Genomic DNA, 56174 nt, shown 5'->3' on the forward strand with positions numbered 1-56174 from the left:
GTTGCCGAAGGTCACGGTCGGCACGTAGTTCGCGGCCGGGGCGGAAGCCTGCGGAAGCGTGACGCCGGCCTTCTCAAGACGGGACTGGATCGTTTCGGACATGAAATCTCCTGCATTCTTCGTCACGGGTGGGATCGGGGACGGCGTCGTGCCGTAAGAATTGGGGACAATGATTCGATGCTGTCGCGTAGCCTGTGCCTTCTCGCCGGCCTCTTGCCGGCGGGCTCCGCCCTTGCGGTCGAACTCGCCCCACACCGAGGCGTTTACGACCTTTCGCTGGCCGAGCATACCCTCGGCCTGACGGGCGTCGAAGGGCGCATCGCCATCGATCTGTCGGCGCCCAGCTGCGAGGCCTACGACCTCGACTACCGCTTCGTCGCCCGCTTCGGGGAGGAGGACGAGGTGACGCTGACCGACCAGCGCATCCTCGCCAGCGAGGGCCGGGACGGCACGAGCTACGACTTCACCGCGACCAGCCTCGTCGACGGCATCGAGCAGAGCCGGGTCGAGGGAAGCGCGCGAACGCGCGAGGACCAGACACGGGTCGAGATGCGCCAGCCGGTGGAGCGCACCTTCGAGATTCCGGCGGCGCTCTTCCCCCTCGGACACACGCGCCGCATCATTGAGCGCGCCCGCGCCGGCGAGCGCATCGTCCAGGGCCCGCTCTACGACGGCGACGTGGAGGGCGACGACGTGCTGACGACGACCGCCATCATCACGCCCCTGCAGGGCAACGCCGAGCGGCCGGACGGCATCGAGGGCCTGAACGGCTGGCGGGTGGACGAGTCCTACTACAACTCCTCCAGCGACGCGGACGGCCTGCCCACCTTCCACACGCGCTACACGCTGTTCGAGAACGGCGTCACCGACGACCTCTACATCGACTTCGGCGACTACGCCCTCGAAGGCTCGCTGAGCGAGCTGACGCTCGGCGAGGGGCCTTCGGACTGCGGCTGACCGGGCTTGCCGGACCGGCCCTTTTGGTGTAGGGGCCGCGCTATTCCACACACGGAATTCGGGATCGACGAGCGTCTTCGCGCGCCGGCCCCACCGGTGGCAGGCCATCCGGCCTGTCTCTTTTCCGTGGAGGCTCAACCGGTCAAGGACATCTATCCAATGGCTCTTCCTGATTATTCCATGCGCCAGCTGCTCGAGGCCGGCGTTCACTTCGGCCACCAGACGCACCGCTGGAACCCGAAGATGGCGCCGTACATCTTCGGCGCGCGCAACAACATCCACATCCTCGACCTCGCGCAGACGGTGCCGATGCTGCATCGCGCGCTGCAGGCCGTGTCCGACTCGGTCGCCCGCGGCGGTCGCGTGCTCTTCGTGGGCACCAAGCGCCAGGCCTCCGAGATCGTCGCCGACGCGGCGAACCGCTCGGCCCAGTACTACGTCAACGCCCGCTGGCTCGGCGGCATGCTGACGAACTGGAAGACGATCTCGAACTCGATCCAGCGTCTGCGCAAGCTCGACGATCTCCTGGCCGGCGAAGCCCAGGGCTTCACCAAGAAGGAGCGCCTGACCCTGCAGCGCGAGCGCGACAAGCTCGACCGCGCGCTCGGCGGCATCAAGGACATGGGCGGCGTGCCGGACATGATCTTCATCATCGACACCAACAAGGAGTCGATCGCGATCGAGGAAGCCAAGCGCCTCGGCATCCCGGTCGTCGCCGTCGTCGATTCGAACTGCGATCCGGCCCCGATCGACTACCCGATCCCGGGCAATGACGACGCGGCCCGCGCGATCTCGCTCTACTGCGACCTGATCGCCCGCGCGGCGGTCGACGGCATCGGCCGCCAGCACGGCGCCTCGGGCGTCGACATCGGCGCGATGGAGGAGGCTCCGGTCGAGGAGTCGCTCGACGCGGCGCCCGAGGGCGAGGCCCCGGCCGAGTCCGAGGCGACCGCCTCGGCCGCCTGATCCGGCGTCTTCATCGCGACGACACAAGCGCGGCGCCTTATGGCGCCGCCGATTTCAGGCGCACCTCCCAAGAGGGACCGGTGCGCCCTTTCATGATCAAGAGGGCTGACCCATGACGATCTCCGCCTCCATGGTGAAGGAACTGCGCGAGAAGACCGGCGCAGGCATGATGGACTGCAAGACGGCGCTCGCCGAGACCAACGGCGACATGGAAGCCGCGATCGACTGGCTGCGCGCCAAGGGCATCGCCAAGGCCGACAAGAAGTCGGGCCGCACCGCCGCCGAGGGTCTGATCGGCGTCGCCGCCGCCGACAACAAGGCGGTCGTCGTCGAGGTGAACTCCGAGACCGACTTCGTCGCCCGCAACGAGGCCTTCCAGGCGCTCGTGCGCGAGGTCGCCAACGCCGCTCTCTCGACCGACGGTTCGGTCGAGGCGGTCGGCGCCGCGACGCATGCCGGCAGCGGCAAGACCGTCACCGACACGATCAAGGACGCGGTCGCGACCATCGGCGAGAACATGAGCCTGCGCCGTTCGGCCCAGCTCCAGGTCTCCGAGGGCGTCGTGGCGACCTACATCCACAACGCGGTCGTCGACGGCCTCGGCAAGATGGGCGTCCTCGTCGCCATCGAATCGGCCGGCGACAAGGCCGCGCTCAACGCCTTCGGCCGTCAGGTCGCGATGCATGTCGCGGCGACGAACCCGCTGGCGCTGACCGATGCCGAGATCGACCCGACCGTCGTCGAGCGCGAGAAGGCCGTCTTCTCCGAGCAGGCCCGCCAGTCGGGCAAGCCGGAGAACATCATCGAGAAGATGGTCGAGGGCCGTCTGCGCAAGTTCTACGAGGAGGTCGTCCTCCTGAAGCAGAACTTCGTCATCAACCCCGACCTGACGGTCGAGGGCGCCCTCAAGGCCGCCGAGAAGGACTTCGACGCCCCGGCCAAGATCGTCGGCTTCGTGCGCTTCGCCCTCGGCGAGGGCATCGAGCGCGAGGAGAGCGACTTCGCCGCCGAGGTCGCCGCGGCCGCCGGCAAGAAGTAAGCCAGAGCATTTCCAGCCGAAGCGGAATCGCTTCGGCGTCGGAGACTGCGGCAAGGGGCGAGCCCGGCTCGCGCCGGTTCGACAATCCGAAGGGCGCCGCTTCGCTTGAGAAGCCGGCGCCCTTCCTGTATCGCGGGTCCGGCATTTTGACGGGAAAATCCATGACGAGCGACATGCGCTTCAAACGCGTGCTCCTGAAGGTGTCCGGCGAGGCGCTGATGGGCGCCCAGGGTTTCGGGATCGACGTGGCGGTCGCGGACCGGATCGCGGCCGACATCAAGGAAGCGCGCGAGCTCGGCACGGAGATCTCGATCGTCGTCGGCGGCGGGAACATCTTCCGCGGCGTGGCCGTCGCCTCCAAGGGCGGCGACCGCGTGACGGGCGACCAGATGGGCATGCTCGCCACCGTCATCAACGCGCTCGCGCTGCGGACCTCGCTGTCCAAGCTCGGCGTCGATTCGGTCGTCCTGTCGGCGATCCCGATGCCGGAGATCTGCGAGAGCTTCTCGCAGCTCGTCGCCCTGTCCCATGCCGACAAGGGCAAGGTCGTGATCTTCGCGGGCGGCACGGGCAACCCGTTCTTCACGACCGACTCGGCCGCCGCCCTGCGCGCCGCCGAAATGGGCGTGGACGCGCTTCTGAAGGGCACGCAGGTGGACGGCATCTATTCGGCCGACCCCAAGCTCGACCCGACCGCCACCCGCTACGACCGCCTGACGCACGACGAGGTGCTCGGCCGCGGGCTCGCGGTGATGGACGTCGCCGCCGTCGCCCTGGCGCGCGAGAACAAGATTCCGATCGTCGTCTTCTCCATTCACGATGCCGGCGGCTTTGCCCGCATCCTGAAGGGCGAGGGACGCTCGACGATCGTCTCCGATTGAGAGTTTGAGAGGAAACGACATGACATCGGCCACCGATCTCAACGAGCTGAAGCGCCGCATGGAAGGCGCCGTCACGTCCTTCAAGGGCGATCTCGCCGGCCTTCGCACGGGGCGCGCCTCCGCGAACCTGCTCGACCCCATCACGGTCGACGCCTACGGCTCGTCGATGCCGCTGAACCAGGTCGCCAACGTCACCGTTCCCGAGCCGCGCATGGTCGCCGTCTCGGTCTGGGACAAGTCGATGGTCGGCGCGGTCGAGCGCGCGATCCGCGAGTCGAGCCTCGGCCTGAACCCGATCACGGACGGCACCACGCTGCGCATTCCGCTGCCGGAGCTGAACGAGCAGCGCCGCCGCGAGCTCGTGAAGGTCGCGCACCAGTACGGCGAGAGCGCCCGCGTCGCGGTCCGCCACGTGCGCCGCGACGGCATGGACGCCTTGAAGAAGGCGGAAAAGGACGGCGACATGGGCCAGGACGAGAGCCGCCAGGCCTCCGAGAAAGTCCAGAAGATGACCGACGACACGATCGCCGAGATCGACCGTCTTCTGACTGTCAAGGAAGCCGAAATCATGCAGGTATAGGCTTTACGGCCGATACGCTGCTTTCTGGCAGTCGTGAAAGAGCGTTGGAAAGGCGATCGGCCGTGAGGCACCCTCGACACGTCGCGATCATCATGGACGGCAACGGTCGCTGGGCGAAGGCCCGTGGCCTGCCGCGCACGGCCGGTCACCGCAAGGGGGTGGAAGCCGTGCGCGAGGCCGTGCGGACCGCCGCCGACTTGCGCATCCCCTATCTGACGCTCTTCGCCTTCTCCTCCGAGAACTGGAGCCGCCCGGCGGACGAGGTCAGCGACCTCATGGGCCTGCTCAAGCATTTCATCCGCCGCGATCTCGCCGAGCTCCACAAGGAGAGCGTGCGCGTTCGCGTCATCGGCGCGCGCGACAACCTGCCCGCCGACATCCGCTCGCTTCTCGAAGAGGCCGAGACGCTGACGCGCGACAACGACGCCATGACGGTCGTGATCGCCTTCAATTACGGCGCGCGCGACGAGGTGGCCCGCGCCATGCGCCGCATCGCCGAGAAGCTGAAGTCGGGCGCGGTCTCCATCGACGATCTTTCGGTCGAGACGCTCGACCAGCATCTCGACACCGCCGGCATCCCCGATCCGGACCTCATCATCCGCACGTCGGGCGAGCTGCGCCTGTCGAACTTCCTGCTCTGGCAGGCCGCCTATTCGGAATTCGCCTTCCTGTCGTGCCTGTGGCCCGATTTCGACCGCAAGGCCTTCGAAGACACGGTCGCCGACTATGCCTCGCGCGACCGCCGCTTCGGCGGCCTGTCGCGCGACATCGCGTCCTGAGCGGCCGATGGGGCTCGGACTCGGACGGCTGACCGCGGGGCAATCCTGGATCGACCTGAAGTCCCGGCTCGTCTCCGCCGTCGTTCTGGGTCTGGCGGTCCTGGCCGTCGCCATCGTCGGCGGCCTGCCGTTCCGCATCCTCTGCTTCGCCACGGCCGTCATCGTCTTCAACGAGTGGTCGCGGATGACGCGCGCCAAGCGCGCCGGGCCGATCTACCTCTTCGCGCGCCGGGCGCTGTTCCTCGGCTTCTTCCTGTTCGTCTTCGGCTTCGAGTTCCTGGCGCTCGCCGTCCTCTTCGGCGCGGCGGGCTTCGTCGCCTTCGTCGATCGCAACGAGAGGAAGGCCGTCTGGGTCGGCGGCGGGCTTCTCTACGCCTCGCTCGCCGGCATCGCCCCCGGCATGCTGCGCGGGAACGACCCGGAAGGCCTCGCCTCCCTCGGCCTCGTCATCTGCGTCGTCTGGGCGACCGACATCTTCGCCTATTTCGCGGGCCGCTCCATCGGCGGGCCGAAGCTGATGCCGCTCGTCTCCCCGAAGAAGACCATCTCGGGCGCCCTGGGCGGACTCGTCGCCGGAATGGTCTTCGGGGGCCTCTACAGCTTCGTCGTCTCCGGCAACGTCACCGCCTACGTGCTCTTCGTCTCCGCGATCCTCTCCACGCTCGGGCAGGCGGGCGATCTCTACGAATCCTGGATCAAGCGCCGTTTCGGCGTGAAGGATTCGGGACGGCTCATTCCCGGCCACGGCGGTCTGATGGACCGGATCGACGCCCTGATCGTCGCCACCGCCGCACTGTGGCTGATCGCGCTTCTGGAGCGCGGGTTCGACGAGCCGGCACGGGCGATCTTCCGGCTCTAGCGGCGAACCGGAATTCGACCAAGATCGACGATTAGGGGCCGTGATCCGGCCACGAAGAAGGACCTGACCGACATGGAATTCCTGGGCTGGCTCGGCGGCGGCTTCGTCGGGACGATCATTCCCTTCCTCTTCGTCCTCACCGTCATCGTCTTCTTCCACGAGCTCGGCCACTATCTCGTCGGCCGCTGGTGCGGCATCCGCGTCCTCGCCTTCGCCGTCGGCTTCGGCCCCGAGATCGTCGGCTTCAACGACCGGCACGGCACGCGCTGGAAGCTCTGCGCGATCCCGCTCGGCGGCTACGTGAAGTTCCTCGGCGACGAGAACGCCGCCAGCGTTCCGGACAACGAGGCCGTCGGCCGGATGAGCGCCGAGGAGCGGGCAGGGGCGTTCCCGGCCAAGCCCGTCTGGAAGCGCGCGGCGACGGTCGCCGCCGGGCCGATCGCGAACTTCATCCTCGCCATCGCGATCTTCGCCTCGGTCGCCTATTTCAACGGCCGCTTCGTCGGCGATCCGGTGATCGCGGAGGTGACGGAAGGCTCGCCCGCCGAGGCGGCCGGGCTGCAGCCCGGCGACCGGATCCTGACCGCGGACGGCACGGACATCGCCTACTTCTCCGACCTCCAGCAGCACATCGCCAGCCGCGCGGGGGTTCCGATCAACCTTCGGATCGAGCGCGCCGGCGAGCCGATCGAGCTGACCGTCGTGCCCGAGACGCGCATCCAGACGGACAATTTCGGCAACGAGTTCCCGATGCCGGTCATCGGCGTCGTCGCCAACGACCAGTCCTCCTCCTTCCGCACCGAGGAGGTCTCGATCCCGCAGGCGCTCGGCTACGGCGCCAACCAGACGTGGTTCGTCACCGAGCGCACGGTCTCCTTCATCGGCGGCATGTTCACCGGCAGCCAGCCCACGGACCAGATCGGCGGGCCCATCCGCATCGCCCAGGTCTCCGGGCAGGCCGCGACCTACGGCTTCGCCTCGCTGCTCCAGCTGGCGGCGCTCCTGTCGGTCTCGATCGGCCTTCTGAACCTTCTGCCGATCCCGATGCTCGACGGGGGGCACCTCACTTTCTACGCCTACGAGGCGGTGCGCGGTAAGCCGCTCGGCGAGCGCGCGCAGGAGATCGGCTTCCGGATCGGCCTCGCCTTCGTGATCGGTCTTATGCTATTCGCCTTCTGGAACGATCTCGCGAATCTCTATCGGGGTTAGCGGGACTGGGGGCTTCGCGCGAGGACAGAAACGACCGGTTAACCATGCCGCCCGACGCACGTGGCTCGGCGGCAACTGTTTTCCGAATCCTAAACGGATCGGGTTCAGTTTGGTTGAATGCGGGCCCGAAGCCGGTACAACCGGTCCAAGGGATCGCATGGGTCAGGGGATTGTCCCGCTGCGACTATGGAATACGGGGTGACTATGCCTATGAAGGCTGGATCGAAGCTTCTCAACGCCCTCTCGGCAGCGGCGTTGTCGTCGACCGTCTTCGCGGTCTCCATCGTCGCCGTGCAGTCCGCCGGTGTCTCGGCGGCGGCCGCGCAGACGGTGTCCAGCGTCCAGGTGCGCGGCAACCAGCGCGTCGAGGCGGACACGATCCGCGGCCTCGCGCAGATCTCGCCCGGCCGGAACGTCAGCGCCGCCGAGATCGACGCGGCGGTCACCCGCCTCTTCGCCACCGGCCTCTTCTCCGACGTGCGCATCAGCCGCTCGGGCGGGACGCTCATCGTCGACGTCGACGAGAACCTGATCGTGGCGGGCGTCGTCTTCCAGGGCAACAGCCGCATCCGCACCGAGCAGCTGCAGGCGACGGTCCAGACCGCGCCGCGCGCCGCCTACAACGCCTCCACGGCCCAGGCCGACGTCGAGGCGATCCGCGCCGCCTACACGCGCGTCGGCCGCAGCGACGCGACGGTCAGCGTCTCGACCGTCCCGGTCGACGGCAACCGCGTCAACGTCGTCTACACGATCAACGAGGGCGACCGCACGCGCATCGCGCGCATCGACTTCGTCGGCAACAGCGCCTTCCGCGACGGCCGCCTGAAGGAGGTCATCGCGCTCCGCGAGACCGGCATTCTCGGCTTCCTGCAGCGCTCCGACATCTATGACGAGGACCGCCTGCGCGCCGACGAGGAGACGCTGCGGCGCTTCTACTACAATCGCGGCTATGCGGACTTCCGGATCGTCTCCTCGGTCGCCGAGCTGGACGCGACGTCGAACCAGTATTTCATCACCATCACGGTGGACGAGGGCGAGCGCTACACGTTCGGCCAGATCAACATCGACTCGACCGTGTCGGGCATCGACGCGACCGCGCTGCAGCGCGAGCTCGACACCCGCCCGGGGCAGGTCTACAGCGCCGAGGCCGTCGAGGACACGCTCGTCAATCTGACGAACGCCGTGGCCGCGCAGGGCTACGCCTTCGCGCAGGTGACGCCGCGCGGCGACCGCGACTTCAACTCCAACACGATCGGCATCGACTACGTCATCGACGAGGGCCCGCGCGCCTATGTCGAGCGGATCGAGATCCGCGGCAACTCCAAGACCCGCGACTACGTCATCCGCCGCGAGTTCGACGTGTCGGAAGGCGACGCCTTCAACCAGGTGCTGATCCAGCGCGCCCGCCAACGCCTCGAGGCGCTGCGCTTCTTCGAGCGCGTCAACGTCTCCACCGCGCCGGGCTCGCAGCCGGACCGTGTCATCGTGGTCGTGCAGGTCGCCGAGCAGTCGACGGGCGAGTTCTCGATCGGCGGCGGCTACACGACGGGCGGCGAGAATTCCGGCCCGGTCGCCGAGGTCAGCGTCACCGAGCGCAACTTCCTCGGCCGCGGCCAGTTCGTGCGCGTCTCGGCGGGCTTCGGCGAGAACACGCGCAACTACCAGCTCTCCTTCACCGAGCCCTACTTCCTCGGCCGTCGTCTGGCGGCGGGCTTCGACATCTACCGCAACGAGAGCACCGGCGGCGGCTACGACATCGAGCGCATCGGCGGTTCGCTCCGCATCGCGGCTCCGCTCACCGAGAACCTGACCGCGCAGCTCGCCTACAACTACAAGGAAGAGACGTTCGGCGACAGCTTCGGCCTGACCGTCAACCCGCTGACGGGCCAGCTCTTCGGCATCGACGGCGCCGGCAACCCGATCTCCAGCACCTGCGGCGATCCGGGCGCGCGGAATGCTGCGGGGGTACCCACCTTCGCGGGTCTGCCCGGCGAAGGTGGCACGGCCGGTGCGCCGCCCTTCACGCTTTCGCCGATCATCAACCAGGCGATCTGCGACAGCCCGTACTCGACCTCCTCGATCGCCTACGCGTTCAGCTACAACACGCTGGACAACCAGAACGACCCGCGCGAGGGCATCTTCGCGCAGGTCGGCCAGGAGTTCGCGGGTCTGGGCGGCGACGCGGAGTTCATCCGCACGACCGGCCGCGGTTCGCTCTTCACGCTCCTGTCGGAAGAGTACGATCTCGTCAGCCAGCTTTCGGCGGGCGGCGGCAACGTCTCCGCGCTCGGCGGCGACCTGCGCGTCTTCGACAACTTCTTCCGCGGCCAGGACATCGTGCGCGGCTTCCGCCACCAGGGCATCGGCCCGCGCCAGAACGGCGTGGCGCTCGGCGGCGAGAACTTCGTCAACGCCAGCGCGGAAGTCACCTTCCCGCTGCCGCTGGTCAGCCGCGACTTCGGCTTCCGTGGTGCGGCCTTCGCGGATGCAGGCTCGCTCTGGGGCGTGCAGGATTCGGATGCTCCGGGCGTCGTCGGCGACGAGTTCGCGCTGCGCGCCTCGGCCGGTGTCGGCCTCATCTGGGCCTCGCCCTTCGGTCCGCTGCGCGTGAACTACGCGGTGCCGCTGGCCGAGGAGGAGTTCGACCGCACGCAGGAATTCTCCTTCGGCTTCTCCTCCCGCTTCTGACGCGAAGGCTCGGGGATCGCTCGATCCTCGGGCCGTTCCGGCCCGGAGCGCCGAGCGTTCACGCGAACGCGCAAGGGTCGCTGCACTCCTTGAATCGTGGCACAGGCCCGAGAGTCGGGTTCGGTTTTCGGGCCTATGCCGTAGGGTCGATGGTCCGGAGCGGCCTGTCCTCGTCCCGATGGGCAGGCGGTGGCCCGGGCAGGCGGCAGCCCTCGGCCGCATCTCTGCAAACCGCAGGCGGCACGCGCAATGTCCAGCTCATCCTTCTTCGCCCCGGGCTGCGGCCTGACCCCGAACGAGCTCGCCGAGCTCTGCTCCGGCGAACTGCGGGGAGAGGGCGATCCCGATCGCCGCATGACCGGCATCGCGACGCTCGCCGATGCAGGTGCGAGCGACGTCAGCTTCTTCGACAATTCCCGCTACCGCGATCAGCTCGATGCCACGCGGGCGGGGCTCGTCATCCTGCCGGAGAAGCACGCGCGCTTTCTGCCGAGCGGCGTTCAGGGCCTCGTGGTCAAGGACGCGCAGAGCGCCTTCGCGCTGGCGGGCCGTGCACTCTTCCCCGAAGCCCTCGCGCCTCGTCCGTTCGGGGCGGGCGAGGGCATCTCGCCCAAGGCGGACGTCCACCCGTCCGCGCGTCTGGAAGAGGGCGTGATCGTCGAGGCCTTCGCCTCCGTCGGGCCCGAGGCCGAGATCGGTCGCGGCACGATCCTGTCGCCCGGCAGCGTCGTCGGCGCCGGCTGCAAGGTCGGCCGGGACTGCCGGATCGGCCCGAGCGTCACCATCCAGCATGCGCTGATCGGCGACCGGGTCATCCTCCATCCCGGCGTCCAGATCGGGCAGGACGGATTCGGCTACGCCAGCGGGCCGACCGGTATCCTGAAGATGGTCCAGGTCGGGCGCGTCGTCATCCAGGACAATGTGGAGATCGGCGCCAACACCACGGTCGATCGCGGCGCGCTGCGCGACACGGTGATCGGCGAGAACACCAAGATCGACAATCAGGTCCAGATCGCGCACAACGTGTCGATCGGCCGCAACTGCATCATCGTCAGCCAGGTCGGCATCTCCGGCTCGGTGACGATCGGGAACGGCGTCCAGGTCGGCGGGCAGTCGGGCTTCAACGGCCATGTGACGGTGGGCGACGGCGCGCAGATCGCCGCCGTCTCATCGGTCGCGGGAGACGTGCCGGCGGGCGCGCGGTGGGGGGGCGTTCCGGCGCACGACGTGCGCGACTGGTTCCGCGAAGTGACATGGGTGCGCGACAGCGCGAAGGCAGCACGCAAGAGAACGGGTAAGAGCGATGAGTGAGGCGAGCAGGGCGCTGGAGAGCGTCGACATCCTGAAGATCATGGAGCTGCTTCCGCACCGCTATCCGTTCCTCCTCGTCGACAGGATCGTGGAGATCGACGGCGACCGGCGCGCGATCGGCATCAAGAACGTGACCATGAACGAGCCGCATTTTCAGGGTCACTTCCCCAAGGCCCCGGTCATGCCGGGCGTTCTGATCATCGAGGGAATGGCGCAGACGGCAGGGGCCATCTGCACTCTGGCGCAGAAGAGCGGTACCCCGGCGCTCGTCTACTTCATGACGATCGACGGGGCGAAGTTCCGCAAGCCGGTCGTTCCGGGCGACCGCATCGAGTATCACGTCGAGCAGACCAAGAAGCGCGGCAACATCTGGAAGTTCGACTGCGTCGCCAAGGTGGACGGGTCGAAGGTCGCCGAGGCCAGCGTCAGCGCCATGCTCGTTCCAAAGGACGAAACATCCACCGCATGAGCGAAACCATCATCCACCCGACCTCGATCGTCGAGGACGGGGCCGTGATCGGCGAGGGCTGCGAGATCGGCCCCTTCTGCCGGATCGGACCGCAGGTCGTGCTCGGCGCCGGGGCGAAGCTGCGCTCGCATGTCGTCCTGTTCGGCAACACGACGATCGGGGAGGGCGCGAACATCTTCCCCTTCGCCTCGATCGGGCACGCCCCGCAGCATCTGAAGTATCGCGGCGAGGACACGCGTCTGGTGATCGGCAGGAACTGCCTGATCCGCGAAGGCGTGACGATGAACCCCGGCACGATCCAGGGCCGCAACGAGACGACGGTCGGCGACAACTGCTCCTTTTTCACGAGCGCGCACGTCGCCCATGACTGCGTGATCGGCGACAACGTGACGCTCATCAACAACGTCATGCTCGCCGGCCATTGCGTGATCGGCGACCATGCGACGATCGCGGGCGGTTCGGGCATCCACCAGTTCACGCGGATCGGCCACCACGCCTATATCGGCGGGCTGGCGGCGGTCGAAGGCGACGTCATTCCCTTCGGCATGGTGCTCGGCAACCGGGCCTATCTCTCCGGGCTGAACGTCATCGGCATGAAGCGCGCCGGCTTCGGCCGCGAGGCCGTGCGCAACGTGCGCAAGGCCTATCGCGTCCTCTTCTCCGACGATCTGACGTTCAAGGAGAACATGGACGAGGTGGAGGCCGAGTTCCCGGACGATCCGCTCGTCCAGGACCTTCTCGGCTTCATCCGCTCGGGCGGAGACCGCGCGCTGTGCTTCCCGCGCAGCCCGAAGGGCTGAGCCCGGCGCCGCCCGCCCCGGACCGTCCCGGCGAGGGCTTCGGCATCGTCGCGGGCGGCGGGCGCCTGCCGCAGCTCCTCGCCGAAGCCGCCGAGCGCGCCGGCTGGACGCCGGTGATCGTGACCGTCGCGGACGGACAGCGCGAGGACTGGGCGCGGCCGGTGGCGCGCCCTCTTTCCTGGGGCAGGACGGGCGACGTCTTTCCGCACTTCACGTCGCGCGGCGTCCGGCATGTCGCCTTCTGCGGCACCATCTCGATCCGGCCCGACTACCGCTCGCTGATCCCGAGCCTTCGAACGCTGGCGCTTCTGCCCGAAATCCTGCGCATCACCCGTGGCGGCGACGACAGTCTGCTGCGGGCCGTAGGCGGTGCTTTCGAGCGGCGCGGCTTCGTGCTGCACGCGGTGCACGAGTTCCTGCCCGAACTTCTGGCTCCGGCGGGCTGCCTGACGGGTCACCGCCCGACGGAGGGCGACCGCCGTGCCATCGCGCGGGCCGCGCGGGCCGCCGACTGGCTGGGCGCCGAGGATATCGGCCAGGCGGCCGTCGCCTCGCCGGAGCGCGTCATCGCGCTGGAGGGCATCGAGGGAACGCGGGAGATGCTGGCGCGCGTGGCGGACCTGCGCAAGCGCGGGCGCATCGGCAAGTCCGAGCGCTGCGTTCTGGTGAAACGCGCCAAGCCTCAGCAGGACCACCGCTTCGACCTGCCGAGCATCGGCGTCGAGACGGTCGCGCAAGCGGCCGAGGCGGGCCTGACCGGCATCGCGCTCAGCGCCGGCAGCGCGCTCCTCATCGACGCGCAGGCCGTCGTGGAGCGCGCGGATCGGGGCGGACTGTTTCTCTACGGGATGAGCGAAGGAGAGGCCCCATGAAGATCGCCTTCGTCCTCGGCGAGGAATCGGCCGACCGGATCGGCGCCGATCTGGCGCGCGCGCTTCGGGCGCGGGTCGGCGACGACCTTCAGCTCGTCGGCCTCGGCGGCGCGGCCATGGAGCGCGAGGGGCTGCGCAGCCTCTTCGACATCGAGGAGCTCTCGATCATCGGCATCGGCGGCATCCTGGCGCGTCTTCCGCAGCTGATGCGGCGCCTGTCGCAGACGAGCGACGCGATCCTCGCGGCCGAGCCCGACGCGGTCGTGACGATCGACAGCTTCACCTTCACCAATCGCGTCGCCACCCGCATCCGCAAGGCGCGGCCAAGCCTGCCCATCGTCAACATCGTGCCGCCCGCCGTGTGGGCCTACCGGCCGGGCCGGACGGAGGCGCTGACGCTCGCCGTGGACCACGCCGTCTGCCTGTTTCCGTTCGAGCCGGACTTTCTGAGGGCGCAGGGCGGACCGCCCGCGACCTATGTCGGCCATCCCCTGATGAGCGAGCCGAATCTGGCCGCGATCATGTCGGGGCTCGGCGGAAGGCCGGGAGCGCCTTCGTCGCCGCCCCGGCTCCTGATCCTGCCCGGATCGCGGCGCGGCGAAGTCTCACGCCTCATGGACGATTTCGGCCGAACCTACGCCTTCCTCAAGCGGCGCATTCCGGAGCTCACCGCCGTCCTGCCCGTCATCCCGCGCGTGAGGGCGGCGATCGAGGAAAAGCTGAAAGGCTGGGAGCACCGGCCCGAGCTGGTCTTCGGCGACGAGGCGAAATGGCAGGCCTTCGCCTCCGCCGACGCGGCGCTCGCGGCCTCGGGAACCGTCGCGCTGGAGCTGGCGTTGGCCAACGTTCCGACCGTCATCGCCTACCGGCTCGACCCCGTCGCCTATCAGCTGCGCCACATCATCACCGGCTGGACGGCGGTGCTGCCGAACCTGATCGTCGATCATCCTCTGGTCCCCGAGCATTTCCACGAATTCGTGCGGGCCGACCTTCTGGGCCGGCGGCTGGAGCGCCTGCTCACCGACACGCCGGAGCGTTCCGCGCAGCTCAAAGGCTTCGACGAACTGCGTCGCCGCATGACGGTGGACCGTCCGCCGGGCGAGGCCGCGGCGGAAATCGTGCTGCGCGAGATCGAGCGGCGGCGGTAGGGGGAGCTAGTCAGGGGGCGGTCATCGCAACGCTCCGTGCGCCCCGCTCCTCGGCGCCCCCCTCTGGCCTGCCGGCCATCTCCCCCTCAAAGGGGGGAGATCGAACTCGTTCGACGGCTTCGCATCCTGGACAGCTCGAAGAAATACACGGGGCGCACAACTGCGATCTCCCCCCTGGAGGGGGAGATGCCGGCAGGCAGAGGGGGGCATGACGGCCGCAGCCTGTCAGTGAAGGAACGCGGAGCGCCTGTAAAAGTAAGAGAAAGTGTGGGGTCGAAATCCGGCGCTCCGCCTTCCTGCAAGACCGGGTGAACCCCGGCGGGGACGGGACCTCGGCCCGATGTCGCCCTATCGGGGCGTTGGGCTGTCTGCGATCCCGGACCGAAGCCGGCACGACGACAGCGCTTCTTCCGTCGCGCGCCGGAAGCGATGCCGCCCTCGTCGGGCTCCCCGAAGGCGGTCTCGAAACGGAATCGCCGATCGCTCGCGCCCGCCCGAAGACCCCTCCGGTCGGCAACAGAATGCCTCAGCTTCGCAAGAAGGGGATAAGTTCGCCGGCGCAGGCAGGCGACTGCCAAAGAAAAAGGCGCCCGCGGGCGCCTCTTTCACTCGTTCGGGAGACCCGGATCAGCGCTGGTCGAGCGCCACGTAGTCGCGCTTGGGCGCGCCGGTGTAGAGCTGACGCGGACGGCCGATGCGCTGCTCGGGGTCCTCGATCATCTCCTTCCACTGCGCGATCCAGCCGACCGTGCGCGCCACCGCGAAGAGCACGGTGAACATGGTCGTCGGGAAGCCGAGCGCGCGCAGCGTGATGCCGGAGTAGAAGTCGACGTTCGGGTAGAGCTTCTTCTCGACGAAGTATTCGTCGTGCAGCGCAATGCGCTCCAGCTCCATCGCCACTTCCAGCGTCGGATCGTCCTTGATGCCGAGCTCGTTCAGAACCTCGTGGCAGGTCTGCTGCATGATCTTCGCGCGCGGGTCGTAGTTCTTGTAGACCCGGTGGCCGAAGCCCATCAGGCGGAAGGGATCGTTCTTGTCCTTCGCCTTCTGGATGTATTCGGGGATGCGATCGGCGGTGCCGATCTCCGTCAGCATGTTCAGCGCCGCTTCGTTCGCGCCGCCGTGGGCGGGGCCCCAGAGGCAGGCGACGCCCGCCGCGATGCAGGCGAAGGGATTGGCGCCCGACGAGCCGGCCAGACGCACCGTGGAGGTGGAGGCGTTCTGCTCGTGGTCGGCGTGGAGGATGAAGATCCGCTCCATCGCCTTGGCCAGGACCGGGTTCGCCTCATAGGGCTCGCACGGAACGGCGAAGCACATGTGAAGGAAGTTCTCGGCGTAGGAGAGGTCGTTGCGCGGATAAACGAAAGGCTGGCCGATGTGGTACTTGTAGGCCATCGCCGCGAGCGTCGGGATCTTCGCGATCATCCGGATCGAGGCCACCATCCGCTGGTGCGGATCGGAGATGTCGGTCGAATCGTGGTAGAAGGCCGAGAGCGCGCCGACCGAGCCGACCATCACCGCCATCGGGTGCGCGTCGCGGCGGAAGCCCGTGTAGAACCGGCTCATCTGCTCGTGCACCATCGTGTGGCGCGTCACGCGGTAGACGAAGTCCTCCTTCTCCCGCGCGGTCGGCAGCTCCCCGTAGAGGAGGAGATAGCAGGTCTCGAGGAAGTCGCCCTTTTCGGCCAGCTGTTCGATCGGATAGCCGCGATGAAGGAGGACGCCCTCGTCGCCGTCGATATAGGTGATCTTCGACTCGCAGGCCGCGGTCGAGGTGAAACCGGGGTCGTAGGTGAACATCCCGGTCTCTTTGTAGAGCGCGCCGATGTCGACAACGTCCGGCCCGATCGTGCCGTGCCGCACGCGGAAATCGGCGTCCTTGCTGTCGAACGAAAGCTTGGCCGTATCACTCATGGCTTTCCCTTCATCACGGCCGCCCGGAGAAACTCCGCTGCAGCGCACTCGTCGGAATTAGGTCCTGAATGCCTAGACGAAAGGCATCCGTCGAACAAGTTTTCGCCGCGATCCTGTTGCGGCGCAACCATGCGGCCCGTCAGGCTGCCTGATCTTTCAGCCGGGCAAGCGCCTCGTCGCGCCCCAGAACCGCCAGGACGTCGAAGACGCCGGGCGAGGTGGTGCGACCCGTCAGCGCGGCGCGCAGCGGCTGGGCCGCCTTGCCGAGCTTCAGTTCGTTCTCTTCCGCATAGGTCCGCACGATCGATTCGAGCGAGGCCGCGCTCCACTCCTGCGCGGCTGACAGGCGCGGCAGAAGGCCGGCGACGATCTCGCGCCCGCCGCCCGACAGGATCGCCTCCGCCTTCTCCTCGACGGCCAGAGGACGCTCCGCGAAGAGATAGGCCGCGCTCTCGGCGAGCTCGACCAGCGTCTTGGCGCGCTCCTTCAGGCCGGACATCGCCTCGGTCAGAAGACGGCGGACCGTCTCGTCGTCCTTCGCCTTCAGGATGGCGCCGTTCGGCAGATGATCGCGCTCGACCATCAGCCGATCGACCAGCTCCGCGTCGTCGGCCGCCCGCATCCAGTGGCCGTTGACCGCTTCGAGCTTGGCGAAGTCGAACCGCGCGGCGCCCTTGTTGACGTCGGCGATGTCGAACCAGGCGATCATGTCCTCCAGCGACATGATCTCGTCGTCGCCATGGCTCCAGCCGAGCCGGGAGAGATAGTTGCGCAGGCCCTGCGGGAGATAGCCCATCTCCCGATAGGCCTCGACGCCGAGCGCGCCGTGGCGCTTGGAGAGCTTGGCCCCGTCCGGCCCGTGGATGAGCGGGATGTGCGCCATGATCGGCACGTCCCACCCCATCGCCCGATAGATCAGCGTCTGGCGCGCCGCGTTGGTCAGATGGTCGTCGCCCCGGATGATGTGCGTGACGCCCATGTCGTGATCGTCCACGACTACGGCGAGCATGTAGGTGGGCGTTCCGTCCGAGCGCAGGAGCACGAGGTCGTCGAGATCCTTGTTCGGGAAGCGCACGTCGCCCTGAACCCGGTCCGCGACGAGGGTCTCGCCGTCGAGCGGCGCCTTCAGCCGGATCACGGGCTTCACGCCCTCCGGCGCCTCGGACGGGTCGCGGTCGCGCCAGCGGCCGTCGTAGCGGGGCGGGCGCTTCTCGGCCTTGGCGCGCTCGCGCATCTCCTCCAGCTCCGCCTGGCTGGCATAGCAGTAGTAGGCGCCGCCCTTGGCGACCATCTCCTCGGCCACCGCGCGATGGCGGCTCGCGCGCTCGAACTGCGAGACGGGCGGCTCGTCCGGCGAGAGGCCCAGCCATTCCAGGCCGTCGATGATCGCCTGCGCGGCCTGCGGCGTGTAGCGCTCGCGGTCGGTGTCCTCGATCCGCAGGAGCATCGTGCCGCCGGTATGGCGGGCATAGAGCCAGTTGAAGAGCGCGGTCCGCGCGCCGCCGATGTGCAGGTAACCGGTCGGGGAGGGCGCAAAGCGGGTGACGACGCGGTCGGACATGCGGGGAGGCTCCATGAGGTCGGGATCGGCCGGGCGAAGGGGGCGCGGAACGATCGAGAGTCCCGCCTTACGGGCCCGTCTTTCCGCTCGGCTTTTCGCGTGCGCTGTGTAGCATAGGGGGGAGCGCAGACAAGACGACGGTCGGCATGAGCGTCCTCAAGGCAGGGAAGGAGGCGCATGACGACCCGCAGGGCGGGCGGCCCTCCGCACGGCCCGGCAGGGGGCTCGCAGCGCCGTTCCGCCGGCCTTCCCTCGAGGGGCTTCGCGCCGCCCTCGCGCGCGAGACAGCGGCCGAACAGGCCGCCCGCGGCGGCTTCTTCCTTCTGCCCCTCGGCCTCGTCGCCGGGATCGCGACCTTTTACGGTCTCGACCTCCGGCTTCCTCCCGCAGCCGCCGCGGCGGGCTTTCTCGTCCTCGCCGGCCTGATCGCCGTCCTGCGCGAGCGGATTCCGTCCCTCGCCGTCCTGACGGTCCTCGCCTGCGCCCTCGCCGGGCAGATGCTGGCGCAGGCGGAGCTGGCGCGGACGCACACGACGATCTTCTCCGGCGAGGCGACCGTGCGGATCGCCGGGCGGGTCGCGTGGCGGGACTTCGACGACCGGGGGCGCATCCGCTACCTGATCGACATCGAGGAAACCGCGCGGCCCGTCCTTTCGCGTCCGCCCGAACGCGCGCGCATCCTCGTCTCCAGCGTCCACGATCCGATCCCGGTCGGGGGAACCTACAAAGGGCTCGTCCGCCTGCGCCCACCCTCCGGCCCCGCCTTGCCGGGCGCCCACGACTTCGCCTTCGTGCCCTACTTCCAGGGCCTCGGCGCCTACGGCTTCTCGCTGGGCGCCCCGCAGCCGCACGCGGAGCCCGCCTCGCGGGAACTCGGTTGGGCGGAGCGGGTCGCGAGCCTGCGCGTCTCGATGGCCGAACGGATCCGCGCCGTCGTTCCCGGCCCGCAGGGGGCCGTCGCCGCCGCCCTGATCACCGGGGAGCGCGCCGGCATTCCCGCCGAGATCGAGGAATGGCTGCGGATCACCGGGCTCGCCCACATCCTGGCGATCTCGGGCCTTCACATGGCGCTGGTCGCGGGCTTCACCATGCTTTCGGTGCGGCTTCTCGCCTCGCTCGTGCCCGGCCTGCCGCTTCGCCTTCCGACCAAGAAGATCGCCGCCGTGGCGGCCCTCATCGTGGCGACCGCCTATCTCCTGATCGCGGGGGAGAGCGTTTCGACGCAGCGCTCCTGGATCATGCTCGTCGTCATGCTCGGCGCCGTCCTTCTCGACCGCCCGGCGCTGACGCTGCGCAACGTCGCGATCGCCGCCGTCATCGTCGTGACCGTCAAGCCGCATGCGGTGGTGACGGCGAGCTTCCAGATGTCCTTCGCCGCCACCGCAGCGCTCGTCGGGGCCTACGGCGCGCTGATGCGATGGTGGACCGCGCGGGACCGCGGCACGCGCCGCCGCGAGCGCGGGCTCTTCCTCGGCGTTCTGGCGGCCCTTGCCGGTCTCGCGCTCTCATCCCTGATCGCGGGCGGCGCGACAGCGCCCTTCGGCGCCTATCACTTCCAGCGCGCGGCGCCGCTCGGCGGGGTGATCGCCAACGTCCTCGTGATGCCGCTGTTCTCGTTCGTCGTCATGCCGGCGGGGCTGCTCGGCGTCCTCGCCATGCCGTTCGGCCTCGACGGGCCCTGGCTGACGACGATGGGGCACGGGCTGGCGATCATCTTCGCGCTCGCCGAGGCGATCGGCTCCCGGTTTCCCGACCATGCGACGGGACTCATGCCGCGAACCGCGCTCGTCCTCTTCAGCGGCGCCATCCTCGCCCTCTGCTTCTTCGCCGGACGCCTGCGCTGGCTCGCCTTGCCCTTCGCCGCAGCGGGCATCGCCCTGTCGGTCCCCGAACCGACCCGGCCCGAACTCCTGATCTTCGAGGACGGGAAGGAGGTGGCGTTGATCGACGAGACCGGTGCGCTCCGCCCTCTGAAAGCGCGCCCGAACGCCTTCGTCGCAACGCAATGGGAGCGCGCCTTTCCACGGCGCGCGAAGGCGCACGACGCACCCGGTCGCGAGATCGCGCCGCCGACGCCGACCTTCGTCTGCAAGGACGACATCTGCCGCGCGGAAACCCGCTCGGGGCTGCGCGTCGCCTGGACCGAGGACTACGAGAAGACGGGCGCGCTCTGCGACACGTCCGACATCGGGATCGTCTCGCGCGCCATCCGGCCGACGGAGTGCCGCTCCGGCGCGCGGCTGGTGACCCTGCGCACGCTGCGCCGGACGGGCTCGCTCGCCGTTTCGCGCGATCCGAAGAGCGGCGAAATCGTGATCCGCCGCTCGATCGCGCCGGAGCCGCGCGAATGGAACATGCATCGCCACGCCGCGTGGCCGGAGTTCTGGCGCGATCCGGCGGGGAGCGCCACGACGCCCGATGACGGTCTCGAGGCCTCCGGCCCAGACTCGTCCGGCGGAGAACCGACCCCGGCGGCGTCCCGGCGGGCGCCGGAAACGCCCGCCGCGCCGGGCGATCAGTAGCGGCGGATCAGTCCGACGAGCTTGCCCTGCACCTTGACCTGGTCGGCGCCGAAGATGCGCGTCTCGTAGGCCGGGTTCGCGGCCTCCAGCGCGATACGGTCGCCCTTGCGGCGGAAGCGCTTGAGCGTCGCCTCCTCCTCGTCGACGAGGGCGACGACGATCTCACCCGGATTGGCCGTGTCGGCGCGGCGGATGACGACGGTGTCGCCGTCGAGAATGCCCGCCTCGATCATCGAATCGCCTGCCACGTCGAGCGCGTAATGTTCGCCCGGCCCGATCATGTCCGGCGGCAGGACGAGATCGCGCGTGTTGTTCTGGATGGCGGAGATCGGCACACCCGCCGCGATCCGCCCCATGACCGGCACGCTGATCGAATCGTTGGCCGCCGAGACGGGCAGGGGCCGAACCTCGGACTTGCCCATAGCGGGCGTCGAGGCGACGAGGCTCGGCCGGAACCCTTGCGGGACGGGCCGGGGCGCGCTCTTGGCGATCACGTCCGGCAGCTTGAGGATCTCCAGCGCCCGCGCGCGGTTGGGAAGGCGGCGGATGAAGCCGCGCTCCTCCAGCGCGGTGATCAGGCGATGGATGCCGCTCTTCGACTTCAGCTCCAGCGCATCCTTCATCTCGTCGAAGGAGGGCGGCACGCCGGCCGACTGCAGCCGCTCGTGGATGAAGAGGAGGAGATCGTGCTGCTTGCGCGTGAGCATCGCCGAACCCTTGGGACAGAATCAAAACAAAACCTGAACAAAGCTACTTGTTCCGTTTGTGTTCCGCAAGTCAGTCCAGCGGCAGATAGAGGCAGTCGTCACCCGTTCGGGCGGCGGCCGCGTTCGCGGGGCGCAGGAGCAGGGCTTCGGCCCGCGCGTAGATCGAGAGCAGCGAGGAATCCTGCCGCGAAAGCGGGACGATGACGACTTCGCCTTCGGCGCCCTCGATGCGCGATCGCACGAACTCGGCACGGTCGTCGTTCGCCGGCACGTTCCGCCCGAGGCGGCCCTTGCGGAAGCCCGCGTCCGGCAGGCCCGCGAGCCGCCTCACCAGCGGCCGAAGGAAGACCGTCGCCGCGACCATGGAGGAGGCGGGGTTCCCGGGGAGCCCAACGATCATGGCGGGTCCGAGCCGGCCCGCCATGATCGGCTTGCCCGGCCGCATCGCGACCTTCCAGAAGTCGAGCGAAACGCCGCGAGAGGCGAAGGCCTTGGCCGCGAGATCGTGGTCGCCGACCGAGGCCCCGCCGATCGAGACGAAGATGTCGGCGCCGGCCGCCACCGCCTCGTCGAGCCGGGCGCCGATCGCGTCGAGATCGTCCGGCGCGATCCCGAGGTCGAGGACGTCGCCGCCATTCGCCTCGACGAGCGCCGCGACGCCGTAGCCGTTCGAGGCGACGATCTGCGACGGGCCGACCGGCTGGCCGGGCTCCACTAGCTCGTCGCCGGTGGCGAGGATCGCGACGCGCGGGCGACGAAGGACATCGAGGGCCGGATGGCCGCCGCTGGCCGCGAGCGCCACCATTCCGGCCGTCAGGCGCGAACCTGCCGAAACCAGGGTTTCGCCTGCGGAGAAATCGTTGCCGAGCGGCCGGATGTTGGCGCCCTTCGACGGGACGACCGTCGCGCGGACATCGCCCTCCACTCGCTCGGCGTTCTCCTGGATCAGCACCGTATCAGCCCCGGCCGGAACGGGTGCGCCGGTGAAGATGCGGACCGCCTGACCCGACCCGACCGTGCCTTCGAAGGCACGGCCCGCCTGCGCTTCCCCGATCAGCGTCAGGAGACGCCCGTCGGCGGCGTCTTCGGCGCGCAGCGCGTAGCCGTCCATGGCGGAGGCGTCGAAATCGGGCTGGGTGCGCAGCGCGATCACATCGCGCGCCAGAACCCGCCCGGCGGCGAGCCGAAGAGGCACGCTCTCCGTCCCGGTCAGGGCGCCGACCCCCTCCAGAAGGTCGGCCAGCGCGTCCTCGACGGGGCGAAGGCTCATGCGGCCCCGCCCGACGCCCGCGCATAGTCGCCGGACCGGCCGCCGGACTTGGCGACGAGCCGGATGCCGGTGATCTCCATCTCGCGGTCCACGGCCTTCGCCATGTCGTAGATCGTCAGGCAGGCGACGGAGACCGCCGTCAGGGCCTCCATCTCGACGCCCGTGCGCCCGCCGACCTTCGCCGTGGCGACCACGCGAAGGCCGGGAAGCTCCGGCTCCAGCGTGATGTCGACCGAGACCTTGTCGAGCATCAGCGGATGGCACAGCGGAATGAGATCGCTGGTCTTCTTCGCCGCCATGATGCCGGCGATCCGCGCGATGGCGACGACGTCGCCCTTCTTGGCCTGACCGGAGGAGATCAGTTCCAGCGTCTCGGCCTTCATGACGACGAGGCCTTCGGCGCTTGCCTGCCGGCTCGTCACGTCCTTCTCGCCGACATCGACCATGGTGGCCGCGCCGGACGCGTCGAGATGGGTCAGCCGGGTCTCGCTCACGCCACGGCCTCGACGCGGGCGAGAAGGGCGCGGGTCGCCGCCTCGACATCCGCCTGCCGCATCAGGCTTTCGCCGACGAGGATCGTGCGGATGCCGGAGAGGGCGAGGCGGGCGCAATCGGCCGCCGCGTTGATGCCGCTCTCGCCGACGACGATGCGGTCCGCGGGGACGAGCTTCGCCAGTCGCTCGGCGACGGCGAGGTCCGTCTCGAAGGTGCGCAGATTGCGGCTGTTGATGCCGACGAGCCGCGAGCGCAGCTTGAGGGCGCGTTCGAGTTCTGCCTCGTCGTGAACCTCGACGAGAACGTCGAGGCCGTGGTCCTCGGCCGCGTCCTCCAGCGAGGCGGCGGTCTCGTCGTCCACCGCCGCCATGATGATGAGGATCGCGTCGCCGCCCCAGGCGCGGGCTTCCGCGACCTGATAGGCGTCGAACAGGAAGTCCTTGCGCAGCGCGGGCAGGGCGGTCGCGTCGCGCGCCGCCGTCAGGAAGGCCGGCTCGCCCTGGAAGGACGGCGCGTCTGTCAGGACGCTGAGGCAGGCGGCGCCCGCCCGCTCGTAGGCGCGGGCGAGGGACGGGGGATCGAAATCCTCGCGGATCAGGCCCTTGGACGGGCTGGCCTTCTTCACCTCGGCGATGAGGGCGGTGCGATCCTGCGAAAGGCTCCGCTCGATCGCGGCGGTGAAGCCGCGCGGCCGGTCGCGATCCGCGATCATCGCCTTCAGTTCGGCGAGCGGGACAGCGGCCCTGGCGGCCGCGATCTCCTGGCGCTTGTAGGTCTCGATCCGGGCGAGGATGTCGCTCATCGGCTTGCCTTCCGGCTGCGTTGGGAGGCCTCGACGAGACGGGCGAGGGCCGCCGAAGCCGCACCCTCGTCGATGGAGGCGGCGGCGAGCGACAGGCCGGCGGGGATGTCCGCGACACGGTCCGCGACGACCAGCGCGCCCGCAGCGTTCAGGAGGACCACGTCGCGATAGGCGTTGCGCTCGCCCGACAGAACTGCGCGCAGCGCCTCGGCGTTCGCGACGCCGTCGCCACCCTTCAGCTCGGACAGGTCGCGGCGCGGCAGACCGAACGTCTCCGGCTCGACCGTGAAGCGCTCGATCCGTTCGTCGTCCAGCGCCACGATCTCGGTCGGCCCGCAGACGGTCATCTCGTCCAGCCCGTCGCCATGCACGACCCAGGCCTTGCGGGTGCCGAGCGCGCGCAGCGTCTCGGCGATCGGCATCAGCCATTGCGGCGAGAAGACGCCGAGGAGCAGACGGTCGGCGCCGGCCGGATTGGCGAGCGGGCCGAGAATGTTGAAGATCGTGCGGGTGCCGAGCTCGACCCGGCTCGGGCCGACGAAGCGCATGGCCGAATGATGCGTGGGCGCGAACATGAAGCCGATGCCGGCCTCCGCGATCACCGGGCCGATCTCGGCGGGCTTCAGATCGACGTCCACGCCGAGGGCGGTGAGCACGTCGGCCGCGCCGGACTTCGACGACAGGGCGCGGTTGCCGTGCTTGGCGACGGTGACGCCGCAGCCGGCCACGACGAGCGCCGTCAGGGTGGAGATGTTCAGCGTCCCGGCGTGGTCCCCGCCGGTTCCCACGATGTCGATCGCATCCTTCGGCGCAGCCACCCGCGCCATGTTGGCGCGCATCACGTCGACCGCGCCCGCGATCTCGTCCACGGTCTCGCCGCGCACGCGAAGGGCCATCAGGAAGCCGCCGATCTGGCTCGGCGTCGCCTCTCCTGACATCATGACGCCGAAGGCGGCGGCGGCTTCGGCGCGCGTCAGCGCCACGCCGTCCGCGACCTTGGCGAGGTAGGGCTTCAGATCCATGGTCAACGCAGGCTCTGGGCGGTCTGCACGGCCGCCTCGTTGAAGCGCACCGGATACTGCGCCTGCAGCATCGCGACATAGGCCTGCAGGATGTCGTTCTGAAGCGCGCCGGAAATCTGCGCGGTCTGCTGCGGCTGGATCTCGGCCAGCGGATCGGCCGGTGCCGTGACGTCGTCGACGCGAACGAGCATCCACGTTCCCGGCTCCGCGCCCGGCGCGGTCGCCACGAGACCGGAAGGGCCGGAGAAGGCGGCGTTGGCCGCCGCCTCGCCGAGGCGCGGGGTCGCGCTGGCGCGTGTCAGGTTCGGCTCCGTTTCCACGGTCAGGCCCTCGGCCTCCGCGACCGCCTCCAGCGTCTCGCCGGCCTCGACACGGGCGCGCATCGCCTCGACGCGCTCCTCCAGCTCCTCGCCCGCTTCCTCGGCCTTCCAGTCGGCCACCACCTCGTCGCGCACCTCGTCCAGCGGACGCTGGCGCGCTTCGGTGATCTCGGAGACGTCGTAGAAGACGTAGCTGTTGGAGGCGTAGTTGATCGGAGGGTTGTCGAAATCGGGTTGCGTCTCGAAGACGCCGGCGATCAGCTCGCCCTGCGCCGGCAGGTTCTCGACCGGCTGCCCCTCGGCGTCGAGGCCGGTCGCGTCGATCGCGGGGACCTGAACGACGGTCAGCCCGGCCTCCTGCGCGGCCTCCTCCAGCGTCGCGCCCGCCGCCCGCGCATCCTCGAACACATTGTAGGCCTCGTCGACCCGCTGGGCCGCGGCATCGAGCGCCAGCTCCTCGCGCAGCTGCGCCTCGACCGCCTCGAGCGGCTCGACGCCCTCCGGCTCGATGGCCTGGACGTTCAGGATCGTCGGGCCGAAGAGGCCGGGAACGACGCCGCTCGTTTCGCCCGCCTGAAGCTGGAAGGCGGCGTCGGCGATGTTGGCGTCGGGAATGTCGGAGCGCGCGAGAAGGCCGAGATCGGTGTCGGCGGCGCTGCGTCCGGCGGCGGCCGCGACGTCCTCGAAGCTGGCGCCGCCCGCGATCTCGGCAGCCGCGGCTTCGGCGGCGGCCTGATCGGGGAAGACGATTTGGCGGACCTGACGACGCTCGGGCGTGCCGAAGCGCGCGCGGTTCGCCTCGTAGTCGGCGGCGAGCGCCTCGTCCGTCACGCTCGCGGGATCGGCGAGAACCTCGGCCGTGAGATCGACATAGGAGAAGGCGCGGTATTCGGGCGCGGCGTAGTCGGCCTCCTGCGCGGTGAAGAAGGTCTGGAGCTCCTCGTCACTCGGATCGGCGATCTCGTCGGCCGGCCGGGCCGTCGCGGTGACGAGGCTGACGGTGCGGCGCTCACCGGCATAGAGGCCGATCGCGGCGGAGAAGGTCTCGGGGGCGGGAACGCCCTCGGCGACCGAGTCGATGATCTGCGTGCGCAGCGCGGTCTCGCCCAGACGGTCGATATAGGCCGATTCCGTCATGCCCGCGTTCTGCAGGACGGTGCGGAAGGCGTTGCGCGAGAAGTTGCCGGAGGCGTCCTGGAAGCTCGGGTCCTCGGCGATCAGGCGCAGCAGCCCCTGCTCGGACAGGCCGAGGCCGAGGACGCGTCCCTGCTCGTCGAGGACGGCGCCGGTCGCCAGCTGCGAGAGCGTCGACTGGTCGATGCCGAAGGCCTGCATCTCCTCGGGCGTCGGGCGGCGTCCGATCTGCTGCGACACCCGCGCCAGGTTCTGCTGGTAGGCGATCTGGTAGTCCTGCAGCGAGACCGAGGTGCCGCCCACCGTCATCACGGTCGACGGCGACAGGCGCCCGGAGAAGCCGTCGGCCACGGTCCAGGCCACGGCGAAGATGCCGAGCAGGAGACCGAGAAAGATCTTGCCGGCCCAGCCCGTCACGATCCCGCGCAGAAAGGTCATCATCGCTCAAGCCACTCCGGTCGCGCATGTCGTCCGCCCGCACGGATTCCGCCGCCGGGCTGCGTGGGTCCGGCCTTAACGGGAATCGGCCGTTCGGCCAAGCGTCGCGGTTTGATTTCGCGCCCGCCAGCCGATACTCGTCGCGCCGGAACAGAGATTGGGAGAGGACCGCCCGTGAAGCCGCTGATCGCCGGAAACTGGAAGATGAACGGGGTCTCGGCCTCGCTCGCCGAGCTGAAGACGATGGCGGACGCGGCCGCCGATCTGTCGGAGCGCTGCGACATCCTCGTCTGCCCGCCGGCCACGCTCCTTCATGCGGCGGCCAGCGAGCGGACCGCCCTCATGCTCGGCGGGCAGGACTGCCACGCCAAGGAGAACGGCGCCCACACCGGCGACATCTCCGCCGAGATGCTGCGCGACGCGGGCGCCAGCCACGTCATCCTCGGCCATTCGGAGCGCCGCGCCGACCACGGCGAGAGCGACGCCGCCGTGGCGCAGAAGGTGAAGGCCGCCTGGCGCGCCGGTCTCGTCGCGATCGTCTGCGTCGGCGAGACGGAAGCCCAGCGCGAGGACGGCTCGACGCTGGACGTTCTCGGCGGCCAGATCGACGGCTCGCTGCCGGAGGGCGCCAGCGCGCAGAACACGGTGGTCGCCTACGAGCCGGTCTGGGCGATCGGCACCGGCAAGACGCCGACGACGGACGACGTCGCGGAGGTGCACGCCTTCCTGCGCCGGCGCCTCGCCGAGCGGCCGGGCGGGGACGGGCAGGGGATTCTCATCCTCTACGGCGGATCCGTGAAGCCCTCCAACGCGGCCGAGCTCCTGGCGGTGCCGGAGGTCGGCGGCGCGCTCGTCGGCGGCGCGAGCTTGAAGGCGGCGGACTTCATCGCGATATGCGAGGCGGTCCCGCAGCGCCGATCCTCCGCGCTCGGCAGATAAGCGTTTGGAATAAACGCGAGCCTCCTGTAGAAGGCCCGCGATCCTTTCAAGAAGACGAGCCTCGCGGCAAGCGCCACCATGCAGACTGTTCTGATCGTCATCCATCTCCTGATCGTGCTCGCGCTCGTCGTCGTGGTGCTGCTTCAGCGCTCCGAGGGCGGCGCGCTCGGCATCGGCGGCGGAGGCGGCGGCATGATGAGCGCGCGCGGCGCGGCCAACGCGCTGACCCGCGCGACGGCCATCCTGGCCGCCGGCTTCTTCATCACCTCCATGGCGCTCGCGATCCTGGCGCGTTACGGTGGCTCGCCGACCGACATCCTCGACCGCATTCCGGGCGCCCCGGCCGGCACCAGCGCGCCGGCCTCGGACGGCGGCTCGCTGCTCGACCAGCTCGGCGGCGTGCCGGAGGCCGAACAGACGCCCGCTCCGGTGGACGTGCCGTCCGGCGCGACGCCGGGCACGAGCGCTCCGGCGCAGGCTCCGAGCACGGAGCCCGCCGCGCAGGCGCCCGCCACGGACGCCGGCGTTCCGGTCGGTCCGCAGGGAATGGCACCGGCCCCGGCACAGTAGGACGCCACTCTCTTGAAGTTCGATGACGGGGCGCTTCGGCGCCCCGTTCCGTTTCACGACGTCAGATAGGCACTGGCGCGACTCCATCCGAGCGGTTATCGGGAAGGCCCATGGCGCGATATATCTTCATCACCGGCGGCGTGGTCTCCTCACTCGGAAAGGGCATCGCCTCCGCGGCGCTGGGCGCATTGCTCCAGGCCCGTGGCTACCGAGTGCGGCTTCGCAAGCTCGACCCCTATCTCAACGTCGATCCGGGCACGATGAGCCCGACCCAGCACGGCGAGGTCTTCGTCACCGACGACGGCGCCGAGACCGATCTCGATCTCGGCCATTACGAGCGCTTCACCGGGCGGCCGGCGAACCGCATGGACAACATCACCACCGGGCGGATCTACAAGGAGATCATCGCCAAGGAGCGGCGCGGCGACTATCTCGGCGCGACCGTCCAGGTGATCCCGCACGTGACGGACGCCATCAAGGAGTTCGTGCTCGACGGCAACGAGGAGTTCGATTTCGTTCTCTGCGAGATCGGCGGCACGGTCGGCGACATCGAGGCGATGCCCTTCATGGAGGCGATCCGCCAGCTCGGCAACGATCTGCCGCGCGGAGGGGCCGTCTACGTCCACCTGACGCTGATGCCCTACATCCCGACCGCGGGCGAGCTGAAGACCAAGCCGACCCAGCATTCGGTGAAGGAGCTGCGTTCCATCGGCATCCAGCCGGACATCCTCCTCGTGCGCGCCGACCGGCCGATTCCGAAGGAGGAGCGCCGCAAGATGAGCCTCTTCTGCAACGTGCGGGAGACGGCGGTCATCCAGGCGCTCGACGTGGCGACGATCTACGACGTGCCGATCGCCTATCACCGCGAGGGGCTCGACACCGAGGTGCTGGCCGCCTTCGGGATCGATCCGGCGCCCAAGCCCCAGCTCCAGCGCTGGACCGAGGTCGTGGACGGCATCCGCAACCCGGAGGGCGAGGTCACGATCGCGGTCGTGGGCAAGTACACCGGCCTGAAGGACGCCTACAAATCGCTGATCGAGGCGCTGCAGCACGGCGGCATCGCCAACAAGGTGCGCGTGAAGCTCGACTGGATCGAATCGGAGGTCTTCGAGAAGCAGGACCCGACGCCCTATCTCGACCGCGTGAGCGGCATTCTCGTGCCGGGCGGCTTCGGCGAGCGCGGCTCGGAGGGCAAGATCCTCGCCGCCAAGTTCGCGCGCGAGCACAAGGTGCCGTATTTCGGCATCTGCTTCGGCATGCAGATGGCCGTCATCGAGGCGGCCCGTTCGCTGGCCGGCATCGACAACGCGGCCTCCACCGAATTCGGCCCGACCGACGAGCCCGTCGTCGGCCTGATGACGGAATGGCTGCGGGGCAACGAGCTGGAAAGCCGGGCGGCGGAAGGCGACCTCGGCGGCACGATGCGCCTCGGCACCTACGAGGCCCGTCTGGCCGCCGGATCGAAGATCGCGGAGATCTACGGCTCGAACGACATCAACGAGCGCCATCGCCACCGCTACGAGGTCAACCGCTCCTATCGCGAGCGGCTGGAGGAGGCGGGCCTGACCTTCGCCGGCATGTCGCCGGACGGCCTTCTGCCGGAGACGGTCGAATATGCCGACCACCCGTGGTTCATCGGCGTCCAGTACCATCCCGAGCTGAAGTCGCGGCCCTTCGAGCCGCACCCGCTCTTCGCCTCCTTCATCGCAGCCGCCGTCGAGCGCTCGCGGCTGGTCTGAGACGTCCATGTTCCCGAACGAGAACCGCGCGACGCGCCGCATCGACCACACCGTCCTCGCCATGCCCTCGCTCGAGGACGCAAGGCGCGTCTTCGAGGCTCTCGGTTTCATCGTCGCGCCGAACGCGCGCCATCCCTTCGGCACCGAGAACGCCTGCGTCTTCCTCGCGGACGGCTCCTTCGTCGAGCCGCTGGCGGTCGGCCATCGCGAGACCTGCGAGGCGGCGGCCAAGGACGGCAACGTGTTCGTCGCGCGCGACCAGGCGCACCGTTTCCGGATCGGCACGCCGTCCTTCTCAAGCCTGGCCTTCGCCTCGACCAACGCCGACCATGACGCGGCGGACTTGCGGGAAGCCGGTCACGGCGGCGAGGAGACGCTCGCCTTCGAGCGCCGCTTCAAGACGCCGGCGGGCGAGGACTCCTTCGTCGGCTTCCGCTTGGCCTTCGCGCGGGACCTGCGCGCGCCCGACGTCTCCTTCTTCACCTGCCAGCCGACCCACACGCACAAGCCGGACCGCTCGGCGCTGATCGCTCATCCGAACGGAGCGACCGGAACGGCGCGGCTCGTCTTCGGCGAACCCAACCCGACCGACTTCCAGTACTACCTTCAGGAGCTGACCGGCGACCGCGAGGCCGAGGCCGATTCCTTCGGCATGCGCCTGTCGGCCGGCCCGTCGCAGATCGAGGTCGCCAGCCCCGAGGCTCTCTCGTTGCGCTACGGTGTTCGGCGCGGGCAGGAGCGAGGCCTCAGCTTCGAGGGCATGGTCCTGTCGGTCCGCGACCTGGCTGCCGTCCGGCCCTTCGCCGAGGCCTGCGGCCTACACGCCGAGGAGCGCTCCGGCCGGCTCGTCGTCTGGATCGGCGACAAGGCCTTCGTCGCCTTCGAGGAGATCAGCGCATGAATGCGAACGCCAACGTTTCCGCAAGGTCGGTCACCTTCTCGCAGGACGCGCCCTTCGCGCTGATCGCCGGCCCCTGCCAGATGGAGAGCCGCGACCACGCGATGATGATCGCCGAGCGGATGAAGCGGGTGACCGAGGATCTCGGCATCGGCTACGTCTTCAAGGCGAGCTTCGACAAGGCGAACCGGACGAGCCTGTCGGGCCGACGCGGCATCGGCCTTTCGGACGCGCTGCCGGTCTTCGCCGAAATTCGCGAGACCTTCGGCCTGCCCGTCCTGACCGACATCCACACGGAAGCGCAGGCGGGCGAGGCCGGCGCGGTCTGCGACATCCTGCAGATCCCGGCCTTCCTGTGCCGGCAGACGGACCTCCTCATCGCCGCCGCCCGGACCGGCAAGGTCGTGAACGTGAAGAAGGGGCAGTTCCTGGCGCCCTGGGACATGAAGAACGTCCTCTCCAAGGTGACGGAGAGCGGCAACCCCAACGTTCTCCTGACCGAGCGCGGCGCGTCGTTCGGCTACAACACGCTCGTCTCCGACTTCCGGGCGCTGCCGATCATGGCCGGGCTCGGCGCGCCGGTCGTCTTCGACGCCACGCATTCGGTGCAGCAGCCGGGCGGGCAGGGCGGTTCCTCGGGCGGCGAGCGCCGCTTCGTGGAGACGCTGGCGCGCGCGGCTGTCGCGGTCGGCGTCGCGGGCCTCTTCATCGAGACGCACGAGGACCCGGACAACGCGCCGTCCGACGGGCCGAACATGGTGCAACTGGACCGGATGCCGGAGCTCCTACGCCGGCTGAAGGCGCTCGACGAACTCGCGAAGTCCTTCGATCGATAAGAAGGGTGCGCGGCGCGCGCGCCTCCGGTATGAGCCTCTCGACGTGAACGAACGGACCAGAGAGGCCATTCCCGCATGACCGCCATCATCGACATCGTCGGCCGCGAAATCCTCGACAGCCGCGGCAATCCCACCGTGGAAGTGGACGTCGTCCTCGAAGACGGCTCCATGGGTCGCGCCGCCGTCCCGTCCGGTGCCTCCACCGGCGCCCACGAGGCCGTCGAGCTGCGCGACAAGGACGAGCGCTATGCCGGCAAGGGCGTCGAGCAGGCCGTCCAGGCGGTGAACACCGAAATCCTGGAGGCCATCGTCGGCTTCGAGGCCGAGAACCAGATCCGCATCGATTCGGTGCTGCGCGACCTCGACGGCACGAAGAACAAGAGCCGCCTCGGCGCCAACGCGATCCTCGGCGTCTCGCTCGCCGTCGCCAAAGCCGCGTCCGAGGCCGCCGGGCTGCCGCTCTACCGCTATGTCGGGGGCGCCTCGGCCCATGTCCTGCCGGTGCCGATGATGAACATCATCAATGGCGGCGCCCACGCCGACAACCCGATCGACGTGCAGGAGTTCATGATCATGCCGGTCGGCGCGGAGAGCTTCCGCAAGGGCCTTCGCTGCGGCGCGGAAATCTTCCACACGCTGAAGAAGGCGCTGAAGGACGCCGGCCACAACACCAATGTGGGCGACGAGGGCGGCTTCGCCCCGAACATCGGCTCGACTCGCGAGGCGCTCGACTTCGTGCTGAAGGCGATCGAGAAAGCCGGCTACAAGCCGGGCGAGGACGTCTATCTGGCGCTCGACTGCGCCTCGACCGAGTTCTTCAAGGACGCGCATTACGATCTGGCCGGCGAGGGCCGCAAGCTGATCGCCGACGAGATGGCCGGCTATCTCGCGGACCTGACCAGGGACTACCCGATCATCTCGATCGAGGACGGCATGGCCGAGGACGACTGGGCCGGCTGGAAGACGCTGACGAACAAGATCGGCGACCGGGTGCAGCTCGTCGGCGACGATCTCTTCGTCACCAATTCCGAACGCCTGCGCGAGGGCATCAAGAAGGGCGTCGGCAACTCGATCCTGGTGAAGGTCAACCAGATCGGCACCCTGTCGGAGACGCTGGACGCGGTGAACCTCGCCCATCGCTCGGGCTACACCGCCGTCATGTCGCACCGCTCGGGCGAGACGGAGGACTACACGATCGCCGACCTCGCGGTGGCGACCAATTGCGGGCAGATCAAGACCGGCTCGCTGGCGCGCTCCGACCGGCTCGCCAAGTACAACCAGCTTCTCCGCATCGAGGAGGAGCTCGCCGATCAGGCCGTCTACGCCGGCCGTTCGATCCTGCGCGGCCGCTGAGGCGGAACCCGGACGCCTCCTCCCCGAATCCGGGGAGGAGGCCCTACCTCACCGTCAGTCGGCGGCCATCTCGACCTCGCGCCCCCGACCGAGGTCGCGGATCCACGTGCCGTATTCGGGCTTGACGCGGAGCTGATGGGCGTAGTGCCGACGCAGCGCGGCCGTCAGCCTGCCGCCGCGCCCGAGCCTCGCGTCGGCGAGGGCGATCATCACCGAGTTCGGCCACGCCTTGCCGCGAATCGCCCGCAGGCGCTCGAACAGCTCGTCCTCGCCGGCGTCCGGGTCGCCCTGCGCCATCAGAATGACCATTGCCGCCGTCGAGCGCGACACGCCCATATGGCAGTGCACGAGGAGGTGACCGGCCGTTCCCTCGACGGCGCCTCTGTCGAGCGATTCCCCGAAGGCGAGGATCGCCCCGATATGCTCCTCGGCCGGCATGATCCGGCCCGGCGCCGGATCGATGATGTCGTGGAAGCGCAGCGTCGTGCGCAGATGTTTCGAATAGGCCTCGAAATGGTGGATGTCGGGATGTCCGGGGTCGATGATCGACAGGACGTGCGTGACGCCCGCCTCCTTGTGAACCGGCAGTTCTTCGATCCCGCAGATGGTGCGGGAGGAGATCGCGAGGGTCTTCATGGCAAGGCTCCGGCTGAAAGGGCCCCGCCTGCTTAGGCGCCCCGGCGCGGAGCGACAACCTGGGACGCGACGACGCAGCCCGGCCGGCGACACAGAACGCCATGCTTAACCGGCGCTTAAACGCCTCGTGTTCTACTGCGCGCATTCGGGACGGTGGAGAGTTCGTCGATGAGGACGCGGCAGCGACACAAGAGACGCCTCGGCGGGCTGGCCGTGCCGCTGGTCGCCTCGGCCGTGCTCACCTATTTCGCGCTGCACGTCCACACCGGCCAGTACGGCCTGGAGGCCAAGGGCGAGTTCGCGGCCGAGCTGGAGCGGCGGACCGAGGAGCTGGCGAAGGTGACGCGCGAGCGCGAGCGCATCGAGCGTCGCGTGGCCCTGCTTCATGACGGTTCGCTGGAGCGGGACATGATCGACGAGCGAGCCCGGCGCTATCTGAACATGGGCACGGACGACGAGATCGTCATCCTGCGCTGAGTCCGACCAAAGTTGACCGCATTGCAGTTAAAACCTGCTGCGCTGCAGCATTTAACTGCATGATGGTCAAGATTTGGGCGTCGGCTTGTCGGCACCCTCCCGGGCGGTATAGTCGGGGAGGAGATGACCCTGATCCGGGTCGCGTCAAGACAGGACCGTCGCGCATGGCTTCGTCGAAAAAGCAGGACAGCGGCTCGCCGAAGTCCGCCGTCCCGGCCTCAACTTCCGAGATCGTCCGCACGCTGGAAGACTACGAGGCGCCCGCGCCCGCCCAGTTCTCCAAGGAGGAGGACCTCTCCGCCTATCGCGAGATGCTGCTGATCCGCCGCTTCGAGGAGAAGGCCGGCCAGCTCTACGGCATGGGCTTCATCGGCGGCTTCTGCCACCTCTATATCGGCCAGGAGGCCGTCGTCGTCGGCATGCAGATGTCAATGAAGGAGGGGGACCAGGTCATCACCGCCTATCGCGACCACGGGCACATGCTGGCGACCGGCATGGAAGCGCGCGGCGTCATGGCCGAGCTCACGGGTCGCCGCTCCGGCTACTCGAAGGGCAAGGGCGGCTCGATGCACATGTTCTCCAAGGAGAAGAACTTCTACGGCGGCCACGGCATCGTCGGCGCGCAGGTCTCGCTCGGAACGGGCCTCGCCTTCGCCAACCGCTACCGGCAGAACGACTCGGTCTCGATCACCTATTTCGGCGACGGCGCGGCCAACCAGGGGCAGGTCTACGAGAGCTTCAACATGGCCTCGCTGTGGAAGCTGCCGGTCGTCTACGTCATCGAGAACAACCAGTACGCCATGGGCACGTCGGTGAAGCGCGCCAGCGCCGAGACGAACTTCGCCCACCGCGGCATCTCCTTCAAGATTCCGGGCATCCAGGTCGACGGCATGGACGTGCGCGCGGTGAAGGCCGCCGGCGACATGGCGGTGGCGCACTGCCGCTCGGGCGAGGGGCCGATCATCCTGGAGATGATGACCTACCGCTATCGCGGCCATTCCATGTCCGATCCGGCCAAGTACCGCTCGCGCGACGAAGTGCAGAAGATGCGCTCGGAGAGCGATCCGATCGAGCAGGTCAAGGAACGCCTGATCGCCGAGCACGGCATGTCGGAGGACGATCTGAAGGCCGTCGACAAGGACGTTCGCGAGATCGTCGCCGATTCCGCGGAGTTCGCGCAGAACGATCCCGAGCCGGACGTCTCGGAGCTGTGGACCGATATCTATGCGGACGAGATTCCGCAGGCGGCGGAGTAGGAGCGCGCCATGCCGATCGAAATTCTGATGCCCGCGCTCTCTCCCACGATGGAGGAGGGCACCCTCTCCAAATGGGTCAAGCAGGAGGGCGACGACGTCGCCCCCGGTGACGTGATCGCCGAGATCGAGACCGACAAGGCCACGATGGAAGTCGAGGCCGTCGACGAGGGCAAGCTCGGCAAGATCCTGATCGCCGCCGGCACCGAGGGCGTGAAGGTCAACACGCCGATCGCCGTCCTGATCGGGGAAGGCGAGAGCGCCGACGACATCGACACCTCGAAGCCGAAGGAGGCATCGCAGCCGGTCGGCGAGACGGGCAACGACCCGAGCGCCAAGCGGACCGAGAGCGGTGTCTCGCAGGAGGCCGACAAGAAGGGCGACAAGGTTCCCGCACAGGGTCTGAGCCATCCGGAGGTCGACGACGCGGACGGCGAGACGCCGGAGGTGCCCGAGGGCACCGAGATGGTCTCCCAGACCGTGCGCGAGGCGCTTCGCGACGCGATGGCCGAGGAGATGCGGCGGGACGAGAACGTCTTCCTGATGGGCGAGGAGGTCGCCGAGTATCAGGGCGCCTACAAGATCAGCCAGGGGCTTCTCGACGAGTTCGGCGCGCGCCGTGTCGTGGACACGCCGATCACCGAGCACGGCTTCGCCGGCCTCGGCGTCGGCGCGGCCTTCGCCGGCCTTCGCCCGATCGTCGAGTTCATGACCTTCAACTTCGCCATGCAGGCGATCGACCAGATCATCAACTCGGCGGCCAAGACGCTCTACATGGCCGGCGGCCAGATGGGCTGCCCGATCGTGTTCCGCGGCCCGAACGGCGCGGCGGCCCGCGTCGCGGCGCAGCACAGCCAGGACTACGCGGCCTGGTACGGGCAGATCCCCGGGCTCAAGGTCGTGATGCCCTATTCGGCGGCGGACGCGAAGGGACTGATGAAGTCCGCGATCCGCGACCCGAACCCGGTCGTGTTCCTGGAGAACGAGATCCTCTACGGCCAGACCTTCGAGGTTCCCAAGCTCGACGACTGGACCGTGCCGATCGGCAAGGCGCGCATCCACCGCAAGGGCAAGGACGTGACGATCGTCTCCTTCGGCATCGGCATGACCTACGCGATCGCCGCGGCCGAGCAACTGGCGAAGGACGGCATCGACGCGGAGATCATCGATCTGCGCACGATCCGCCCGCTCGACATGGAGACGGTCATCCGGTCGGTGAAGAAGACCAACCGCTGCGTCACGGTCGAGGAAGGCTGGCCGCAGGGCTCGGTCGGCGGGCACATCGCCTCCGAGCTGATGGTCCGCGCCTTCGACCACCTCGACGCGCCGGTGCTCAAGGTCTGCGGCAAGGACGTACCGATGCCCTACGCGGCCAATCTTGAGAAGCTGGCCCTGCCGAGCGCGAAGGACGTCGTGGAGGCGGTCAAGGCCGTCTGCTACCGGGACTGAGGCGGAGGCCATGGCCGCGGAGCGTCGAGCAACCTACGCTGATCTGGAGGCGGTGCCCGAGCACCTCGTCGCCGAGATCATCGACGGGGAGCTCATGACGCATCCGCGACCGACGCCGAGGCACACGATCGCAGCGTCGGCCCTGAACGGAGCGCTGATCGGTCCTTTCCAGAACGCCCTCGGCGGTCCGGGCGGCTGGATTTTCGCCACCGAGCCCGAGCTTCATCTGGAAAGGCAGGTGGTCGTTCCGGATTTGGCGGCATGGCGTAGAGAACGGCTCGACCTTCATCCCGAAGCGGAGTTCATCGAAACGCCGCCGGACTGGATCTGCGAGGTCCTGTCGCCGTCGACCGAAAAGCGCGACCGCACTGTCAAGCGCCGCATCTACGGAGAAGCAGGGGTCCGTCACCTCTGGCATCTCGACCCCCGGCAAGAACTGCTGGAGACCTTCGTTCTCCAGGACAAGAACTGGATTCTGGACAGCACCTGGACGTCCGCCGACGACGTCCGTGCCGCGCCCTTCGACGCCATTTCGTTTCCGCTCGCGAACCTGTGGCCGTTCGACCGGCCGCTCGGGTTCAACGAGAGCCCGCAAGCCCCTTTCATCGGAGATCGATAGATGCCGATCAACGTCACCATGCCCGCTCTGTCGCCGACCATGGAGGAGGGCAACCTCGCCAAGTGGCTGGTGAAGGAGGGCGACAAGGTCTCCTCGGGCGACATCATCGCCGAGATCGAGACCGACAAGGCCACGATGGAGGTCGAGGCGGTCGACGAGGGGACGGTCGCCAAGATCGTCGTGCCCGCCGGCACCGAGGGCGTGAAGGTCAACGCCGTGATCGCGATCCTGGCCGCGGAAGGCGAGGACGCCTCGGCCGCCGCTGCCGGCGGCGGCTCGGACTCCCAGCCGCAGGGCTCGAACGCCAAGGCCGACGACGCCGTGGCCTCCGACAAGGCTTCCGGCCAGCCGGAAGCCCGCGCGCCCGAGACCGCGAGCGCGAAGGAGGGCGGTTCGTCCTCGTCGTTCTCCGGCGCCGCGCCGAGCCATTCGTCGGGCGACCGCGTCTTCGCCTCGCCGCTGGCGCGCCGCATTGCCAAGGAGAAGGGGCTCGACCTCTCCGCCGTGAAGGGCTCCGGACCGAACGGGCGCATCGTGAAGGCGGACGTGGAGAAGGCCGAGCCGGGCCAGACGCAGCCGAGCGCCGCCAGGAGCGAGGCGCCGTCCGCGCCGCAGGCCGAAGCCGCGGCTCCCGCGCCGAAGGGCGCGAGCGCCGATGCGGTGCGCAAGCTCTTCCCCGAAGGCTCCTTCGAGGAAATCCCGCATGACGGCATGCGCAAGACGATCGCCAAGCGCCTCGTCGAATCCAAGCAGACGGTCCCGCACTTCTATCTGACGGTCGATTGCGAGCTCGACGCGCTGCTGGCGCTTCGCAAACAGCTGAACGACGCCGCGCCGGTGACGAAGTCGGACGCGGGCGAGAAGCCGGCCTACAAGCTGTCGGTCAACGACATGGTCATCAAGGCGATGGCGATGGCGCTGAAGGCCGTGCCGGACGCCAACGTCTCCTGGACCGACAGCGCGATGCTGAAGCACAAAAACGCCGACGTCGGCGTCGCGGTCTCCATTGAGGGCGGGCTGATCACGCCGATCATCCGCCGCGCCGACGAGAAGACGCTGTCCACCATCTCCAACGAGATGAAGGATCTGGCCAAGCGCGCCCGCTCGCGCAAGCTCAAGCCCGAGGAGTACCAGGGCGGCACGACGGCGGTCTCCAATCTCGGCATGTTCGGGATCAAGGACTTCTCCGCCGTCATCAACCCGCCGCACGCGACGATCCTCGCCGTCGGCGCGGGCGAGAGCCGAGCCGTGGTGAAGGGCGGCGAGGTGAAGATCGCGACGGTGATGACCGTGACGCTCTCCACCGACCACCGTGCCGTGGACGGCGCGCTCGGGGCCGAGCTGATCTCGGCCTTCAAGCAGCTGATCGAAGCCCCGATGGGCATGCTGGTCTGATCGCAACCCGCTGATCCGAACGAGAAGGCGAGCCACACCATGGCCGATACCTACGACATCATCGTCATCGGCGGCGGACCCGGCGGCTACGTCGCCGCCATCCGCGCCGCGCAGCTGGGCTTCAAGACGGCCGTCGTCGAGCGCGAGCATCTGGGCGGCATCTGCCTCAACTGGGGCTGCATCCCGACCAAAGCACTGCTGCGCTCGGCCGAGATCTTCCACTATGCCGAACACGCCAAGGATTACGGCCTGAAGATCGAGAAGCCGACCTTCGCGATCGAGGACGTGGTCAAGCGCTCGCGCGGTGTCTCCGCGCAGCTGAACGGCGGCGTCGGCTTCCTCCTGAAGAAGAACAAGGTCGACGTCATCTGGGGGCAGGCGAAGATCGCCAAGGCCGGGAAGGGCGGTCCGGTCGAGGTTCAGGTGGGCAAGATGACCAAGCCCGTCGTCGAGCCGCAGAACCCGGTGCCGAAGGGCGTCCTGGGCGAGGGGACCTACAAGGCCAAGCACGTGATCGTCGCGACGGGCGCACGTCCGCGCGTGCTGCCGGGCATCGAGCCGGACGGCGAGCGGATCTGGACCTATTTCGAGGCGATGAAGCCGAAGACGATGCCGAAGTCCCTCGTCGTGATGGGCTCGGGCGCGATCGGCATCGAATTCGCCTCCTTCTATCGCACGATGGGCGCCGAGGTGACCGTCGTCGAGCTTCTGCCGCAGATCCTGCCGGTGGAGGACGCGGAGGTCGCGGCCGTCGCCCGCAAGCAGTTCGAGAAGCAGGGCATGAAGCTCCTGACCGAGGCGAAGGTCGCCAAGGTCGAGAAGACCGGAGACGGCGTGAAGGTCTCCGTCGAGGTCGGCGGCAAGACCGAGACGATCACCGCCGAGCGGCTGATCTCGGCGGTCGGCGTCCAGGGCAACACGGAAGGCCTGGGCCTGGAGGAGATCGGCGTCGCGATGGAGCGCGGCACGATCAAGGTGGACGGCGCCGGGCGCACGAATGTCGAAGGTGTCTACGCCATCGGCGACGTCGCGGGCGCGCCGATGCTGGCGCACAAGGCCGAGCACGAGGGCTCGATCTGCGTCGAGGCCATCAAGGGCCTCGAGACGCACCCGATGAAGAAGACGCAGATCCCCGGCTGCACCTACTGCCAGCCTCAGGTCGCCAGCGTCGGCCTGACCGAAGCCAAGGCCAAGGAAGGCGGCCGCGAGGTGAAGGTCGGCCGCTTCAAGTTCCAGGGCAACGGCAAGGCGATCGCGCTGGGCGAGCCGGAAGGCCTCGTGAAGACGATCTTCGATGCCAAGACCGGCGAGCTTCTGGGCGCCCACATGGTCGGCGCCGAGGTCACCGAGCTGATCCAGGGCTTCGTCGTCGCGATGGGGCTGGAGACGACGGAGGAGGAGCTGATGCACGCGGTCTTCCCGCATCCGACCCTCTCGGAGACCATGCACGAGAGCGTTCTCGACGCCTACGGCCGCGTCATCCACATGTAGCGGGCAGGGGTGCGGCGGGATGGAACGATCGGAATCACATCTTCGCCGCATTTCCACTCGCGGCGCCTTGCCGCACGCGAAGGTTGGGCCATCTTGCTCCGAAGGGCATCAATGCTTTTCAGGAGCGTCACATGAGTTGGCTTGCAGCAATCGTCGTCGGAGGCATCGCGGGATGGCTCGCCGAACAGTTCATGAAGAGCGACATGGGTCTCCTCATGAACATCATCCTGGGCATCGTCGGCGCGATCGTCCTCAACCTGATCCTGGGGCTCTTCGGCCTGATCGACTTCCAGGCCGGCGCGTCCTTCTCGATCCAGTACCTCATCGTCGCCTTCATCGGCGCCTGCATCCTGATTGCCATTTTCCGCGCCTTCCGCGGACGAAGGGTCTGACGCGATTGCAGCGCGTGCGGACCCCGCTTAGATAGGGTCCGATGGTCACGCTACTCGACACACGCATCTCCGCCGGGGCCTCGCCCCGGCCGAGACACCCGGAAAAGGCGCACCGGCCCGACACGGAGGTGCTGCCCAAGCCCGACTGGATCCGCGTCAAGGCGCCGGTCTCCAAGGGCTATTTCGAGACCCGCGAAATCGTGAAGTCGAACCGTCTCGTGACGGTCTGCGAGGAGGCGGGCTGCCCCAACATCGGCGGATGCTGGGAAAAGAAGCACGCGACCTTCATGATCATGGGCGGCATCTGCACGCGGGCCTGCGCCTTCTGCAACGTCGCGACGGGCATTCCGCACGCCCTCGACGACGAGGAGCCGGCGAGCGTCGGCCGGGCCGTCGCCTCCATGGGCCTCCATCACGTCGTCATCACCTCCGTGGACCGCGACGACCTTCCCGACGGCGGCGCGGAGCATTTCGCGCGCACGATCCGCGCCATCCGCGCGGCGGCGCCGGGCACGACGATCGAGATCCTGACGCCCGACTTCCTGCGCAAGCCGGGCGCGCTGGAAACGGTCGTTGCGGCCAAGCCGGACGTCTTCAACCACAATCTCGAGACGGTGCCGTCGAAGTACCTGAAGGTGCGACCCGGCGCGCGCTACTTCCACTCGATCCGCCTGCTCCAGCAGGTGAAGGAGCTCGACCCGACGATCTTCACCAAGTCCGGCATCATGGTCGGCCTCGGCGAGGAGCGGAACGAGGTGCTGCAGCTGATGGATGACCTGCGCTCGGCCGACGTCGACTTCATCACCATCGGCCAGTACCTCCAGCCGACCCGCAAGCACCACGCCGTGATGCGCTACGTGACGCCGGAGGAGTTCGAATCCTTCGCGACCGTGGCCAAGACCAAGGGCTTCCTGGTCGTCTCGTCGAGCCCCCTGACGCGCTCCTCGCACCATGCGGGCGAGGATTTCGAACGGCTGAAGGCCGCTCGTCTGGCGCGCCAGACCAGCGTCGCCGCCTGACGAAATGCCCAAGTTCGAGAACGTAAGGACGGTCCCGCACAGCGCGGACGAGATGTTCGAGCTGGTGGCCGACGTCGAGCGCTATCCGGAGTTCCTGCCGCTCTGCCAGGCGCTGCACGTGCGCTCGCGCCGCGAGCGCGACGGCAAGACGCTGCTGATCGCGGACATGACCGTCGCCTACAAGCTGGTGCGCGAGACCTTCACCTCGCAGGTGCTCCTGAAGCCGGAGGAGCGGCGGATCGACGTGTCCTACGTCGACGGGCCGTTCAAATATCTCGACAATCGCTGGACGTTCGAGCCGGTCGAGAGAGGCTGCGCGGTCCGCTTCTTCATCGACTACGAGTTCAAGAGCCGGACGCTCGGCCTCCTGATGGGCTCGATGTTCGACTTCGCCTTCCGACGCTTCGCGACCGCCTTCGAGGAACGCGCCGACGTCATCTACGGACCCGGCGAGCCGGCCTCCGGCTGACCGTCCAGCGCCTCGCGCAGAAGCTTCAGCGCGACGGAAACGCTCTCCAGCCGGACGGCCGAGCGGCCGATGTCGCCGAAGCGGCGCTCGACCGCGACAGTCTCTCGGCCCTTCGACGCGCAGGCGAAGTGAACGAGGCCGACGGGCTTGGCCGCCGAGCCGCCGCCCGGCCCGGCGACGCCGGTGATGGAGACGGCGAGGGTCGCGCGCGAATGGGCCAGCGCGCCTTCGGCCATGGCCCGCGCGACCGGCTCGGAGACCGCGCCGTGGGCGTCGAGCAGGTTTTGCGGCACGCCCACGAGCGACGCCTTCGCCTCGTTCGAATAGGTCACGAACCCGCAATCGACGACGGCGGAGGAGCCGGCGATCTCGGTCAGCAGAGCCGCGACGAGCCCGCCGGTGCAGGATTCGACGGTCGCGATCATCGCGCCCTTCGCCCGCGCCGACGCGAGGATGCCGCTGGCGTCCTCGATCAGCGTGTCGGAAAACGGGCTCATGACCCGGCCCCGTAGCGCACGCTGGCCGTGGCGATGGCCGCGATCCCCTCGCGCCGGCCGACGAAGCCGATCGTCTCGTTCGTCGTCGCCTTCACCGAGACGCGTTCGAGGTCGATCGACAGCATGTCGGCGATGGCCTCGCGCATGGCGAGGCGGTGAGGCGCGATCTTCGGCGCCTCGCAGATCAGGCTGATGTCGGCGTTGAGAACGCGTCCGCCCCGCTCGGCCAGGATGCGCGCGGCATGCCGGACGAAGATGTGGGACGCGGCGCCCTTCCATTGCGGGTCGCTCGGCGGAAAATGATCGCCGATGTCGCCGGCCCCGCAGGTGGCCAGGAGAGCGTCGGTCAGCGCGTGGAGGCCGACATCCGCGTCGGAATGCCCGTCGAGCGCCTGATCGTGCGGTATGCGCACGCCGCACAGCGTGACGTGGTCGCCCTCGACGAGGCGATGCACGTCGTAGCCGTTGCCGGTCCTGATATCCATCCGCGCCTTGCCTTTCGACAGTCGTTCGTCCGCGAGCGCCATGTCGCGGGCATAGGTGAGCTTGAAATTGTCGGCGGAGCCCTCGACGAGCCGCACCGGCAGACCGGCCCATTCGGCGATCGAGGAATCGTCGGTGAAATGATCGAGTTCGGAGCGCGCCGCCGCCTCGTGCGCTTCGAGAATGGGCGCGAAGGGAAAGCCCTGCGGCGTCTGCGCGGCATAGAGCCCGCGTCGCTCGACCGTTTCGAGGACCATGCCGTCCGCCCCGCGCTTCACCGTGTCGGCGATCGGCAGGACGGGGAGCCCGCCGGTCTTCTCGTCGACCGCTTCGACGACGCGGGCAATGAGCGCCGCATCCGCGAAGGGACGGGCGGCGTCGTGGATCAGCACGATGTCGGGCGCATGCGGCGCGAGCGCGCGCAGACCGGCGAGGACCGAAAGCTGACGCGTGGCGCCGCCTTCGACGACGCTTTCATCGCGCGCGAGCGGACCACAGGCGGCGTCGAGACGGCTGCGGTCGTCCGGGTGGATCACGATCACGGTGTGGGTCAGCCGTCCGCTCGCGCGCAGCGCGTCCAGCGTGTGGGCGATGACGGCGCGGCCGCCGATCGTCCGGTACTGCTTGGGGCCGTCCTCCGGAGCGCCGGCCCGCTCGCCGCGACCCGCGGCGACAACCACCATGGCGATCCTGCGCCGGTCCGTCACTGGCAATCCTCGTTTCCTGCGCCGTCCGGGGCGGGCCGCCCCGAAATCTAGGCCGGTGGACCACATGGAGGAGGGGCCGGCAAGCGCTCGCCGGAGGTGCCCCGTCCATCGGCCGCCTGCAAGGCTGCTATGCAGGCACGGCAGGGCAGGTCACGCCAGCGTTGCTTGAGATTTGAGCATGACGCGATATGGTCCAGCGCAATGCTCAACAACGCGCCGCCCCTGCCTGCAAAAGATGATTCGCCCGCTGGTTCGGGTGCTTCCGCGCGCGGCAGCACGGGTCTTCGCATCGGCCCGCATCGCCTGCCCGGCTCGGTCGTCCTCGCACCGCTCTCCGGCGTGTCGGACGTGCCGTTTCGCCAGCTGGCCCGGCGCTTCGGCGCCTCTCTCGTCTATTCGGAAATGGTGGCGAGCGGCGAGCTGCTGCGCGACAGCGCCGAAAGCCTGCGCCGGGCCATGGCGGACGGGCAGGGGCTCCATGCGGTGCAGCTCGCGGGCCGCGACCCGGACACGATGCGGCAAGCCGCGCGCCTCGTCGCCGACCGCGGCGCGGACATCATCGACATCAATTTCGGCTGCCCGGCCAAGAAGGTCGTCGGCGGGCTTTCGGGTTCCGCCCTGATGCGCGAGCCCGATCTCGCCCTTCGTCTGGTCGAGGCGACGGTGGACGGGGCGGGCGACGTTCCCGTCACCGTGAAGATGCGTCTCGGCTGGGATCACGGCTCGATCAACGCGCCGGACCTCGCGGCGAAATTCGAGGCGGCCGGCGTCAAGCTCGTCACGGTCCATGGGCGAACGCGCATGCAGTTCTACGATGGCCACGCGGACTGGGCCGCGATCTCGGGCGTCAGGAAGGCCGTCTCGATCCCCGTCATCGCCAATGGCGACCTGACGGAGGAAGACCAGTCGGCGCCGATGCGCGCGGCGAGCGGCGCCGACGGCCTGATGATCGGGCGAGGCTCCTACGGCCGCCCCTGGGCGGCGGGCCTTCTGGCGGGCGCCTGCGACGAGCGGGTTCTTTCGAGGGTTCTTCTGGCCGATCTGGTGCGCGAGCATCTCGACGCGATGCTCGACTTCTACGGCACCGCCTCGGGCCTGCGGCAGGCGCGCAAGCATGTCGGCTGGTATCTGGCGCGCGCCGATCGCGTCGCGCCGCTCGACCCGCGCCAGCGCGGCGATCTCATGCGGCTCGAAGACCCGGCCGAACTCCATCGGCGGATCGCGAGCCTTCTCGGCGATCTCACCGCCCTCGACGTCGAAATTCCGCGAATGCCGGACCGGAAGGCCGCCTGATCCGAATGTCCACTGTTTCCCCGACCCCGTCGCACCTCGCCAGCATACTCAACGCCCTGCCGCACCCCGTGGTGGTCGTGGACGAGGAAGACCGCTTCGCCTTCGCCAATTCGGACGCCGAGCAGTTCTTCTCCTGCAGCGTGGACGTCCTGCGCCGTCGCAGCCTCCGCCATTTCGTGCCGTCCGACAGCCCGCTCTTCACGCTGATCGATCAGGTGCGCCGCGACGCCTCCCGCATGAGCGAGTACCGGGTCGATCTCTCCTCGCCCCGGCTCGGCCCCGATCGCATCGTCGACCTGTACGTGTCTGTGATGCCGGAGGAGGCCGGGAAGGTCCTTCTGATGATCCAGCAGCGCTCCATCGCCGACAAGATGGACCGTCAGCTGACGCATCGCTCCGCCGCGCGCTCGGTGACGGGTCTGGCGGCGATGCTCGCGCACGAGATCCGCAATCCGCTCTCCGGCATCAAGGGCGCCGCGCAGCTTCTGGAGACGGATGCGAGCGACGACGACCGCGTGCTCACGCGCCTGATCCAGGAGGAGAGCGACCGCATCGTGAAGCTCGTGGACCGCATGGAGGTCTTCTCCGACCAGCGTCCGGTCGAGCGCTCGGCGGTCAACATCCACTCGGTGCTGGAGCATGTGAAGACGCTGGCGCTCAGCGGCTTTGCGCGCGGCGTGCGCATCCAGGAGATCTACGATCCCTCGCTGCCGGCGGTCTTCGCCAACCGCGACCAGCTGGTGCAGGTGTTCCTGAACCTCCTGAAGAACGCGGCGGAGGCGGTGTCGAACCGGCCGGACGCGGAGATCCGCATGACGACCGCCTTCCGGCCGGGCGTCCGCCTCTCGGTGCCCGGAACGAAGTCCCGCATCACGCTGCCGCTCGAATTCACGGTCGAGGACAACGGACCCGGCGTTCCGGCCGACATCCGCGAGAACATCTTCGATCCCTTCGTGACCACCAAGCCCAACGGTTCGGGCCTCGGCCTCGCGCTCGTGGCCAAGATCGTCGGCGATCACGGCGGGATCATCGAGTGCGATTCCCAACCCGGACAGACGCTGTTCCGCATTCTCATGCCGGCCTGGAGCGGCAGGGACGAAGCGAGCCGAGCCGCACGGCGGAACGGCGCAGAGGAGAATTCCTGACGATGGCGTCCTCTCAGATTCTCGTCGCCGACGACGACGCGGCCATCCGCACCGTCCTGTCGCAGGCGCTGCTGCGCGCCGGCTACGAGGTGCGCGTCACCTCCAACATCGCGACGCTGTGGCGCTGGATCTCGGCGGGCGAGGGCGACCTCGTCATCACCGACGTCCTCATGCCCGACGGCAACGTCTTCGACATGCTGCCGCGCTTCCGCAACTCGCGACCCAATCTGCCGATCGTCGTGATGAGCGCGCAGAACACCTTCATGACGGCGGTGCGCGCGTCCGAAGGCGGGGCCTACGACTACGTTCCCAAGCCCTTCGACCTGTCGAACCTCGTCTCCATCGTGCGCCGCGCGCTCGCCGAGCCGAAGAAGGCGCCGCGCGCGGCCGGCGCCGACGAGGCCGACGCGATGCCGCTCGTCGGCCGCTCGCCGGCCATGCAGGACATCTACCGCGCGCTCGCCCGGATGATGCAGACCGACCTGACGGTGCTCATCACCGGCGAGTCGGGCACCGGCAAGGAGCTCGTCGCGCGCGCGCTCCACGATTACGGACGGCGCCGGAAGGGGCCCTTCGTCGCGATCAACATGGCCGCCATCCCGCGCGACCTGATCGAATCGGAGCTCTTCGGGCACGAGAAGGGCGCCTTCACCGGCGCCCAGGCGCGCACCAGCGGCCGCTTCGAGCAGGCGGAGGGCGGGACGCTCTTCCTCGACGAGATCGGCGACATGCCGATGGAGGCGCAGACGCGGCTCCTGCGCGTCCTCCAGCAGGGCGAATACACCGTCGTCGGCGGGCGCACGACGATCGCGACCGACGTCCGCATCGTGGCGGCGACGAACAAGGACCTGCGCCAGCTCATCCAGCGCGGGCTGTTCCGCGAGGACCTGTTCTACCGGCTGAACGTCGTGCCGCTGCGCCTGCCGCCCTTGCGCGAGCGCGCCGAGGACATTCCCGATCTGGCGCGCCACTTCTTCGCGGCGGTGGAGCGCGAGGGCCTGCCGCGCAAGATCCTGAGCCCCGGCGCGCTGGACGTCATGCGCCGCTACCCCTGGCCGGGCAACGTGCGCGAGCTGGAAAACCTCGTGCGGCGCCTCGCCGCCCTCTATCCGCAGGAGGAGATTTCGGCGGCGCTCGTGGAGCACGAGATCGCGAGCGACATCGCGCGGCCGAGCGGCGGCGAGGGGGAGGAGGGCAAGCCCATCGACCTCTCCGCCGCGGTGGAGCGCTATCTGGCGGACTATTTCAACTCCTTCGGCAACGACCTGCCGCCGCCCGGCCTGCACAGCCGCATCCTGCGCGAGGTGGAGTATCCGCTCGTCGCCGCAGCGCTGGCCGCCACGCGCGGCAACCAGGTGAAGGCCGCCGACCTTCTCGGCGTGAACCGCAACACGCTGCGCAAGAAGATCCGCGATCTCGACGTGATGGTGGTCCGCTCGACCCGCTGAAACGAGGCCCCGACCCGCAGCCGTTGCAATTCTGCCACTAACCGTCTCTAAGGGGCGTCGAGCGGCGGGATGCGGCGGCAGAGCCCCGAGTCCCCGACTTCGGAGGCAGGCCCGCCGGTTCCTCACCACGTCTCGGCAGGCGATGAGCGGGTCATGACGGTTCACCCTGTCCAGAGCGAAGGCGAGATGTCCTTTCCGCAGGAGCGGAAGCGGCACTGGCTCGTGCCCGGCATCCTCGCCGTCGTCGGCGCTCTCGTCACCGGAGCGCTGTCCTTCCTCGTCCTGATGGGGCTTACGCCCATCGACCCGACGGAGACGGTCGTGACGGCCGCCATCGCGGTCAACGGCGCCTTCGTCTTCCTTCTCAGCGCGCTGATCCTGCGCGAGGTCGTTCGGATGGTCCGCGCCCGCGCGCAGGGCAAGGCCGCCTCGCGCCTTCACGTGCGCATCGTCGCGCTCTTCTCGGTCGTCGCCGCGCTGCCGGCGCTTCTCGTCGCCATCGTCGCCGGCATCACGCTCGACCTCGGCCTCGACCGCTGGTTCGAGATGCGCACGCGCGCCATCGTCGATTCCTCGATCTCGGTGGCGCAGGCCTATGTCAACGAGAACGCGCGCAATCTGCAGGGCACGACCCAGCAGATGGCGGAGGACCTGAACGGGCAGCGCCGCCTGTTCGACCTCGACCGCACCGGCTTCCAGCAGCTTCTGACAGAGCAGGCGAGGGGCCGCTCGCTTCTCGGCGCCCAGTTGCTGCGCGAGGACGGCTCGCCCTTCCTGCGCGCCGACGTGCCCGTGGAGCGCGGCCTGCCGGTTCCGCCGGCCGACGCCATGAACAGCGCCCGCGAGGGCAATTTCGTCCTCATTCCGCCGGGCATCACCAATCTCGTCGGCGCCGTGACGCCGCTCGACCGCTTCGACGACGTCTATCTCTACACCGTGCGGGCCGTGGACCCCGACGTCATCGCCACCTACCGGCTGATGCTCGACGTCGACAGCGAATATTCCGCGCTCGAGGCCGGGCGGTTCGGCCTGCAGCTGGCCTTCGCGCTCATCTATCTCGGCATCACGCTCATCGTTCTCCTGTCCGCGATCTGGACCGGCATCGGGGTAGCCGATCGTCTGGTGCGCCCGATCCGGCTCCTGATCGGGGCGGCGGACGAGGTGTCGGGCGGCAATCTCTCGGTGTCCGTCCCGGTGCGCTCCTCGGACGGCGACGTCGGCTCGCTCTCCGACACCTTCAACAACATGATCCGCCAGCTCCGATCGCAGCGCACCGAGCTGGTCAACGCCAAGGACGTGATCGACGAGCGGCGGCGGTTCACCGAGGCCGTGCTCTCGGGCGTCACGGCGGGCGTCGTCGGCGTGAAGAGCGACGGCACGATCTCGATGATGAACCCCTCGGCCGAGCGAATCCTGTCGGTGGACTCGCGGCAGGCCGTCGGCCGCCAGCTCGGCGAGCTCTATCCGCGCATCGCGGAGATCCACCGCGCGGCGCGCCTCTCGCGCAAGGCGGAGTATCAGGAACAGATCAAGCAGCGCGACCGCGTGCTCGACATCCGCGTCACCTCCGAGGGCAGCGACGACGCGACCCATTCGAGCGTCGTCACGCTCGACGACATCACCGATCTCGTGGAAGCGCAGCGCTCCAGCGCCTGGGCGGACGTCGCCCGGCGCATCGCCCACGAGATCAAGAACCCGCTGACCCCGATCCAGCTTTCGGCCGAGCGCATCCGGCGGCGCTACGGCAAGGTCATCGGGACCGACCGCGAGGTCTTCGACCGCTGCGTCGATACCATCGTGCGGCAGGTGGCCGACATCGGCCGGATGGTGGACGAGTTCTCCACCTTCGCCCGCATGCCCAAGCCCAAGATGGAGACGCGCGACCTGCGCGAAGCGTTGCGCGAGGCCGTCTTCATGCGCGAGATGGGCGATCACGGGATCGACTTCGTCAGCGATTTCGACGCGGTGCCGCTCGAAGGCTCCTACGACATCCGCCTTCTCAGCCAGGCCTTCGGCAATCTCGTGAAGAACGCCGTCGAGTCCGTCGAGACGCAGACCGACCGCCGCGGCCGCATCCGCGTCCAGGCGCGCGCCGAAAACGGCATGCACATCATCGAAATCGTCGACAACGGACGCGGATTTCCGCCGGAGGATCGAGAACGCCTGCTGGAGCCCTACATGACGACGCGTGAGAAGGGGACAGGCCTCGGCCTCGCCATCGTGCGCAAGATCGTCGAGGAACACGGCGGGTCGATCGAGCTCGACGACGCACCGGGCGAGGAGGGCGGAGCGCTGGTGCGCGTGCGCCTGCCGGCGGGCGCGAGGGACGATGCGGGTTCGCCCGAACGACAGACGCAGTACACAACGGAACGCATGTGAGGACCGATGGCATCGGACATCCTGATCGTCGATGACGAAGCCGACATCCGCGAGCTGGTCGCGGGCATCCTCGAGGACGAGGGCCACGAGGCGCGCACGGCGGCGAACTCCGACTCCGCGCTGGCGGCGATCGCCGATCGCCTCCCGCGGCTGATCTTCCTCGACATCTGGCTGCAGGGCTCCAAGCTCGACGGGCTGGACCTGCTGGACGCGATCAAGTCGCAGCACCCGGAGGTGCCGGTCGTGATGATCTCGGGCCACGGCAACATCGAGACCGCCGTCTCGGCGATCCGGCGCGGCGCCTACGACTATATCGAGAAGCCCTTCAAGGCGGACCGGCTCGTCATCATCGCCGAGCGCGCGCTGGAGACCTCCAAGCTCAAGCGCGAGGTGGTGGAGCTGCGCCGCCGCTCGTCCGACTTCCCCGAATTCATCGGCAAGTCGCACCCGATGAACCAGCTGCGCGGCGCGATCGAGCGCGTGGCGCCGACCAACAGCCGCGTCATGATCCTCGGGCCCTCGGGCTCCGGCAAGGAGATGGTGGCGCGCGCGATCCACGCCGGCTCGGGGCGCGCCAACGGACCCTTCGTGGCGCTGAACGCGGCGGGCATCACGCCCGAGCGCATGGAGATCGAGCTCTTCGGAACCGAGACCCCGCCGGGGGTGGAGCGCAAGGTCGGCGCCTTCGAGCAGGCGCATGGCGGCGTCCTCTACCTCGACGAGGTGGGCGACATGCCGCGCGAGACGCAGAACAAGATCCTGCGCGTCCTCACCGAGCAGACCTTCGAGCGGGTCGGCGGCACCAAGCGCGTGAAGGTGGACGTTCGCATCATCTCCTCGACCTCGCAGAACCTCGAATCGCTGATGGCGGAGGGCGCGTTCCGCGAGGATCTGTTCCATCGCCTCGCCGTGGTGCCGATCGCGGTTCCGCCTCTCTCGGAGCGCCGCGCCGACATTCCGATGCTGATCGAGGCCTTCATGCAGCAGGTCTACGAACAGACCGGCATCCGGCCCAAGCAGATCAGCGACGAGGCGATGGCGGTCCTCCAGTCCAGCGACTGGCCGGGCAACATCCGGCAGCTGCGCAACAACATCGAGCGGCTGATGATCCTCTCGCGGCAGGGCGAGGGCGAGGTCATCTCCGCCGACATGCTGCCGAGCGAGGTTTCGGAGATGCTGCCGCGCACGCCGAGCCAGGCCGACGGACGCATCATGGCGCTGCCGTTGCGCGACGCGCGCGAGGCCTTCGAGAAGGAGTATCTGGTCGCCCAGATCAACCGTTTCGGGGGCAACATCTCCCGCACGGCCGAGTTCGTGGGGATGGAGCGTTCCGCGCTGCACCGCAAGCTGAAGTCGCTCGGCATCTGAACGGAAGAGCAGCGCGTCCATGAAAATCGTCATCTGCGGCGCCGGCCAGGTCGGCTTCGGCATCGCGCAGCGCCTCGCCGAAGAGGGGCACGACGTCTCCGTCATCGACCATTCCTCCGAGCGCATCCACGCCGTCGGCATGGCGATCGACGCGCGGGCGATCGTCGGCAGCGGCGCGAGCCCGGAGATCCTGGCGGAGGCCGGGATCGAGGACGCGGACATGCTGATCGCGGCGACGCTCCACGACGAGGTGAACATGGTGGCGTGCGAGGTCGCGCACACCTTGTTCTCCGTGCCGACCAAGATTGCGCGCATCCGCTCGCAGGCCTATCTGCGGCCGCACTGGCAGAACCTCTTCTCCGACGACGCGATCCCGATCGACTTCATCATCTCGCCCGAGATCGAGATCGGCGAGACGGTGCTGCGACGCATCGCTCTGCCGGGCGCGGTGGACATCGTCCATTTCGCGGGCGACGCCATCGTCATGCTCGGCATCGAATGCGAGGCGACCTGCCCGATCCTGGACATGCCGCTGCGCGAGATCAGCAAGCGCTATCCGGGACTAAACGCGACGACGGTCGGCATCATGCGCGGCGAAGAGATCGTCATTCCCGACGCCGAGCAGCGGCTGCGCGCAGGCGACATCGCCTATGTGGTCGTCCAGTCCGAGAAGGTCCGTCGCGTGCTGGAGGTCTTCGGCCATGCCGAGCCGCAGGCGGGGCGGATCGTCATCGCCGGCGGCGGCACCGTCGGCCTCTACGTCGCGCGGCAGATCGAGAAGCGGAACATCTCCGCGCGCCTGCGCGTCATCGAGCCGGACGTCGACCGGGCGCGGCTGGCCGCCGAGCGGCTTTCACGAACCGTCGTCCTGAACGGCAGCGCCCTCGACGAGGCGATCCTGCGGCAGGCGGACATCGACGAGGCCGATCTCCTCGTGGCGCTGACGAACGACGACAAGATCAACCTCCTGGCCGGGGTGATGGCGCGCTATCTGGGCTGCCGCTCCACGCTGACGCTCGTCAACGAACCGTCCTTCCGGGCCCTGACCGGCCCGCTCGGCATCGACGCCTTCATCAGCCCGCAATCGATCACCATCTCGCGCATCCTGCAGCATGTGCGGCGCGGGCGCATTCGCGCCGTCCACTCGATTCAGAACGGCCTGGCGGAAATCATCGAGGCCGAGGCCTTGGAGACCTCGCCGCTGGTGGGCCAGCCGCTCGCCAATCTCAACATCTCCCACGAGGTGCGGCTCGGCGCGGTGTTCCGGGACGGACGCTACATCCAGCCCTGCGCGACGACCGAGATCGAGGCCGGCGACCGCGTCGTCATCTTCGCCGAGGCGGGCGCCGTCCGGCAGGTGGAGCAGATGTTCCGCGTCAGCCTCGAGTTCTTCTGAGCGCGATCCCGGCGGATCGCAGGACGCCCCCGCGCTCCTACCCTCGCCTCGCGACGGTGAAACGGCTTGCACAACGCCGGTTCTTCGACCACCTGTAGGACGATCCCTGAACGTCCCGCCGGCAGCGTGCCCCGGGCGTCATGGCACCCAAGAACAGAGAGCCCTTCATGGCCGAACGGACGCAGAACCTTCAGGATGTTTTCCTCAACGCGGTTCGCAAGCAGAAAATTTCCCTCACCATCTTTCTCGTCAACGGCGTCAAGCTGACCGGCATCGTCACGTCGTTCGACAATTTCTGCGTCCTTCTGCGTCGCGACGGGCACTCCCAGCTCGTCTACAAGCACGCGATCTCGACCATCATGCCGGCACAGCCCGTCCAGATGTACGAACCGGACGAGAGCACGGAGCACACCGATTGAACGAACAGACGCGCGGACCGATCGAGCATTCGCAGAGGCGTGAGCGGGCAGGGGTCTTCGTCCCCGTCGTCAAGACTCCCGTCCGAGAGGACGAGGACGGCGAAGTCCTGCCGCGGCGCAGCGGCGACGAACGCTTGATCGAGGCCGTGGGCCTCGCCGGCGCGATCGATCTCGACATCCTCGCCTCCGCGACGATCCCCGTCGCCAAGGCGAGGCCCGCGACGCTGATCGGCGCCGGCAAGGTCGAGGAGCTGAAGGCGCTCGTCGAAGAGCTGGAGCTCGGCCTGATCGTCGTCGATCACGCGCTGACGCCCGTCCAGCAGCGCAATCTGGAGAAGGAGCTGGGCTGCAAGGTCATCGACCGGACCGGCCTGATCCTGGAGATCTTCGGACGACGCGCGCGCACCAAGGAAGGCCGGCTGCAGGTCGATCTCGCCCATCTGAACTACCAGCGCGGCCGGCTCGTGCGATCCTGGACGCATCTCGAGCGCCAGCGCGGCGGCGGCGGCTTCATGGGCGGGCCGGGCGAGACGCAGATCGAGGCCGACCGGCGCCAGCTGCAGGACAAGATCATCCGGCTGGAGAAGGAGCTGGAGGCGGTCCGCCGCACCCGCACGCTCCACCGCGCCAAGCGCAAGAAGGCGCCGCATCCGGTGGTCGCGCTCGTCGGCTACACGAACGCCGGCAAGTCGACGCTGTTCAACACGGTGACCGGGGCCGACGTCCTAGCCAAAGATCTCCTGTTCGCCACGCTCGACCCGACGCTGCGGCGCGTGGCCCTGCCGCGCGGGACGCAGGTGATCTTCTCCGACACGGTCGGCTTCATTTCCGATCTGCCGACGCATCTCGTCGCCGCCTTCCGCGCGACGCTGGAGGAGGTGATCGAAGCCGATCTCGTTCTCCACGTGCGCGACATCGCGGACGCGGATTCGCCCGCACAATCGGCGGACGTGCGGCGGATCCTCGCCGATCTCGACGTCGATGCGGACGACCGGGAGCATGTCGTCGAGGTCTGGAACAAGATCGATCTTCTGGACGAGACCCGGCGCGAGCATCTGATGGAGGCCGAGCAGGCCGGGCAGGGCGTCTTCCCGGTCTCGGCCCTGACCGGCGAAGGCCTGCCGGCGCTCCTCGATCACATCGAATCGCGCATCGCCGGCCATGTCGAAAAATTGCGCCTGGAAGTGCCGGCCGACGGCCAGACGCTTCTCTCCTGGCTCTACGACAACGCCAATGTGCGCGAGAGAGAGGATTTGGAGAACGGCGCGGTGGCGCTCAGCGTCGACATCACCGAGCAGGCCAGCGGCGAACTGCGCCGCATGGGCGAGCGCTATCCCGGCCTGACCTTCGGCTGATCGGCGGCCCGGCGAGGCGTCTCAGACGTCGCGCTTGGCCGCCTGCCACTGCGCTTCCATGCGCTCGAGGCCAGCCTCCGCCAGGGGAACGCCCTCGGCCGCGAGCGCTGCCTCGACCTTCGCGAACCGGCGGCGGAACTTCGCCGCGGTTCCGCGCAAGGCCTGTTCCGGATCGAGTTCGAGCCGGCGGGCCAGATTGACGGCGCAGAACAGGATGTCGCCGAGTTCGTCGGCCTGCGCCTGCCGCGAGCCCGACGCCACCGCCGCCTCGAACTCATCGGTCTCTTCGCGAAGCTTCCCGACGATGGGCTCGATTTCGGTCCAGTCGAACCCGACGGTCGCCGCTTTCATTTGCAGTTTCAGAGACATCGCCATGGCCGGCAGGGCGCCCGGCACCGTGTCGAGCAGGCCGTCCTTGGACGGCGCGGTCGCGGCGGCATCCCATTCGCCGGACCGGCTTGGCTGGCCCGCGCGCGCCGCGCGACGCGCCGAACGCTCGGCCTTTTCCTCCGCCTTGATCCGCTCCCACTGGCCCTTGGCGCTGCGCGCGTCGCGGGCGCTCCGGTCGCCGAAGACGTGCGGATGCCGGCGGATCATCTTGGTGGTGACGGTCTCGACCACGTCGGCGAAATCGAACAGCCCGTCCTCGGAGGCGAGCTGCGCGAAATAGACGACCTGGAGAAGCAGGTCTCCGAGCTCCTCGCGCAGATCCTCCGCGTCGCGTCGCTCGATGGCGTCCACCACCTCGAAGGTTTCCTCGATCGTGTACGGCACGATCGTGTCGAAGCTCTGCTCGACGTCCCACGGACAACCGGTCTGCGGGTCACGAAGCGCGCGCATGATCTCGACGAGCCGCTGAATGTCACGGGACGGCTGCATGGCTTCGAACTCCGATCAGGGCTGACGCGCTCGCTTGTGACGCGACACGACCTCGGTCGTCAAACCCGAGCGACGCGGCCGAGGAGCGCCGTTCGGGCGAAGGGAAGGCGGCGTGCTCGAATGCAGGCCGAGGCCGCTCGGCGGAACAAGACCGCAATCCACGCAAGCGCTTCGGTGTGATAATATACATTATGGAACATACACGAATGAAGTGGTGGTGGGTGGTGGCGTTTCCGGTAGATTGATTCCCGCCTTCCGTCATCTGGAGGAAGTGAATGCGCCGCGTCACGCCGGAACACCGTCGGAGTTCGCCTCGCCGGGCGTCGCTGCGTGCGTGGCTGACGACGAGCCTCGTCGGATGTTTCGTCCTTCACGCAGCTGCTGCCTCCAGCGCCTCACGGGCCGCCCACGATGACGTCGATGCGATCGAACGTTCGCTCGCCGCCATGGTCGAACAACCGGTCTGCCCCGAAAGCCGGATGCGAGTTTTCAGGCCCGGCGATCTGAACACGGATACGATCACGCTG

General features: G+C 68.6%; 52 protein-coding genes (2 of these 52 running past the window's edge). 39 read left to right on the forward strand and 13 right to left on the reverse strand.

Annotated elements, in window-relative coordinates:
• Positions 1 to 102 carry the start of a RidA family protein gene (locus tag AC6R2M_RS08720; RefSeq protein WP_500481229.1) on the reverse strand. 363 nt of this gene lie to the left of the window's left edge, so the window shows 102 of its 465 coding nt (coding positions 1-102); the start codon lies at positions 100 to 102; the stop codon falls past the left edge of the window.
• A gap of 75 nt (positions 103 to 177) precedes the next feature.
• Between AC6R2M_RS08720 and AC6R2M_RS08725 the strand changes: the two genes are divergently transcribed.
• The 14 genes from AC6R2M_RS08725 to lpxB all read left to right on the forward strand — a co-directional run bounded on the left by AC6R2M_RS08725 (position 178) and on the right by lpxB (position 14558).
• On the forward strand, positions 178 to 957 hold the full coding sequence (locus tag AC6R2M_RS08725; RefSeq protein ID WP_500481231.1) for an EipB family protein: 780 nt from the start codon (positions 178 to 180) through the stop codon (positions 955 to 957).
• A gap of 159 nt (positions 958 to 1116) precedes the next feature.
• Entirely contained in the window at positions 1117 to 1923 is an 807-nt protein-coding gene (rpsB, locus tag AC6R2M_RS08730; RefSeq protein WP_500481233.1) for a 30S ribosomal protein S2, read from the forward strand.
• Positions 1924 to 2035: 112 nt separating this feature from the next.
• Positions 2036 to 2962, forward strand: a complete 927-nt coding sequence (gene tsf / locus AC6R2M_RS08735) for a translation elongation factor Ts (protein ID WP_500481235.1) — start codon at positions 2036 to 2038, stop codon at positions 2960 to 2962.
• 161 nt (positions 2963 to 3123) lie between these two features.
• Positions 3124 to 3843: a UMP kinase gene (gene pyrH / locus AC6R2M_RS08740; RefSeq protein WP_500481236.1), complete on the forward strand. Its 720-nt coding sequence runs from the start codon at positions 3124 to 3126 to the stop codon at positions 3841 to 3843.
• Positions 3844 to 3862: 19 nt separating this feature from the next.
• Positions 3863 to 4423, forward strand: a complete 561-nt coding sequence (frr, locus tag AC6R2M_RS08745) for a ribosome recycling factor (protein WP_500481238.1) — start codon at positions 3863 to 3865, stop codon at positions 4421 to 4423.
• Between the two features lie 92 nt (positions 4424 to 4515).
• Positions 4516 to 5202 (forward strand): isoprenyl transferase, encoded by a 687-nt coding sequence (locus AC6R2M_RS08750; RefSeq protein ID WP_500487546.1) that lies wholly within the window; start codon positions 4516 to 4518, stop codon positions 5200 to 5202.
• Positions 5203 to 5209: 7 nt separating this feature from the next.
• Positions 5210 to 6061: a phosphatidate cytidylyltransferase gene (locus tag AC6R2M_RS08755; RefSeq protein ID WP_500481240.1), complete on the forward strand. Its 852-nt coding sequence runs from the start codon at positions 5210 to 5212 to the stop codon at positions 6059 to 6061.
• A gap of 72 nt (positions 6062 to 6133) precedes the next feature.
• Entirely contained in the window at positions 6134 to 7270 is a 1137-nt protein-coding gene (rseP, locus tag AC6R2M_RS08760; RefSeq protein WP_500481242.1) for an RIP metalloprotease RseP, read from the forward strand.
• A gap of 210 nt (positions 7271 to 7480) precedes the next feature.
• Positions 7481 to 9958 carry an outer membrane protein assembly factor BamA gene (gene bamA / locus AC6R2M_RS08765; RefSeq protein WP_500481244.1) on the forward strand — a complete coding sequence of 826 codons (2478 nt, stop codon included), beginning with the start codon at positions 7481 to 7483 and terminating at the stop codon, positions 9956 to 9958.
• A gap of 249 nt (positions 9959 to 10207) precedes the next feature.
• The gene (gene lpxD, locus AC6R2M_RS08770) at positions 10208 to 11269 is read left to right on the forward strand and encodes a UDP-3-O-(3-hydroxymyristoyl)glucosamine N-acyltransferase (protein WP_500481246.1); all 1062 of its coding nucleotides are present in this window, start codon (positions 10208 to 10210) and stop codon (positions 11267 to 11269) included.
• Entirely contained in the window at positions 11262 to 11738 is a 477-nt protein-coding gene (gene fabZ, locus AC6R2M_RS08775; RefSeq protein ID WP_500481248.1) for a 3-hydroxyacyl-ACP dehydratase FabZ, read from the forward strand. Before lpxD ends, fabZ begins: the two co-directional genes overlap by 8 nt.
• Entirely contained in the window at positions 11735 to 12538 is an 804-nt protein-coding gene (lpxA, locus tag AC6R2M_RS08780; RefSeq protein WP_500481250.1) for an acyl-ACP--UDP-N-acetylglucosamine O-acyltransferase, read from the forward strand. Before fabZ ends, lpxA begins: the two co-directional genes overlap by 4 nt.
• The gene (locus AC6R2M_RS08785) at positions 12511 to 13410 is read left to right on the forward strand and encodes an LpxI family protein (protein ID WP_500481252.1); all 900 of its coding nucleotides are present in this window, start codon (positions 12511 to 12513) and stop codon (positions 13408 to 13410) included. The genes lpxA and AC6R2M_RS08785 overlap by 28 nt, the downstream gene beginning before the upstream one ends.
• On the forward strand, positions 13407 to 14558 hold the full coding sequence (gene lpxB, locus AC6R2M_RS08790) for a lipid-A-disaccharide synthase (protein WP_500481254.1): 1152 nt from the start codon (positions 13407 to 13409) through the stop codon (positions 14556 to 14558). The genes AC6R2M_RS08785 and lpxB overlap by 4 nt, the downstream gene beginning before the upstream one ends.
• A gap of 627 nt (positions 14559 to 15185) precedes the next feature.
• On the opposite strand, the gene gltA is transcribed toward lpxB, so the two are convergent.
• Positions 15186 to 16472 carry a citrate synthase gene (gene gltA / locus AC6R2M_RS08795; protein WP_500481256.1) on the reverse strand — a complete coding sequence of 429 codons (1287 nt, stop codon included), beginning with the start codon at positions 16470 to 16472 and terminating at the stop codon, positions 15186 to 15188.
• 139 nt (positions 16473 to 16611) lie between these two features.
• A complete protein-coding gene (gene gltX / locus AC6R2M_RS08800) occupies positions 16612 to 18033 on the reverse strand; it encodes a glutamate--tRNA ligase (protein ID WP_500481258.1) in 1422 nt (473 codons plus the stop codon).
• A 146-nt stretch (positions 18034 to 18179) separates the two neighbouring features.
• Here gltX and AC6R2M_RS08805 point away from each other — a divergent pair, with 146 nt between their 5' ends.
• Complete coding sequence (locus AC6R2M_RS08805; RefSeq protein WP_500481260.1) at positions 18180 to 20555, forward strand: ComEC/Rec2 family competence protein; 2376 nt, start codon at positions 18180 to 18182, stop codon at positions 20553 to 20555.
• Here AC6R2M_RS08805 and lexA read toward each other — a convergent pair.
• The 6 genes from lexA to AC6R2M_RS08835 all read right to left on the reverse strand — a co-directional run bounded on the left by lexA (position 20549) and on the right by AC6R2M_RS08835 (position 26746).
• The gene (lexA, locus tag AC6R2M_RS08810) at positions 20549 to 21262 is read right to left on the reverse strand and encodes a transcriptional repressor LexA (RefSeq protein WP_500481262.1); all 714 of its coding nucleotides are present in this window, start codon (positions 21260 to 21262) and stop codon (positions 20549 to 20551) included. The two genes, AC6R2M_RS08805 and lexA, sit on opposite strands and share 7 nt — an antisense overlap.
• A gap of 70 nt (positions 21263 to 21332) precedes the next feature.
• On the reverse strand, positions 21333 to 22532 hold the full coding sequence (locus AC6R2M_RS08815; RefSeq protein ID WP_500481264.1) for a molybdopterin molybdotransferase MoeA: 1200 nt from the start codon (positions 22530 to 22532) through the stop codon (positions 21333 to 21335).
• Positions 22529 to 23026 carry a cyclic pyranopterin monophosphate synthase MoaC gene (gene moaC / locus AC6R2M_RS08820; protein WP_500481266.1) on the reverse strand — a complete coding sequence of 166 codons (498 nt, stop codon included), beginning with the start codon at positions 23024 to 23026 and terminating at the stop codon, positions 22529 to 22531. Before moaC ends, AC6R2M_RS08815 begins: the two co-directional genes overlap by 4 nt.
• On the reverse strand, positions 23023 to 23829 hold the full coding sequence (trpC, locus tag AC6R2M_RS08825; RefSeq protein ID WP_500481268.1) for an indole-3-glycerol phosphate synthase TrpC: 807 nt from the start codon (positions 23827 to 23829) through the stop codon (positions 23023 to 23025). Before trpC ends, moaC begins: the two co-directional genes overlap by 4 nt.
• Positions 23826 to 24851, reverse strand: a complete 1026-nt coding sequence (gene trpD / locus AC6R2M_RS08830; protein ID WP_500487547.1) for an anthranilate phosphoribosyltransferase — start codon at positions 24849 to 24851, stop codon at positions 23826 to 23828. The genes trpC and trpD overlap by 4 nt, the downstream gene beginning before the upstream one ends.
• A 2-nt stretch (positions 24852 to 24853) precedes the next feature.
• Entirely contained in the window at positions 24854 to 26746 is a 1893-nt protein-coding gene (locus AC6R2M_RS08835; protein ID WP_500481270.1) for a peptidylprolyl isomerase, read from the reverse strand.
• Between the two features lie 171 nt (positions 26747 to 26917).
• Between AC6R2M_RS08835 and tpiA the strand changes: the two genes are divergently transcribed.
• The 6 genes from tpiA to eno all read left to right on the forward strand — a co-directional run bounded on the left by tpiA (position 26918) and on the right by eno (position 33078).
• Entirely contained in the window at positions 26918 to 27682 is a 765-nt protein-coding gene (tpiA, locus tag AC6R2M_RS08840) for a triose-phosphate isomerase (RefSeq protein ID WP_500481272.1), read from the forward strand.
• A gap of 78 nt (positions 27683 to 27760) precedes the next feature.
• Positions 27761 to 28252 carry a preprotein translocase subunit SecG gene (gene secG, locus AC6R2M_RS08845; protein WP_500481274.1) on the forward strand — a complete coding sequence of 164 codons (492 nt, stop codon included), beginning with the start codon at positions 27761 to 27763 and terminating at the stop codon, positions 28250 to 28252.
• Between the two features lie 110 nt (positions 28253 to 28362).
• On the forward strand, positions 28363 to 29991 hold the full coding sequence (gene pyrG, locus AC6R2M_RS08850; protein WP_500481276.1) for a CTP synthase: 1629 nt from the start codon (positions 28363 to 28365) through the stop codon (positions 29989 to 29991).
• A gap of 7 nt (positions 29992 to 29998) precedes the next feature.
• The gene (locus AC6R2M_RS08855) at positions 29999 to 30892 is read left to right on the forward strand and encodes a VOC family protein (protein ID WP_500481278.1); all 894 of its coding nucleotides are present in this window, start codon (positions 29999 to 30001) and stop codon (positions 30890 to 30892) included.
• Positions 30889 to 31725 (forward strand): 3-deoxy-8-phosphooctulonate synthase, encoded by an 837-nt coding sequence (kdsA, locus tag AC6R2M_RS08860; protein ID WP_500481280.1) that lies wholly within the window; start codon positions 30889 to 30891, stop codon positions 31723 to 31725. The genes AC6R2M_RS08855 and kdsA overlap by 4 nt, the downstream gene beginning before the upstream one ends.
• Before the next feature lie 75 nt (positions 31726 to 31800).
• On the forward strand, positions 31801 to 33078 hold the full coding sequence (gene eno / locus AC6R2M_RS08865; RefSeq protein WP_500481282.1) for a phosphopyruvate hydratase: 1278 nt from the start codon (positions 31801 to 31803) through the stop codon (positions 33076 to 33078).
• A 54-nt stretch (positions 33079 to 33132) separates the two neighbouring features.
• On the opposite strand, the gene AC6R2M_RS08870 is transcribed toward eno, so the two are convergent.
• Entirely contained in the window at positions 33133 to 33714 is a 582-nt protein-coding gene (locus AC6R2M_RS08870) for a tyrosine phosphatase family protein (protein WP_500481284.1), read from the reverse strand.
• A 168-nt stretch (positions 33715 to 33882) separates the two neighbouring features.
• Between AC6R2M_RS08870 and AC6R2M_RS08875 the strand changes: the two genes are divergently transcribed.
• The 9 genes from AC6R2M_RS08875 (at position 33883) to AC6R2M_RS08915 (ending at position 42278) form a co-directional block, all read left to right on the forward strand.
• Positions 33883 to 34191, forward strand: a complete 309-nt coding sequence (locus AC6R2M_RS08875) for an FtsB family cell division protein (protein WP_500481286.1) — start codon at positions 33883 to 33885, stop codon at positions 34189 to 34191.
• A 164-nt stretch (positions 34192 to 34355) separates the two neighbouring features.
• Positions 34356 to 35447, forward strand: coding sequence for a pyruvate dehydrogenase (acetyl-transferring) E1 component subunit alpha (gene pdhA / locus AC6R2M_RS08880; protein ID WP_500481288.1), 1092 nt, complete (start codon positions 34356 to 34358; stop codon positions 35445 to 35447).
• A gap of 9 nt (positions 35448 to 35456) precedes the next feature.
• On the forward strand, positions 35457 to 36893 hold the full coding sequence (locus AC6R2M_RS08885) for a pyruvate dehydrogenase complex E1 component subunit beta (protein WP_500481290.1): 1437 nt from the start codon (positions 35457 to 35459) through the stop codon (positions 36891 to 36893).
• A 10-nt stretch (positions 36894 to 36903) separates the two neighbouring features.
• Positions 36904 to 37512: a Uma2 family endonuclease gene (locus tag AC6R2M_RS08890; protein WP_500481292.1), complete on the forward strand. Its 609-nt coding sequence runs from the start codon at positions 36904 to 36906 to the stop codon at positions 37510 to 37512.
• Positions 37513 to 38907, forward strand: a complete 1395-nt coding sequence (locus AC6R2M_RS08895) for a pyruvate dehydrogenase complex dihydrolipoamide acetyltransferase (protein ID WP_500481293.1) — start codon at positions 37513 to 37515, stop codon at positions 38905 to 38907.
• Positions 38908 to 38946: 39 nt separating this feature from the next.
• A complete protein-coding gene (lpdA, locus tag AC6R2M_RS08900) occupies positions 38947 to 40398 on the forward strand; it encodes a dihydrolipoyl dehydrogenase (protein WP_500481295.1) in 1452 nt (483 codons plus the stop codon).
• A gap of 131 nt (positions 40399 to 40529) precedes the next feature.
• Positions 40530 to 40790 carry a GlsB/YeaQ/YmgE family stress response membrane protein gene (locus AC6R2M_RS08905; protein ID WP_500481297.1) on the forward strand — a complete coding sequence of 87 codons (261 nt, stop codon included), beginning with the start codon at positions 40530 to 40532 and terminating at the stop codon, positions 40788 to 40790.
• 41 nt (positions 40791 to 40831) lie between these two features.
• Positions 40832 to 41809 (forward strand): lipoyl synthase, encoded by a 978-nt coding sequence (gene lipA / locus AC6R2M_RS08910; RefSeq protein WP_500481299.1) that lies wholly within the window; start codon positions 40832 to 40834, stop codon positions 41807 to 41809.
• A 4-nt stretch (positions 41810 to 41813) separates the two neighbouring features.
• Complete coding sequence (locus tag AC6R2M_RS08915; RefSeq protein WP_500481301.1) at positions 41814 to 42278, forward strand: type II toxin-antitoxin system RatA family toxin; 465 nt, start codon at positions 41814 to 41816, stop codon at positions 42276 to 42278.
• Here the strand turns inward: AC6R2M_RS08915 and AC6R2M_RS08920 are convergent.
• Both AC6R2M_RS08920 and AC6R2M_RS08925 read right to left on the reverse strand, forming a co-directional pair.
• Positions 42248 to 42775: a CinA family protein gene (locus AC6R2M_RS08920; protein ID WP_500481303.1), complete on the reverse strand. Its 528-nt coding sequence runs from the start codon at positions 42773 to 42775 to the stop codon at positions 42248 to 42250. The two genes, AC6R2M_RS08915 and AC6R2M_RS08920, sit on opposite strands and share 31 nt — an antisense overlap.
• Positions 42772 to 43941 carry a bifunctional 2-C-methyl-D-erythritol 4-phosphate cytidylyltransferase/2-C-methyl-D-erythritol 2,4-cyclodiphosphate synthase gene (locus AC6R2M_RS08925; protein WP_500481305.1) on the reverse strand — a complete coding sequence of 390 codons (1170 nt, stop codon included), beginning with the start codon at positions 43939 to 43941 and terminating at the stop codon, positions 42772 to 42774. The genes AC6R2M_RS08920 and AC6R2M_RS08925 overlap by 4 nt, the downstream gene beginning before the upstream one ends.
• 225 nt (positions 43942 to 44166) lie before the next feature.
• Here AC6R2M_RS08925 and dusB point away from each other — a divergent pair, with 225 nt between their 5' ends.
• From dusB to hflX, 8 genes are all read left to right on the forward strand, one after another.
• Positions 44167 to 45258 carry a tRNA dihydrouridine synthase DusB gene (dusB, locus tag AC6R2M_RS08930; RefSeq protein WP_500481307.1) on the forward strand — a complete coding sequence of 364 codons (1092 nt, stop codon included), beginning with the start codon at positions 44167 to 44169 and terminating at the stop codon, positions 45256 to 45258.
• Positions 45259 to 45263: 5 nt separating this feature from the next.
• The gene (locus AC6R2M_RS08935; RefSeq protein ID WP_500481309.1) at positions 45264 to 46403 is read left to right on the forward strand and encodes a two-component system sensor histidine kinase NtrB; all 1140 of its coding nucleotides are present in this window, start codon (positions 45264 to 45266) and stop codon (positions 46401 to 46403) included.
• A 2-nt stretch (positions 46404 to 46405) separates the two neighbouring features.
• Entirely contained in the window at positions 46406 to 47851 is a 1446-nt protein-coding gene (ntrC, locus tag AC6R2M_RS08940) for a nitrogen regulation protein NR(I) (protein ID WP_500481311.1), read from the forward strand.
• A 153-nt stretch (positions 47852 to 48004) separates the two neighbouring features.
• Positions 48005 to 50230 carry a sensor histidine kinase NtrY-like gene (locus AC6R2M_RS08945; protein ID WP_500481313.1) on the forward strand — a complete coding sequence of 742 codons (2226 nt, stop codon included), beginning with the start codon at positions 48005 to 48007 and terminating at the stop codon, positions 50228 to 50230.
• A gap of 6 nt (positions 50231 to 50236) precedes the next feature.
• A complete protein-coding gene (ntrX, locus tag AC6R2M_RS08950; RefSeq protein ID WP_500481315.1) occupies positions 50237 to 51598 on the forward strand; it encodes a nitrogen assimilation response regulator NtrX in 1362 nt (453 codons plus the stop codon).
• A gap of 19 nt (positions 51599 to 51617) precedes the next feature.
• On the forward strand, positions 51618 to 52994 hold the full coding sequence (trkA, locus tag AC6R2M_RS08955) for a Trk system potassium transporter TrkA (RefSeq protein WP_500481317.1): 1377 nt from the start codon (positions 51618 to 51620) through the stop codon (positions 52992 to 52994).
• A 167-nt stretch (positions 52995 to 53161) separates the two neighbouring features.
• Complete coding sequence (gene hfq / locus AC6R2M_RS08960) at positions 53162 to 53413, forward strand: RNA chaperone Hfq (RefSeq protein WP_500481319.1); 252 nt, start codon at positions 53162 to 53164, stop codon at positions 53411 to 53413.
• On the forward strand, positions 53410 to 54768 hold the full coding sequence (gene hflX / locus AC6R2M_RS08965; protein ID WP_500481321.1) for a GTPase HflX: 1359 nt from the start codon (positions 53410 to 53412) through the stop codon (positions 54766 to 54768). The genes hfq and hflX overlap by 4 nt, the downstream gene beginning before the upstream one ends.
• A 21-nt stretch (positions 54769 to 54789) precedes the next feature.
• Here hflX and mazG read toward each other — a convergent pair whose 3' ends face one another.
• Positions 54790 to 55647: a nucleoside triphosphate pyrophosphohydrolase gene (mazG, locus tag AC6R2M_RS08970; protein WP_500481323.1), complete on the reverse strand. Its 858-nt coding sequence runs from the start codon at positions 55645 to 55647 to the stop codon at positions 54790 to 54792.
• Positions 55648 to 55922: 275 nt separating this feature from the next.
• On the opposite strand from mazG, the gene AC6R2M_RS08975 reads away from it, so the two are divergent.
• Positions 55923 to 56174, forward strand: partial view of a hypothetical protein gene (locus AC6R2M_RS08975; protein WP_500481325.1) — the 5' portion only. It continues 462 nt past the right edge of the window; only the first 252 of its 714 coding nucleotides appear in the window; it begins with the start codon at positions 55923 to 55925; its stop codon lies off the right edge, out of view.

It is taken from the genome of Aureimonas sp. CAS, assembly GCF_059838215.1.

Excerpts from the sequence above, each read along its gene's own strand:
- AC6R2M_RS08725 (WP_500481231.1), top strand. The coding sequence starts at position 178 with ATGCTGTCGCGTAGCCTGTGCCTTCTCGCCGGCCTCTTGCCGGCGGGC.
- rpsB (WP_500481233.1), top strand. The coding sequence starts at position 1,117 with ATGGCTCTTCCTGATTATTCCATGCGCCAGCTGCTCGAGGCCGGCGTT.
- tsf (WP_500481235.1), top strand. The coding sequence starts at position 2,036 with ATGACGATCTCCGCCTCCATGGTGAAGGAACTGCGCGAGAAGACCGGC.
- pyrH (WP_500481236.1), top strand. The coding sequence starts at position 3,124 with ATGACGAGCGACATGCGCTTCAAACGCGTGCTCCTGAAGGTGTCCGGC.
- frr (WP_500481238.1), top strand. The coding sequence starts at position 3,863 with ATGACATCGGCCACCGATCTCAACGAGCTGAAGCGCCGCATGGAAGGC.
- AC6R2M_RS08750 (WP_500487546.1), top strand. The coding sequence starts at position 4,516 with ATGGACGGCAACGGTCGCTGGGCGAAGGCCCGTGGCCTGCCGCGCACG.
- AC6R2M_RS08755 (WP_500481240.1), top strand. The coding sequence starts at position 5,210 with ATGGGGCTCGGACTCGGACGGCTGACCGCGGGGCAATCCTGGATCGAC.
- rseP (WP_500481242.1), top strand. The coding sequence starts at position 6,134 with ATGGAATTCCTGGGCTGGCTCGGCGGCGGCTTCGTCGGGACGATCATT.
- bamA (WP_500481244.1), top strand. The coding sequence starts at position 7,481 with ATGAAGGCTGGATCGAAGCTTCTCAACGCCCTCTCGGCAGCGGCGTTG.
- lpxD (WP_500481246.1), top strand. The coding sequence starts at position 10,208 with ATGTCCAGCTCATCCTTCTTCGCCCCGGGCTGCGGCCTGACCCCGAAC.
- fabZ (WP_500481248.1), top strand. The coding sequence starts at position 11,262 with ATGAGTGAGGCGAGCAGGGCGCTGGAGAGCGTCGACATCCTGAAGATC.
- lpxA (WP_500481250.1), top strand. The coding sequence starts at position 11,735 with ATGAGCGAAACCATCATCCACCCGACCTCGATCGTCGAGGACGGGGCC.
- lpxB (WP_500481254.1), top strand. The coding sequence starts at position 13,407 with ATGAAGATCGCCTTCGTCCTCGGCGAGGAATCGGCCGACCGGATCGGC.
- gltA (WP_500481256.1), bottom strand. The coding sequence starts at position 16,472 with ATGAGTGATACGGCCAAGCTTTCGTTCGACAGCAAGGACGCCGATTTC.
- gltX (WP_500481258.1), bottom strand. The coding sequence starts at position 18,033 with ATGTCCGACCGCGTCGTCACCCGCTTTGCGCCCTCCCCGACCGGTTAC.
- AC6R2M_RS08805 (WP_500481260.1), top strand. The coding sequence starts at position 18,180 with ATGAGCGTCCTCAAGGCAGGGAAGGAGGCGCATGACGACCCGCAGGGC.
- lexA (WP_500481262.1), bottom strand. The coding sequence starts at position 21,262 with ATGCTCACGCGCAAGCAGCACGATCTCCTCCTCTTCATCCACGAGCGG.
- AC6R2M_RS08815 (WP_500481264.1), bottom strand. The coding sequence starts at position 22,532 with ATGAGCCTTCGCCCCGTCGAGGACGCGCTGGCCGACCTTCTGGAGGGG.
- trpC (WP_500481268.1), bottom strand. The coding sequence starts at position 23,829 with ATGAGCGACATCCTCGCCCGGATCGAGACCTACAAGCGCCAGGAGATC.
- trpD (WP_500487547.1), bottom strand. The coding sequence starts at position 24,851 with ATGGATCTGAAGCCCTACCTCGCCAAGGTCGCGGACGGCGTGGCGCTG.
- AC6R2M_RS08835 (WP_500481270.1), bottom strand. The coding sequence starts at position 26,746 with ATGATGACCTTTCTGCGCGGGATCGTGACGGGCTGGGCCGGCAAGATC.
- secG (WP_500481274.1), top strand. The coding sequence starts at position 27,761 with ATGCAGACTGTTCTGATCGTCATCCATCTCCTGATCGTGCTCGCGCTC.
- pyrG (WP_500481276.1), top strand. The coding sequence starts at position 28,363 with ATGGCGCGATATATCTTCATCACCGGCGGCGTGGTCTCCTCACTCGGA.
- AC6R2M_RS08855 (WP_500481278.1), top strand. The coding sequence starts at position 29,999 with ATGTTCCCGAACGAGAACCGCGCGACGCGCCGCATCGACCACACCGTC.
- kdsA (WP_500481280.1), top strand. The coding sequence starts at position 30,889 with ATGAATGCGAACGCCAACGTTTCCGCAAGGTCGGTCACCTTCTCGCAG.
- eno (WP_500481282.1), top strand. The coding sequence starts at position 31,801 with ATGACCGCCATCATCGACATCGTCGGCCGCGAAATCCTCGACAGCCGC.
- AC6R2M_RS08870 (WP_500481284.1), bottom strand. The coding sequence starts at position 33,714 with ATGAAGACCCTCGCGATCTCCTCCCGCACCATCTGCGGGATCGAAGAA.
- AC6R2M_RS08875 (WP_500481286.1), top strand. The coding sequence starts at position 33,883 with ATGAGGACGCGGCAGCGACACAAGAGACGCCTCGGCGGGCTGGCCGTG.
- pdhA (WP_500481288.1), top strand. The coding sequence starts at position 34,356 with ATGGCTTCGTCGAAAAAGCAGGACAGCGGCTCGCCGAAGTCCGCCGTC.
- AC6R2M_RS08885 (WP_500481290.1), top strand. The coding sequence starts at position 35,457 with ATGCCGATCGAAATTCTGATGCCCGCGCTCTCTCCCACGATGGAGGAG.
- AC6R2M_RS08890 (WP_500481292.1), top strand. The coding sequence starts at position 36,904 with ATGGCCGCGGAGCGTCGAGCAACCTACGCTGATCTGGAGGCGGTGCCC.
- AC6R2M_RS08895 (WP_500481293.1), top strand. The coding sequence starts at position 37,513 with ATGCCGATCAACGTCACCATGCCCGCTCTGTCGCCGACCATGGAGGAG.
- lpdA (WP_500481295.1), top strand. The coding sequence starts at position 38,947 with ATGGCCGATACCTACGACATCATCGTCATCGGCGGCGGACCCGGCGGC.
- AC6R2M_RS08905 (WP_500481297.1), top strand. The coding sequence starts at position 40,530 with ATGAGTTGGCTTGCAGCAATCGTCGTCGGAGGCATCGCGGGATGGCTC.
- lipA (WP_500481299.1), top strand. The coding sequence starts at position 40,832 with ATGGTCACGCTACTCGACACACGCATCTCCGCCGGGGCCTCGCCCCGG.
- AC6R2M_RS08915 (WP_500481301.1), top strand. The coding sequence starts at position 41,814 with ATGCCCAAGTTCGAGAACGTAAGGACGGTCCCGCACAGCGCGGACGAG.
- AC6R2M_RS08920 (WP_500481303.1), bottom strand. The coding sequence starts at position 42,775 with ATGAGCCCGTTTTCCGACACGCTGATCGAGGACGCCAGCGGCATCCTC.
- AC6R2M_RS08925 (WP_500481305.1), bottom strand. The coding sequence starts at position 43,941 with ATGGTGGTTGTCGCCGCGGGTCGCGGCGAGCGGGCCGGCGCTCCGGAG.
- dusB (WP_500481307.1), top strand. The coding sequence starts at position 44,167 with ATGCTCAACAACGCGCCGCCCCTGCCTGCAAAAGATGATTCGCCCGCT.
- AC6R2M_RS08935 (WP_500481309.1), top strand. The coding sequence starts at position 45,264 with ATGTCCACTGTTTCCCCGACCCCGTCGCACCTCGCCAGCATACTCAAC.
- ntrC (WP_500481311.1), top strand. The coding sequence starts at position 46,406 with ATGGCGTCCTCTCAGATTCTCGTCGCCGACGACGACGCGGCCATCCGC.
- AC6R2M_RS08945 (WP_500481313.1), top strand. The coding sequence starts at position 48,005 with ATGACGGTTCACCCTGTCCAGAGCGAAGGCGAGATGTCCTTTCCGCAG.
- ntrX (WP_500481315.1), top strand. The coding sequence starts at position 50,237 with ATGGCATCGGACATCCTGATCGTCGATGACGAAGCCGACATCCGCGAG.
- trkA (WP_500481317.1), top strand. The coding sequence starts at position 51,618 with ATGAAAATCGTCATCTGCGGCGCCGGCCAGGTCGGCTTCGGCATCGCG.
- hfq (WP_500481319.1), top strand. The coding sequence starts at position 53,162 with ATGGCCGAACGGACGCAGAACCTTCAGGATGTTTTCCTCAACGCGGTT.
- mazG (WP_500481323.1), bottom strand. The coding sequence starts at position 55,647 with ATGCAGCCGTCCCGTGACATTCAGCGGCTCGTCGAGATCATGCGCGCG.